Below are 57,671 nucleotides of genomic sequence, written 5' to 3'. Positions count from 1 at the left end.
TGTTCACTCCAACCCTGAACGGCAAGGCCGCGCTCAGCAAGGATGACAAACCCAGCCGCTTTGTTAAAGAAGCCAGCATTGACGTTTCCACGACCGTGGGCGCGTTTCTGGATCAGCGCAAGCAATCTAAGACCCAAGATTCAGGCCATTACGAATCGACGCAACGACTGACGCCCATCGCCACCCGTTATCTCGAATGGCACGACGTTAATTATGAACAACCAGCGCAGACCGCCGCAAAGGAGCCTGAGCAGATCTGGTCAGGTGATCGGGTGCGCCACAGCATTCTGGGCGAGGGTGAAGTCATCGCCGATCTCGACGACGCCTTTCAGGTGGAGTTTGAGGATGGTCGCAGAATGAATTTCAGCAAGAAAAGCGCCCATCTGTATTTCAGCTCTCTGGGCGGGTGATGCGAATTACATCAACCAAAACGCAGTGACTAATCCGGTGATGAAGCCGAATAAAAAGATGCCAATCCACCCGGTAAATTGACTGGCCGGCGTGTGCGCGTCTTGCACTTGGGAGTTTTCCCAATCTCGCAGAATTGAACGGGCCTGCTCGTAATCCACGTCATTAACGGAAATCCTCACCAACCCCGCCGCCGGCAATTCTCCCATTCCACCCTGCAGGAACTCGCCGTCGATAAATCCCGTAACGCCGGATTGCTCCAGCACGCCTTTAATCATGTGAGCTTCCAAGACGTTGGCGGCTTCATAGACCTGACGCACACGCTTCTCCTTTCATCGCCAAAAATCGTCAGAGGCCAGCTCAGTGCTGGCGCTCGCCATAAAGCTGCGCATACAGACCCCGTTGCTGCAACAACTCTTCGTGTTTGCCTTCCTCGGCAATGCGGCCGTCTTCAAATACATAGACACGGTCCGCCTGCTTCACTGCGCTGAGGCGGTGAGCAATGATCAGTGTGGTGCGCTGATCGAGAAAGTCCGCCAGCGCCCGATGCAAGTTGTACTCGGTTTCCGCATCCAAAGCCGACGTCGCCTCATCAAGAATCACCACTTGCGGGTCGGCCAGAATCATCCGGGCGATCGCCACACGCTGCCGCTGCCCGCCCGACAGCCTGACGCCTTGCCGACCGACCAAGGTATCCAGCCCTTCCGCCAAGTTCTCCACGACCGCCTTCAGTTGCGCCACCTCCAACGCCTGCCAGAGTTGCGCGTCAGTATGCGGTCGTCCCATCGTCAGATTCTGTCGCAGACTGTCATTGAACAACGTGGGATGCTGCAATACCGTGACCACATGCTCACGCACCCGATGGTGGCCAATCCGTTGAATCGGCACGCCATCGAACAGGACGGAGCCCTGGGAAGGCGAATACATCCCCAACAGCACCTGCACCAAGGTGGATTTCCCCCCGCCGCTGGCTCCGACGAGCGCCGCCTTCTCCCCTGGATTGATATGCAAAGACACGCCCTGCAACACGTCAGGGCCATCGCCGTAGGAAAAATGCACATTCTCCACATCCAGCGCGACGGTCCTTTTTCCTGCAAAGGGATTGGTTTGCGGCGGATAGACCGGCTCCCGCCGCAACTGCAACAATTGATTAATGCGTCCCAACGCCGCGTTGGCGGCGTAGAAACTGTACTGCATGCTCAAAATATCCTGCACCGGCGCCATCATGAACCAGAGGTAGCCGAATATCGCAAACATGTGCCCAATACTCAGATCGGAGTAAAACACTGTCAGCATGGCGGCGGCGCGAAACAGATCCACCCCAAACAGAAACAACATAAAGCTGACTCGGTTGGCGGCGTCGCTCTTCCATTCGTACTGCACTGCGTGATTGCGAACGCCCCAGGCGTGGTCCAAAAGGCGACGAATGTAATGCTGTTCACGGTTAGCTGCGCGGATCTGATGAATCCCATCCAGCGTTTCCGTCAGCGCTTCCTGAAACAGCTCCAACGCCTGATTTTCCCGGCGCTTGAGTTCTTTGACCTTTTTACCGAGGCGCGTGGTCAGATAAATCACGAAGGGATTAAAAAACAGAATCAGCAGCGCCAACTGCCAGTGCACCCACAATAACACCGCCGCAGTGCCGACTATCGTCAGCAACGCCACCAGCAAACGGCTGACCGAGCTGCCGATGAATTGATCAATGGTATTGAGGTCTGTCACATAGCGGGACGCCACCGCGCCGCTCCCCATGACTTCGTACTCGGCCATGGAGATGCTGCTGAGGCGACTCAATAGATCCTGCCTGATACGGCAAATAATATCTTTGGAAATACTGGCGAACTGCCTGCCCTGCCACACATTCATGAGCAGAGAAAACGAGCGCAAGACCAGAGCGGCGAACACCATGACGCCTATGTAAAACGTAGCCCCGTGTAATGACTCTGGAGAATACTGGTTAATCAGCGCAATCACAGGACCAGGTTGCTCCAGCAATACCTCATCCACCAGCAAAGGCAACAGTAACGGCACAGGGACCGCCGCCAATGTAGCCAGCACCGCGATCAGGTTCGCCCTCGCCAACTGCGGCTTGTAGGCCAGCACCATATTCCGGATTCGCCGCCAGTCATATCGTTCGTTGGCGGTTTCAGTACGGTCAGTATGGCGTTGTTGGTCTGGCAAAATGTCCTCCGCGACTTACTTCGATCAAACGCAATGAAAAGCGTCTGGGCGACAGCCAGAACGGCGACGCAGACGCCTGTTGCGATGACTCCATTCTAGTGCGACGGCCTGACGGGCGCTAGCCGCATCTCGCCCTCCTCCAATAGACTTTTGCGACGGCTGGCGATCAGCGCCGCTTAGGCGTCCAGGCCCAGATCATTTCCGCCATGACCGGCTCTTTGTCTTCACTGTCAGTAATCGCGACAGCCACCGTCACCTCGCCTTTTTCAAGCGTCTGAATCGCGTGTACCTGCTCCTCCGTCAAATGGGCTTCCGCGCGCATATCGCCTTTCGCCCGCTTCACGTAATCAAGCTTCATGGTTTTAATGACCGGCACGGCGTGATCCGGCACGTTCATTCCCACCAGGAAACCCGTGGCCGACTCCGCAATCAACGCATTGGCGACAGCATGCACGGAGCCAATATGATTTCGCACGGCGCGACGATTTTTCAGTGTAATAACGCAACGGCGCTGGGTAAGCTCTTCCACGACGATACCCGTAGTTCCCGCGTACTTGACCGTCTTTCCGAAAAACAGAGACAAGGCTCTGCTGCGGGCGATCTCCGGCAACAAATTAATTTTGCTGACAATAGACATTAATTTATTCATGTTCTTTACCTGCGTTTATTATTGGGCCCCAGGCGACGAAACCGATCACGGAGGGGTTAAATGACCTTCAGTCAGTTTTGCCGCCGGGCTATAATGCCCTTTCACACCCAAACAGTTAAGGACTATGCAATGAGTGACTTACAAAAAGCGTTCGAAGAAGCGCTCAATTACGTCAAAACCGCCGAGGGCGACTTCTCTCCCTCCAATGAAATGAAGCTGGAAATGTATGCGCTGTTCAAACAGGCCAGCGAGGGAGATGTCAGCGGCTCCCGTCCCGGTATGATGGATTTCGTGGGACGCGCCAAGTACGATGCCTGGGCGAAGCTGCAAGGGGTGTCCAAAGATGAAGCGATGCAGCGTTATGTGGACGTCATCGCCGATCTGAAAAAGCGCTACAGCTAAGCGCTTGCCGGGAAACGGGCGCTGAGTTCGTTTCCCTTTGTCTCTCCAATTAGGCTCATCTCAGAGCCCGAAAAACCTAACAAAATAATCAACCGGCAAAAGTTTGCAAAAGCTTCATCAAACCAACTTTGCAGGCAACATTTCGTTGTAATAGAATTTAAGGATAATTATAAAAAGAAGAACCAGCGAGGTTATCGTAATGGAAACTGCTGAATTAATGTTGCCGAACGAACCTGAATTTATTTGCCAGTTGAAGCAGGCGATTGAGTCGCAGGGCTTCAGTCCCCGCACCGAACACTCTTACCTGCATTGGATTTATCGCTTCATTTCCTTTAATCAAAACCGCAGTCCAAAAGAACTTGGCGAAAAAGACGTGCGTCGCTTTCTGCGCTATGTCGCTACAACACTGAGCGCTTCGCCCGCACGCTGTAAACAGGCACTGAAGGCATTACGCTTCATGTATCAGGATGTGCTGAAAAAACCACTGCCAGGACTGGATGATATGCAACCCGCCTAACGACGATCTTCGGGCCTGCAGTTAGCGCTCTGTCGTAATCAGATAATCGTAAATATGGGTCGTCGGCGTCACGGGCGTGAAGCGAGGCTGTGGCGCATCAGCGGGAATGGATAGCGCCCGAAACTCATCCTGCGTTTCCCTTTTTTCAGCTTGAGCAGTACGTTCCTTTAGTTCAAAAGGCGCATCAGTCTCTTCTCCCGCCGCTGGAGCATCCAAAGAGCCACCGATGACAGCAGCGGATAAAGCGGTAGAGTCCAGAGACTGCAAAGGAAAGGTTTCAAGCGTCGACTTTTCTTTATACCCCTCCTGAACGACAGGGGCTTCCGCCGCCATCGCCTGAGCACAGAAGCAAAAGGATGCGGTAACAGACAATAATATTTTTCTTGTTGTGAACATGACTATCCCCAGCAAATATTGATCAGGGTATCGTCCTATTCTATGGACGACGCAGGCGGGTTCAGCGCCTTTCGCCGTCATTCGTGACCAAGTTCACAAGGTGAATTACTTTTCCAGACGGATGTTATCAACAATCATCCACTTGGCGCCGTAATCATGGGTCGTGAAGATGAAGAAGTTGCGCACATCTGATACATCCAGACGACGGCCGGATTTAGTCATGGTCCACTCGTCAAAATCCAGGGTGTAGTCATTCCACCCCTTCTTGGCCTGAAGGCGAATATTAACCCGGTCCTCAAACTTGTCTGTCGGCATGTCCAAATAGAACCCATCATCCAAACGAACAGCTACATGCATGTCTTTCTCTGCGTACACGGAAAACGACAGCTTGGAATAGCCTGTCCAGTCGTGAGGAAACTCAATGAAAGACGCGCCGGGGAAAACATCCTGTTTGCGCAATTCGATATACAGCGCCTGCTCGCCATGGCTGGCGTGCTCCCGGGTAAGTTTGATCACCCGTCCTGTCCAGCGCTGACGATCACGGGCGGTTTCAAAATCCGCCAGCACAGGGAACTCTGCGCTTTGATGCAGTGAGATGTTAACCGCCTTCGCCACCGGCAAGCATGTGTACAAAAACGCAGCGATAGCCAAGACACAACGCAGGACGACGAAAGAGCGATGACGTACGCCTTCCGACGGCATCACCAGCATCAATCCCATCAGGGCGCCAGCGACATCCGCGAACACATCTCCCCATGAAGGAGAACGCCCGATATGCGCCTGAATCAATTCCACCACGCCAGCGAATACGAACGCCGCCACGGGCGTCAGCAACCACAATCTATTAGCGCCGAATCGGCGTATCTGCGGTAGACGCAACGCCAACGCCACCACAACGGCGGTCCAGACGACATGACCGAAATCCCAAAGCGCGTTGTACAGCATGGAGGAGCTTTTGTGAGGCCCCACATCCGCAAACAACAAATACAGGCCCGCGACAAACGCCAGACCGAACATCCAATGAAACTTACTTCTCTGAACAGGCGCCTGTGGCGCAGTCGCATACATCATAGTCACCCGCGGAACCAAACGCTTTACGCGCCGCAATATTCAATTTCAATTACAAAATAGGACTTCCGGCCGGAAGGCGTCGTCACTATCACTTCATCATCTACTTGCTTCTTCAACAGCGCCTTCGCCATAGGGGAGTCAACGCTGATGTAACCTTTTTGAGCGCCCAGCTCGTCCGACCCAACGATGCGGTAACGATGCTCATCGCCTTCTTCGTCTTCCAAGGTCACCCAGGCGCCAAAATAAACCCGGCTTTGGTCCTCCGGCGGACGATCCACCACCTTGAGCTCATCCAACCGCTTGGTCAGGTAGCGAACGCGCCGATCTATCTCACGCAGTTGTTTTTTGCCATAGATATACTCGGCGTTTTCACTGCGGTCGCCCATTGCCGCGGCTTCAGACACGGCCTTGGTGACTTCCGGGCGCTTTACTTTCCACAAATACTGTAGCTCTTCGCGCAAGGTGCGCTCGCCTTCCGAGGTGATATAACGGGCTTTCGGAGGGCTGGGAGGGCGATAACGACTCATCTTAAGTTCTCACCATAAACTGGGCGCGCTCAAGGACGCTCACGCTTGCTTTCTTTGAAAAGATAAGCGCCGGTGAACGCCGCAATCAAACCGCCGACATAACCCACAACGAACACGTATGAGGGAATCAACGTTGCGTCGCTTTCCCCGCTCCCGGAACTGAGCGCAAACTGCATAACCGTCAGCAGCCCCCACATGGCCAAAACGTGCCAATACTCCAGGAATCCCGCCATTCTAGCTGTCAGATAGCCCGCCAGACCATCAAAAGCAATACCTACTCCTATCAGAATAGCCATTAGCGCAAAGGCGTCGCTGGGGTTGCCGAGGAATGCCTCAAGCTCCTCTTTGGAGGCGCCTCCTGCATGCATCATCGCAAGATAAAAGCCAGCTATGAGCCGAATGGCGATTATAGAACCGCCAAGGTCAAAAACGGTTCCCAGAATGACTGCTCGGAAATTCAACGTCATAAGAAAATTAACTGCCGTATCTGCACGATGAGTTGACTGGCGCCGTATGTCCCCTGTTTGATGGCCACCGGTAAGCTGGGACTGAGGCGTTGGTACAGGGTCAAATTCTATCGCGGCGGACAAAAAAAATCCCCTGCAAAACAGGGGATAATCTAGGCAGTGGCTAACGCTCTTAAAAAAAACAACACTCAAGGGCAGGACAACAACTACGTCAACTGGCACATAAAAAAACAAACCTAAAACACTGTGCGTTGCGCGTTTGGGTGAAACCTTCTTTTCACCATCCTTGGAGCTAAGACTACGGGATGGCTTATTGCCCCAAGGTGGATTAATTATTAACCTTTTTTAAAGGGCGGTATTCGTTTGAGAATATGACTTAACTTTCTGTTTCCAGAGAATATTCAGGGATACTTGACTTTCATCATGAAAAATTCCCGTTTTCCTGCATTCAATAGTTGAATTTAGGGTTCCGCCGCTGTTATTGTCACGAACTAATCTGATGCAATCGGAATACCCCAGGTTAGATAGAGCTAATGCGCCCAGTCAGGCCCCCCGAAGAAGTTGAGCAACTTAAAAGGAATATTCTCGATGTGGCCTTGCGCCTCATCGTTCAGGAAGGATTCGCCGCCCTCACCATGCGCAGGCTTGGCAAAGCCCTCGGCATGACCGCGCCGAACCTCTACAACTACTACCAAAGCAAAGACGAAATCTACGTCACCCTGATGATTCAGGGCTTCAGCAAACTCCGCGCCTATCTGATGAAGAGAGCGGATGCGGAGCAAGACGCCATCGCCCGCGGACGCGCTATCATGCGCGGCTACATTGAGTTTGGACTCAGCCAGCCCGAGCATTATGAGCTGATGTTCTCCTCTCACGCGCCAAAATTCCGTGAATACAAAGGAACAGACATAGAACCTCTGTCCAATCAGGAATACGCGCTTTCCATGGAAGTGGCCAATTTCGCTGAGACTTGTCTGCAGTCAGTACTGGATCGTGTCGGCCTAAACGCATCCGGCGATCAGCGCCGCACCATGTTGATCGAACTATGGAGTCTGCTGCATGGCATGGTCAGCCTTCATTTGACAGGCAATACCGCTTATTTAACGGATACGCCGCTGGAAACCTACGAGCACATATTGGATTTGCTGCTGCAGCGATTTGTGGATCGCCACCGGGAACAACAAAGCTAAAGCGCTCAGTTCAGGCAGGCCCAGCAAGGCCGGGGCGGGATGGAAAAATTAGGTTGTCTCCTCTATTTTTTGTAGGTAGGTTCTGCACAACCTCATCACCTATCCTAGCGGACAGCCCAGGGAAAAATTCATCATGAAGACCCAAGATATTCTCAATAATGCATTGAACGGGCTCGATTACATCGGCTACCAATTGGAACACTACGGCGTCACAGACAAAGTAAATCGCCACGCCGTCCTGGCGTTCATTATGGCGGAGCAAAAACATCTTGAAGGCGAACTGGATAGCATCAGCGCTCGCGTAGGGGTGCAGAAAGCCAGAATTGAGCGGGCGCGCAGGCAAGTGGAAGGGCTCGTGAATACCACCCTGGAAACGGCCGCTTATCCGCTCAAACAAACTCTGAGCCTGATAAGATCACGCCTGAACTAAGTTTTCTCTCGACACGATTGAAGAGGACTGCAGGAGAGGAAGAGCAGGACTTTCCCTCTCCTCTCAACGTCAGCTTGGCAAGGCGGGCGTTTTTCCCGGCGAGTCCTGCTCCGGCGCAGATGCAGCAGGCAGCGCTTTGGGGATAGGTAATTTCATTTCAGCACGCAAACCAGGCTGGTTATCCCTCAACTCCAACGCGCCTTTGTGCATTTCGCACACGGCCTTCACCATACTCAGCCCCAACCCGTTGCCCGGCAAGCCCCGCGTCTTATCTACCCGATAAAACCGCTGCACCACCTTGTCGCGCTCGTCTTCGGCAATACCAGGGCCTTCATCCCAAATGCTGATAACAGCTTGGTCGAACGCCCGTAATCTGACACCGACGTTACCGTTTACTGGGGTATATTTGATGGCGTTATCCAGCAAGTTAGCGATAGCCTGGAACAGTAAATCCCGGTCGCCCTTCACGATAATGCCCTGGGCGAGGTCCAGCGACAGCGTCTGAGATTTATCCGCCGCCAAAGCTTCATACAGCTCAACGGCGTCGGCCACCAGGCCATGCAGGTCCACCTCAGAGAAGTTGGCGCTATAGCCGCCAGATTCGATACGCGCGATACGCAGCAACGCATTGAACGTCTGTAATAGCTGATCCGCCTCGCCGATGATTTCCTGCACCACGGCGCGGGCGTCTTCAGGCAAATCCTTCTGACATAACAGCTCCAGTCGACCGCGGACACGGGTCAATGGCGTTCGCAAATCATGTGCGATGTTGTCAGAGACGTGACGAACTCCCGCCATCAGGGCTTCGATCTGGTCCAGCATACGGTTCAAGTGATCCGCCAGCTCGTCGAAGTCATCGCCAGAGCCGCGCACTGGAACGCGCAATGACAGGTTACCCTGCATAATCTGACGGCTGGTGTGGGTGATCGCTTCAATTCGCCGTCGCGTACTTTTCGCCAGCGCCACGCCCCCCAGAAAAGCCAATCCAAGGGTAATGGCCACCCCCCAGGTCAGTGAGCGCTCGATCAACTCCCGCACCCGGAAAAGATCAAAGATATCCCGCCCCACTAACAAGCGGTAGCCGCCCCGTAGCGTGAACACGCGCGCGCGCGCCATGTGGGGAGCTGCGAAGCGGCCTCCTGAACGATTCAGATAAAAGCCGATCCAACCGTCTTCATCCTCCACCAAAGCAGGCCACTCATTCAGATTACCCGCCAGCGGCTGCAGGTCGGAATTGACCAGCAGATACAATGATTCGCCTTGAGGATCGTTCAGTACACGCTCATTCATGACGCTGACCATACCGCGCAGCCCCTGCCGCCGATATTGCTCAGCCAGTCCTTGAATCTCAGCCTGGATGGTTTCGTCGAACTGGGCGGACATGAAACCTACCGTCGCCCAGTAAATGAAGCCTAGAAGGAAGAGTACAGAGGCTGCGAAGAGCAGCATGTACAATATTGCGAACTGAAATGCCGAGGTGCGTAATAGCTTAGGCAGCTTCACGTAGGACGTACCCTGCTCCACGAATGGTGTGCAACAGGGGTGTCTCAAAATCCTTATCGATCTTGGCCCGCAGACGGCTGATGTGAACATCGATAACGTTGGTTTGCGGATCAAAGTGATAATCCCACACTTTCTCCAGCAACATAGTCCGCGTCAGAACCTGACCGGGATTGCGCATGAAGTATTCCAGCAAACGAAATTCCCGCGGCTGTAAATCAATGGACAAACCATTGCGCTTGACTGTACGCGCCAACAGATCCATTTCCAGATCCGCCACTTTCAGCGTGGTGACGACGTCCTGTTGCTGCTGAGAACGACGCAGCAAGGCTTCGATACGCGCCAACAACTCGCTGAAGGAGAAGGGTTTAACCAGATAGTCGTCGCCGCCGGCGCGCAAGCCCTGAACGCGATCGTCCACTTCGCCAAGCGCGCTTAACACCAGCACGGGTGTTTTAGAGCCGCCAGCGCGCAGCATGCGCACGACGGACAAGCCGTCCAGCTCCGGCAGCATACGATCCACAAGCAGCAGATCATAACTTTCGGTCGTGGCCATATGCAGGCCGGTTTTTCCGTTTTCAGTGGCGTCAACCACATATCCGCTTTCTTTGAGTCCCTTACTCAGATAGGCAGCTACATCTTTGTCGTCTTCAATAACTAAAACTCGCATTTTTCATCCCCGTCTCTTCACTACCTGATACCACTACAGAAACAGAAGTTCCTTGCCAACAGCGCCCGAACTCATCCGCCCCGCGCCCGCTTGATTTGCTCATAGGCGGTGCGGATCTCCTGAGTTTTCTCCGTCGCTATCTTAACCATTTCCTCCGGCAGGCCCTTCGACACCAGCTTATCCGGATGGTGCTGACTCATCAGACGCCGGTAGGCTTTCTTAATTTCTTCATCAGTAGAGTTTTCATTCACTCCCAGCGCGGCGTAAGCGTCCGATAGACTCGGCGTCTTTTCTTTCGCGCCGGCGTGGAAACCTTCCTGGGCGTATCGCTGTCTGGCGATAGCCATCGCCAGCAAGCCTTCAAATTGATGACGGCTGAATCCCAGAGTTTCAGCCACTTCACGCAGTATACGTTGTTCATTGGCGTGCAGATCCTGATCCGCCAGCGCAGTCGCCAGCAATATTTCCAGGAACATCTGCAGTAAGTTGGCCCGACGATGGCACTCATCCCGGAACTGGAGCAATACCGCTTGCAGGTCGAATTCCGGCTGTTTACCGCGATTGAATAATTCAATCGCCAACTTTTCCTGTTCCGGATTCAGTTGCATACCCGCCATGATGTGGCGCGCAGCCTGAATTTCCACCTCACTGACGCGGCCATCAGCTTTTGCGACATGTCCCATAACGCTGAACACGGCGGTGAAAAAGGCCGTTTGCACCCGCTCCTGATCGCCTGCGCCCCAGTTCGGCGCTTCTAATTCGATCCGCTGCACGCCGACGTCAAAACTATGTCCGATTGCAGCGCCGAGCAATCCCCCCAAGGGACCACCTAATGCATATCCAAATGCGCCGCCGATAACTTTTCCCCACCAGCCCATTAAATTCCAAGTCTCCAGTCGTCGTCTGATGTTAATTTACTAAGCTGGTAGTTCATTATTTACCCATTGCGTAGTCTAGGTACAGGGTAAATAAACGCCCAGTTAAGATTTAGTAATTTGGGGGCGAGGCCGCTTATTGCAACCACCCCAGCGTATCCCGCGTATTTCCGAGGGGAATATACTCTGCGCTCACCCATCCTTGATAACCCATTTCATCAAGCTGGGAAAAAATATATGCAAAGTTGATTTCGCCAGTTCCAGGTTGATGACGCCCTGGATTATCGGCGAACTGAATATGTCCGATATTGGCGAGATGACGCTTGATCGTCCGCACTAAATCCCCCTCCATCACTTGCATATGATAGATATCATATTGATATTTAATATTATTCACACCTAATACCTGAATCGCACGCAGCACCTTTTCTGTGCTGTCGACCAGAAAACCAGGGACATCCAGGCTATTGATCGCTTCCAACGTCAGCACAATGCCCTCGTCATTCAGCTTTTTCGCCGCATAGCGCAAATTCTCGGTCAGCGTGAGCCATGCCTGCTCATCGCTTACTGAAGCAGGCTTTATCCCCGCCAGGCAGTTCAATCTGGGCGCGCCGAGAGCCTTGGCGTATGCGATCGCCAATTCCACCCCTTCCCTAAACTCTTTCTCCCGGCCCGGAATGCATGCAATTCCGCGCTCACCGGCATCCCAATCCCCAGCAGGTAGGTTATGCAGTACTACACTGACGCCGGCGCTCTCTCGGCTGGCGGACAATAAAGCTTTATCCCAGGCATAAGGAAACTGCATTTCCACTCCGGTGAATCCAGCTTCAGCGGCCGCCGCAAAACGCGCCTCCATGGGAACGTCCGTAAACAGCATGGAAAGGTTGGCTGCGAACTTAGGCATCCTTATGCTCTCCATCAAGACGAATCTGATTAAGCGCCTCAATGTGCAGCAATAGGCCACTGTGGTCCACATTCTCATGCCCGGCTTCCAACAAAGCCTGATATTCCTCGAAAACCTGTTCGGTGAGGGGCAGAGTTAACCCCTCCGCTTTGGCCTCATCAAGGATCATGGTCAAATCTTTGTGCTGTACTCTGGCTGTCGCTCCTGGCTGGAAATCGCGCTCCAGCATGCGGCGGCCGTGTAAATCCAGAATACGGCTTGATGCGAACCCGCCCAACAACGCCTCTCGCACCGCCACCGGATCAGCGCCGCCTTTGGCCGCCAACATTAAGGCTTCGCCCACAGCGCCGATGGTGATTCCCACAATCGCCTGATTAGCGAGCTTCGCCAGTTGCCCAGCTCCATGAGGACCGATGTAGGTGGTTTTACCCAATGCGCCGAAGATAGGCTGGGCTTTGTCATACTGACTCCGCTCGCCCCCCACCATTATCGATAACGTCGCCTGCGCCGCCCCCACCGTCCCGCCTGAGACGGGCGCATCCAGGTGAGCCACCTCTCTTGCTTGCAGATAACCAGCGTGTTTACGCGCTAATGATGGCGGGATAGAGCCCATATCGATGACTAAAGCCCCGGGCGGAACAGCATCTGCAACGCCCTGCCGCATCAGAATGTCGTCAACCACCGAACCGTTTTCCAGCATCAAAATAACGACATCCGCCTTTGCAACCGCCTGCGCAGGCTCGTCAGCGATATGGGCTCGCTCAGCAAACGCTTCGGCCTTTGCGCGAGTGCGGTTCCATAGCGTCAAGGAATAACCAGCGCCTAACAGATTCTCCACCATGGGCGCGCCCATCAAGCCGACGCCAAGAAAAGCGATATGCATGGTATTGTTTCCTCTAAAGGTGGGCAGCAGAGTCACCGCAAAAAAAAACCGCCATACGGCGGTTTTTTCAATATCTGGCGTCGCTTATGCTTCAAGCATCAGCTTGACCTTCTTCATTGCATTCTTTTCCAGCTGGCGTATACGCTCAGCGGAAACGCCGTACTCATCGGCAAGCTCATGCAAGGTGGCTTTGCTTTCAGCCAGCCAACGCTTTTGAATGATGTCTTTGCTGCGTTCATCCAACTGAGTCAGCGCGTCGTGGAGACGACTGTTGGAGTCTTCCTCCCAGTTTTCATTTTCCAGCATCATCGCCGGATCATAGCGGCGATCTTCCAAATAGTTCGCCGGAGCCCTGAACGCCGTTTCGTCGTCTTCATCCGCGCCTGCGTCAAAAGACGTATCCTGGCCAGCCAATCGGCTTTCCATTTCCCGCACAACATGGGTATCGACGCCCAAGTCCTCCGCAACGGCTTTGGCTTCGTCATTGGTCAACCAAGCCAGACGCTTCTTGGCGGAGCGCAGGTTAAAGAACAGTTTGCGTTGCGCTTTGGTGGTCGCCACTTTGACGATACGCCAGTTACGCAAAATGAATTCGTGAATTTCCGCTTTAATCCAGTGCACCGCGAAGGAAACCAGACGAACGCCGAACTCAGGGTTGAAGCGTTTAACCGCTTTCATCAATCCAATATTCCCTTCCTGGACCAAGTCAGCCTGAGACAGACCGTATCCGGAATAACTCTTGGCGATATGCACCACAAAGCGAAGGTGAGCCATGACTAACTGTCTGGCTGCGTATAAGTCTTCGTTCTGGTGGAAACGTTCCGCCAATTCGCGCTCTTCTTCAGCGCTGAGAACAGGAATGCTGTTTACCGCGTGAACGTATCCCTCCAGATTCCCTACTGGAGCAAGCATTTCTACAGGCCGTAAACTGGTACCCATTCAAAATCTCCAATTATCTTACTCGACGTGAAAATATAGCACTTGACGATTGGACTGCCAACGCAGTCTAAAGTTCCCCATTGTAACGAAATGTAACGCCACAATCGACTTTATCGTCCTCGTCTGAAAGCCTCTGCGAGCCTATTCCTATCAAGCCCGCCGCCCGCACTGGATTACAGGACTTAACTGTAATTAAGGCCGGCTGTCATTATTTCAATAGCTGGACGATATTAAAAATTGGTCATTTAGGCTCAATATCATCCAAATGCCGTCTTACGGCGAGCCAGGCGCCGCCGCAGCCCAGGAAAGAGCCCGTCAACAGCAGCAAGGAAGAGGCTTCAATAGACAAGCCGGACAAGTTAAAGCTGCTGTAATACAACGCCGCCAGCTGGTTCACCGGTCCGCTCAGCCAGAGCAGCGCCATGTTCACCAATAGCCAGGCTAATAAAGCGCCGCCTACGCCATACCAAAAACCGGTATACAAGAACGGTCTGCGCACAAAGGGATCGGTACCCCCTACCAGCTTGACCACCAGAATTTCGTCTTTACGGTTCTCAATCGCTAACCGGATGGTGTTGCCGATGATCAGAATGACGGCCAGCCCCAATAAGGCGCCTATGGCCAGGGTGCTGCGCCCCAGCACTTCAAACAGGGCATTCAAGCGCTTCACCCACTGCAGATCCAATTGCACATTGTCCACTTCAGGAAGCTTGGACAACGTTTCCGTGAAAGCCTGCACCTTTTCCGCCTGCCCGTATTCCGGCGCGGGCTGCAATACGATCACCGCCGGCAAGGGGTTATCGTCCAGATAAGCCAGTACATCTCCCCAACCAGACAGAGACTTGAACTCCTCCAACGCCTGAGTGCGGTTGATGAACTGCATTGACTGCACCTCAGGACGCTCTTTAAGCTTCTGCGCCAATTGATACGCAGCCTGGTCGTCCACATCCAGCTTCATATAGAGCGATACCCGCGAGGCGCCCTCCAGTCCTTCCGTCAGTCCGCCCAGATTGCCGAGCATGACAAACAAGCCACACGGTAAAGCCAGGGCCACAGCGATCACCAGCCATGTCATCAGACTGGACAAAGGACTTCGTATCAGACGCATTAAGCTGTCGCGGGCGATCAGACGGTGGTGGGAAAAGTAGGCTTCCAGTCCGCTTTGCTCTAATCCGGCGGAGGCGCCCTGACGTGGCGGCGCTTCCGCTGGCGGAGGCGGCGGCTGTTTACGACCCGATCTTGAAGGGCTGGCTCCGCGCGGTATGTTTTCTTTCATATTCTTTTATTCTCTTCGCTCGGGAGATTTTAATCAGCCGCGACCGGCCACCAGTTGGCCATGATCCAGTCGCATTACGCGATGCTTCATATGAGAGATCAGCGCCAGATCGTGGCTGGCGATCAGCACGGTCACACCGACCTGGTTAAACTGCTGGAACAATCGCATGATCTCGGCGGACAACTCAGGGTCCAGGTTTCCTGTCGGCTCATCGGCAAGCAGCAATGGCGGTTTATTCACCACCGCTCGGGCGATGCCCACCCGCTGCTGCTCCCCTCCAGATAGAGTGATGGGCAATGAGTTTTCTTTCTTCAACAACCCAACCTTATCCAGAGACGCACGCACCCTTCTTCCGATCTCCCGCGGGGAAACGCCTGCGATTTCCAATGGCAAGGCGACGTTTTGAAATACGGTACGATCAAACAGCAAATGGTGATTCTGGAACACGACCCCCACATGGCGACGGAAATAGGGAATTTGCCGGCGGGGAAACTTCTCCAGATTCTGACCGCCGATATAAATGCGCCCCTGATTGGGACGCTCCATAAGCATGATCAATTTCAAAAGCGTGCTTTTGCCCGCGCCAGAGTGCCCGGTCAGAAACGCCATCTCACCGCGTCGCAATGAAAAGCTGACCTCAGACAGGGCTTCAAACCCGCCGCTGTAGCGTTTTGAGACCCGATCAAAGTGGATCATGCTGTCGCCGATCATAAATTTCCTCTTTGCCTCATCGCCTTGCTCTTAAGCCTCGGTTTTATGCGTCAAACAGCGCATCCACAAATTCGCTAGCGTTGAATGGGCGCAGATCGTCAATACCTTCCCCTACGCCGATATAACGGATCGGCAATCCATGCTGCTTGGCGATGGCGAACAGGATGCCGCCTTTCGCCGTGCCATCCAATTTGGTGATGGCGATACCTGTGACGCCAACCGCCTGACGGAACAACTGAGCCTGGCTCAACGCATTCTGTCCTGTACCTGCGTCCAGCACCAACAACACCTCATGAGGCGCGTCCGGGTCATGCTTCTTGATGACGCGAACCACTTTCTCCAGCTCGGACATCAGATTCTCTTTGTTCTGCAGACGTCCAGCGGTATCAGCGATAACAATGTCCACTCCACGCGACTTAGCCGCCTGCACCGCGTCAAAAATGACGGAGGCGCTGTCCGCGCCGGTATGTTGCGCGATAACAGGCACATTGTTGCGCTCACCCCAAACTTGTAGCTGCTCCACAGCAGCGGCGCGGAAGGTATCCCCCGCGGCCAGGACGACAGAGCGGCCTTCCTGCTGGAATTTATTGGCCAGCTTGCCAATCGTGGTGGTCTTACCGACGCCGTTCACACCCACCACCAGAATCACATAAGGGGTCTTGTTTTCGACTTGCAGAGGGCTGGAGCATGGCTCTAACAGGCCGCGAAGCTCTTCTTTCAGAGCTTCATAGAGGGCAGATGAGTCTTTTAACTGATTACGATCAAGCTTTTCAGTAATGGCCTGAGTAATCTGCGTCGTGGCCTCAATGCCCACGTCGGCGGATAATAACAAGGTTTCGATTTCTTCCAGCAGCTCTTCATCTATCGCCTTGGTGCCGGCGAACAGCGCCATAAGGTTCTGGCTAAACTGGCCACGGGTTTTGCTCAAGCCTGTGCGCACCCTCGTCAACCATCCGCCGGAAGGCTCTTGCACAGCGACCTCTTTTGCAGGCTCAGGCGGCGTCTTTGCCGGCGTGACGCCCTTCGTTTCAGCTTGCTTCTGCGTTTCAGGCGGGCTCAGTTCGAATGAGCGCGGACGCGGGAGGCTATTTCTACGGGACAGAATGTCGGCGATCAATAACAATACCGACAGCCCCATCAGGGCCATAAACACATAGTTGATCATTGAATGCATATCAGAGATGTCCAAAACTTAGGCGAAGATGCAAATGGGGCCCTATTCTATTAACCTGCGATGTTCGTACGCAAGGCTAACGGCCCTACCTGCTCCACCGCGCTCAAATATAGGCGGCGAAATTGAGGACGTGACGCCCTAAGCGCCTGGTAATTTACATTTCATTCGGACTACACACATAGCATGAGACATAAAGGCAAGTCCGCCCCTGAGTTGGGCCAATTGCGCATTATCGGCGGCTCCCACCGGGGTAGAAAACTGACGTTTCCCGCTTTGGACGGCGTGCGCCCAACCCCAGACCGGGTGCGGGAAACGCTATTCAACTGGCTAATGCCCATATTTCCCGGCCCTCGTTGCCTGGATGTATTCTGCGGCAGCGGCGCGCTGGGATTGGAGGCGCTTTCCCGCGGCGCAGCGGATGTGACCTTTATTGATCAAAGCCCAGTGATCACATCTCATTTGAAAAGCCAAATACAGCTTCTACGCGCGGATAACGCCAGTGTGGCGAACGCAGACGCGTTGAGTTGGTTAAGAGCGGCATCGCCGGACAAGCCCTGGGAGGTTGTATTTCTTGATCCGCCTTTCAGAAAAGAGTTTCTTGCTCCCGCCCTGCAAATCCTGGCGGAAAGACAACTGCTTGCAACAAACGCCTATGTGTATATAGAAGCGGAGGTAGAGCTCAATCCCCTCCCGCTGCCTCCCGGCTGGACTATTTCCCGCCATAAGACAGCGGGGCAAGTGCAATATGCGTTATGTCAGGTTCGCCAGCCAGACTGATTTTTTAGCGGCGCTCACTACCGGAGAACGCCGCACTCAGGCTTTCATCTTCAGTAAGCGGTTATCAAGGATATACGGGAAGACTGTAACCGCGAGCGAGGATGTGCTCCCAGATATTGGCTTCCGAGTCGGATACCGTCATTAAGTCAAAATCCAATGGCGAGCCGCCGTCCACAACGTTGACAGTGCTGGCGTTTTCATCACTCAAGTCGCTATCCAGATCCCGATCATATAAAAAGGCGCCGCCTGCATACATGCAGATATTGGTTGGGGCGTAGGTAATATCTGACGAACCATCGCTGGAGACGATGTATTTGTCGCTGGTCGAGTCATAAGTCAGAAACTGTCTCTGGGCGTATTGATTAAAGTCCGTTGGGCTGTGATCGCCTCCCGGGCCAGCCCAGTTGCAGATAAATCCATTAATTTGGCCACTCAGACTCTCCTGAACCCTGTCGCCAAAACCAAAGTATGCTTCGCCTCCGGCCGCGGTCTCTATACCTACATCTAAAATCCGCGCATGGGAATCGCCTGAACCCGCCTGCCACGAATAAGAATAGAGGCCCAGCAGACTGTCGGTATTAAACTCAGCAGTAAATACATTAAAGTTGTCCGCCCACGCCCCACCCGGATCAACAGCAAAGGCCTCGCTCAATACCGTAGAGGAAACCAGATTATCCCGGATATCCGCTGCTGGCGTCGTACTGGCCCAGCCACAGGCTGTGGCGCTTCTTGATTGCAAAGTGACGTTGGTGGAACCCGTTTTCTTGTAGTGGACGGAACCATTGTGGGAGACGTTGTTATCCCCCACGCCGCAATTACCGCCAGCGAAAACGTCCTCTACAATGTACGAAAATAACCCTTCGAACAGACCCGCGTCACGATCAGTAATCGCGTGTTGTAGACTCAAGACGATATTGCGAGATCCAGATCCGTCGTCGTAACTCACGGACAAACTGTAAGACCAGACAGAGCCGCCGGCATCCAGGCTCATGCCCGCACTGTTAAAAGTCATGCTGCTCAGACTCAACGCGTTCAGCTCATCCGTCAGGTCGACACTCGCTCCCGGGCTGATATCGTCCGGCCAGGTCGCGCCAGTAGACTCGTAAACCGCCACCATCCCGGCCAATGTCAGCATCCCCATTCCTACTCGCGCTTGAACATCCCGCATTCGCGCGTTCAACTGGGCCGCCGCACAAGCTTCCCCGTCCTCCGTGCTGGCGTTCCAAATCCCCAGATCCCCACTCGGCAGTTCGCCCGAGCCGGGATCGCCCATCCCCGCGTCAGGGTGGTTTTGCCACTTTAATGTCGGTCCGTAACAGGAGGCATTACCACCGCGGGTAAAGAACGCCGTCGGATCAAAGCTCGCAGTCAACGCCAAGTCTCGGCTCAAAACCCGAGAGATGGTCGCAGACGTTTCCGTGTAGGCGCTTGAAGACGCCACCGCTGAGACGGAAAAGGCAACGCTGGGAAGTTCCTTCCGTTGCGATTTGTCGCCGACTTTTAGAGCCCCCAGACCACTGGAGGCGTCCACAGGACTGGCCACAGTCACGCCTGTGGGGAAATCAACCCTAGCGGACACGCTTCCGCTACTACCGCTATCTGATGAGTTGTTGTCAGAATCACACCCGCCAAGGATGAGCAAGGTGAGCAAAGAGATATATAAGAAAGTTCCGACTGTGCTTTCGCTTTTCATGTTTCCTCCTGATAGATGAACAGCGCAAAGTGCGGCGGACTGATTCTCGCCTGAGTCAGAGGAAAGTATGGTCAAAGATTGGGGAAAGAGGAGAAAAAAGACCGGCTTCCGCCGGTCTTTCCAGAGATATGCCAGGCAGAGGAAGCCGCTATCGCGCCACGGCAGGCGCCGGGACCAAAGAGAAGGATTTCAGCCAGGCGGCAAACTCCTCCAAATGGCGCACGCCGCTTTGCTCCGCCTGATGACACCATTCACGCAAAGCCGCGACTTTATCCTGATATTGCATACCCGGCTGACGTTTCCAGATCGCCTGCAGCTCTTTGCTCTTTTGATAGATCATCTGCAGGGTTTCATGCTTCGCCAGCACTTCCTGCAAGCGGTGATGTTCTTGCGGATGAATCAGAGATTCCTCCCGATACATCAGCTTACGCACTTTCTGCAGTAATGTGCGCTCTTCCGGTGGCAGTTGCAGCTTGCGCTCATTTAGTAACGGAGCCAGCACTTTCTTACGATACTGCACCATCACTTGAAAGCGGTTGTTGGCGATGGCCATCAGTGTATCCACATCCAGCAGCGCCTTTCCGGGCACCTGATGCGCAATTGGGCCGACAGGCTTAGCTTTGGCCAGACGAAGAAATTCAAAGATCTTGATCCACATCCAGCCAATATCAAACTCCCAGGGTTTAACGGAAAGCTTGGGAGAGTGCGGATAGGTGTGATGATTGTTGTGCAACTCTTCGCCGCCAATGAAAAAGCCCCAGGGCGAAATATTTCTGGCGTTGTCGGTGCATTCAAAATTGCGGTAGCCAAAGAAGTGCGCAATCCCGTTAATAACGCCAGCGGCAAAGAAAGGAATCCACATCATCTGCACCGCCCATACGGTAATCCCCTTGGCGCCGAACAGCAGCAGATCAATCACCGCCATGACGGTGATGCCAATCCAGTTGTAGGGAGCATATAGGTTACACTCCAGCCAGTCTTCCGGGGTGCGTTGTCCGTAACGGTTGAGGGTTTCCTCTGTAGCGCCGGCTTTATAGAGTTCCGCGCCACTCCAAAATACGGTCTTCAGCCCTTTTTTCACCGGGCTGTGCGGGTCTTCTTCAGTCTCACACTTCGCATGATGTTTACGGTGTACAGCTGTCCACTCTTTCGTAATCATGCCTGTTGTCAGCCACAGCCAGAAACGGAAAAAATGTGCTAACGCCGGATGCAGATCGACTGAGTTATGAGCCGAATGACGGTGTAAGTAAACAGTGACGCTCACAATGGTGATTTGCGTAAGAATCAGGGTCGCCAGGACGGTTTGCCAAGCAGTCAGCCCCAGCAGGCCTTCATACCACATGTGGAAATCTCTCTTGTTGTATCCCGAAATTTGAGCGTACAAGTGTACGCTAAACTTTGCGCGCCCGCATATTAAAGTTTGTAAGAAATTGCTGAAAAGCCGGCCTGAAACGGGACAATGTTCGCACTCTGCAATCAGCGATTACAAAGGCTAACTCATGCTATCTCGGGGAAGTTCTCTATAGGTTTTTCGCAACCTCATGGTTAGACTGTGATTTTTACGCGGCGAATGCTCAGAGCTCCACCTTTTCCGTGGGGTATACTCAAGCCGATAACGTTCACCCTCTTACCCAGTTCGAAGACAAAGGTTTACCCCGTGCCAGAATTACCAGAGGTGGAAACCACCCGCAGAGGCGTCGCGCCCCACATCACCGGCCGTAAAATTCTTAACGTAAATGTCTATGAACCACGGCTACGCTGGCCGGTGCCAGCCGACTTGCCTGCCGCCGCCGAGGGCAAAACGGTGCAGGACGTCACCCGACGCGCCAAATATCTGTTAATCAATCTGGGTGAAAATGAGCTGCTTTTTCATTTGGGAATGTCTGGCAATCTGCGCATCGTGGCGCCGGAAACCCCACGCATGAAGCATGATCATGTAGATATATTGCTCGAAGGCGATATAACTCTGCGTTACAACGATCCGCGACGTTTCGGCTGCCTGTTGCTGCTAAATCCGCCAACGCAGGAACACCCCCTGCTGAGACATCTCGGTCCTGAGCCCTTGAGCGACCAGTTCAGTGGAGAGCTTCTTTATAAGTTGTCCCGACAACGCAAGTCACCGATAAAAACATTTCTTATGGACCAGGCCATCGTGGTCGGCGTAGGCAATATTTACGCGAATGAAGCTCTGTTCCTGGCGGGCATTCGACCCACGCGACCAGCGGGAGAGGTTAGCCTAAAACGTTATCAGGCTCTGGCGGAAGCGGTAAGAAAAGTACTAAGCGACGCCATCAACATGGGCGGCACCACTTTGCGTGATTTTGTAGGCGGAGACGGCAAGCCCGGTTATTTTCAGCAAACGCTGCGGGCTTATGGTCGCGGCGGACAACCCTGCATCCTGTGTAATACGGAACTCAAAGAAATCAAATTAGGCCAGCGGGCCAGCGTATTCTGCCCCTCTTGCCAACGGTAAGATAAGCTGACTATCGCTACAGGCGCCTGATGGGAGAATGTCACAAACTCAACAAAAGGCGTCGACAGGGGCGCGGCAAAGTTAGAAAATACACAAAATATTATTGCAAAACAGCTGATTCTTTTTTAGAAAGTTTTCAAAAGCCTGTTATATTTGTCTTAATAGATAGACTATTGGATTTGTTAATTGGGAGAGTTCACCCATGCGCCAGACGCTTATTCGTTGGATTAGTATTGTTGTCGCCACTGCAGCTTTTGTCATGCCTACTGCAGGATACAGCGAAACCGTGGAGGAAAAGCCATCCGCGTTGGCCATGACCGGTGACGCTCTGTTCGCCCGTCCAGTGCTGTTCGGCATCACCGTCATCGGCTCTGTCGTTTATGTCGCGTCACTGCCCTTTTCCGCCTTGGGTGGAAACGCTGGCGAAGCGGCGGAGACTCTGGTTATCGGCCCAGCCAAAACCACCTTCGTACGTTGCCTGGGTTGCACCCAGGTTGGCCGTAAAGAGAAAGTGGTGACTTTGGGCGACGAAGGCGCTCAAAATTAAGTCGACAGACCACGTTTAGAATACAAAAAGCCGGCGTAAGCCGGCTTTTTCGTTTTAGTGCCCCACCTTTGAAGCAGAAGGCTTGCGCAACTAGAGCACCAGCTCTTTCCATACTTCGCCATCGTCTGCGATAGCGTGAAAATGCGGATTCAAGATGCTTTCTTTAGAGTTATAACGCAACGGTTTGTATTCTGCGTCTACCATAACGCCCCCCGCGCCAAGTAGCACCGCATGAGCCGCAGCGGTATCCCACTCGGAGGTCGGCGCCAGACGGGGATACCAATCCGCTTTGCCTTCCGCCACCAGACAGATTTTTAAAGAGCTGCCGATGCTCTTGCGCTCCAGTTTCGCAAAGCGCGCTTCCGCTTTATCCAGCATAGGCTGCAGCGCTTCGCCTCCATGACGGCGGCTGGCCACCACCACAACTTCCGCCTCCGGGTTCAGCTTGCGGGCGGTGATCGCATGAGATACGCCATTTTCCGCCAAAAACGCAGCGGCTTCGCCATCCAGACTCCAGCCATAATACAACTGGCTTCTCACAGGCACATACACCCAACCTGCAACCGGAAAGCCTTCATGAATCAACGCGATATTGACCGTGAACTCACCGTTTCGGTTGATAAACTCCTTGGTGCCGTCAAGCGGGTCGACCAGCCAATAGGTCGTCCATTGACGGCGCTCTTCGTAGTCCGGCAAGGTGGACTCCTCCGACAGCACAGGAAACCCTTCCGGCATTTTACGCAGGCCTTCAGCGATAATTGCATGGGCTCTGCGATCCGCCTGGGTCAATGGGGAGTCATCATCTTTGGTGGTGATTTCAATGGATTCCGCTTTTTCATATACATCGAGAATCGCTGCTCCGGCCGCATTCATAATCCCTTGAATTTCGGCATGCATACGCTCAATGGTGTTTTTATCTATCATGTAACCTTGTCCTGATGGGAAGGGGGACGACGCCATCTTTGCGCGCGCCTGTCCTGTACTCTTTGAAAGAGTTACAATCTAACAGAGTTACTCATGAAGTAAAGAAGGTTATTGCATGCTGGATTGGAGCGCCATCGATACCATATTGCTTGATATGGATGGCACATTACTGGACTTACATTTCGACAACTTTTTCTGGATGGAGCACCTGCCAAAGCGCTTGGCGGAGCTTAAAGATATTCATCCGGAAGTCGTGAGCAAAGATCTGCTCGATAAAGTCCGCCAACTGCAGGGACAGCTGAACTGGTACTGTCTCGACTACTGGAGTCGTGAGCTGGACGTCGACATTCCCACGCTAAAAGAAGAAGTCCGACATCTTATTGGCTTTCGCCCCTTTGTTGAGGAGTTCCTCAAGACAATGCGGGACAGCCGTCACCGGGTAGTGATGGTGACCAATGCTCATCGCAAAAGCCTTGACCTCAAGTTACGCCAAGTCGACCTGACGCCTTATTTTGACAACATTGTCAGCTCCCACGACTTTGGCGTTCCCAAAGAGGACATCGCATTCTGGAGCCGTTTACAGGAGGTTGAGCCATTCCAGCCGGACAGAGCGCTATTGATAGACGACAGCTTACCTGTACTGCGCTCAGCCAAAGAATACGGCGTCGCGCACTTGCTGGCGGTATTGCACCCGGACAGTAAGCGCCCCGCAAATGAAGAGACGGAATTTAAGGGCATTCTGCACTTCGATCAGATTTTGCCTGCCAACGTAATCGTCAACAGTAAAGTTTAGAGACAGGTAATAAATGAAGGAGCAGGCTTCAGCGACAGAACACAAAGTGCGGTTGGATAAATGGTTATGGGCCGCGCGCTTCTACAAAACCCGCACCCTCGCCAAAGAGGCCATTGAAGGCGGTAGAGTGCACTATAATGGAGCCCGCGTTAAGCCCGGACGGGTAGTTGAAGCCGGGGCGGAGGTCACGCTCAAACAGGGCTGGTCGGAAAAGACTGTGCTGGTATTGGACATCTCCGAAAAACGCGGCCCGGCCCCTGTGGCGCAGAAGCTATATCAAGAAACGGAAGCCAGCGTCGAAAAACGCGAACAGCTGGCTTGGCAGCAGAAACAGATTCAGGCGGCGCAATTGCCGCCGGCGCGCAGGCCGACCAAGAAGCAACGGCGTATGATCCACCGCTTCAAAGAACAAGCTGAACACGATTAATATTGATTAGAGCAGGATATTTCCTCACTCATGAAAGCCGATTTACTGCAACGCTTTATTTTTGACGAACTGGACATCCGCGGCGAACTGCTGGTTTTGGAAAAAACCGTACAGGACGCGCTGTCTCGCCATGACTACCCTCAGGCCATCCAGTCTTTACTGGGTCAAGCCTTAAGCGCAGGTCTGCTGCTGAGCGCGACGCTCAAAATCAAGGGCGACACCACCCTGCAGGCCACCGGCGAAGGCGAGTTACGCCTATTGATGGCTGAAGCGACCCATCGCCGCACCGCTCGCGGCATCGCTCGCTGGGAAGGTACGCCAAACAGCGCGTCATTAAAGCAATTGCTGGGAAATCGCGCCGCTCTCGCGATAACTATTACGCCTCAAAATGGTCAGCGCTATCAAGGCATTGTGCCTCTCTCTTCGGATTCACTTTCCGCCTGTCTGGAAGAATACTTTGAGCGCTCCGAGCAGTTGGCGACCAGAATCTGGCTATATGAGTCCAACGGGCGCTGGGGTGGACTGCTGTTACAACAACTTCCCGCAGCCCGTGGCGGCGAGCACTCCGCTGAAAACTGGGAGCGTATCGTTGCGCTATCCGCCACGCTAACGGCGGAGGAGTTATTCAGTTTGCCTGCGGAAGAAGTGTTGCATCGCCTGTTCCATGAGGAGTCCGTCAGAGTCCTGCAGGAAGAACCCGCCAGTTTCTGGTGCTCCTGCTCAGAAGAGAGAACCCTGGAAGTGGTTAAATCCCTGGGCCGCGAAGAAGCCTTATCTATCCTGGATGAGAGCGGTGAAATAGAAATGAACTGCCAGTTTTGCATGCAGCGCTATAGCTTTGGCCGCGAGCGCATAGAGCAGTTATTCGACTCCCCCACCCTTCACTGAACCTGACGCGCGCGCGAACCGTTTCGCGCACCCCGGCCGGCCCCCACGGGGCGGGCCGGAAACGCCCGCAGGACTAGGCCTTACGCACACCCGGAAACTGTCGTCTTTTCAACCTGCTTTTGGCATAATAGCGCCCCTGTTTGCGATAACGCAGCGCGTCCCGAGCATAACAAAACCTAAAAGAACGGCGGCGTCTGCGCCTATGATTGTTATAATGAGGGCGAGGTTAAGTGAGCAATATATATACAGATCTTAGTTCAGCCGAGTTGGTTGAACAGTCTATTTGCCGTAAAGAAGGCCGCATGGCCGCCAACGGCTCCCTGGTGGTCAACACCGGAAAACGAACGGGACGCTCCCCAATGGATCGTTTCATCGTACAGGAGCCCAGCACTGCGGATGCGATCGACTGGGGCGCGATTAACCGCCCCTTCGATGCAGAGAAATTCGACGCACTTTGGGACCGCGTCGAAGATTACATCTCCACCCGCGACCGATTCGTTTCCCACCTGCACGTAGGCGCCGATCCCGAGCACTACCTACCTATCAAAGTCACCACCGAAACTGCCTGGCACAACCTGTTTGGCCGTAACCTGTTCATCCGCCCCGAGCGTTACAACCCGGCGGACAAACAGGAATGGCAAGTGATGAACATTCCAGACTTCGTGTGCGAGCCTGAGCGCGACGGAACCAACAGCGATGGCGCAGTGATCATCAACTTTGCGCGCCGCAAAGTATTACTGGCCGGCATGCGGTACGCAGGAGAAATGAAGAAGGCGATGTTCTCCGTACAGAACTTCCTGCTGCCGGAAAAAGACGTGCTGCCCATGCACTGCTCCGCCAATGTCGGCGAAGATGGTCAGACATGCCTGTTCTTTGGTTTGTCCGGCACTGGCAAAACCACGCTGTCTGCTGACGAGTCCCGCTTTCTGATCGGCGACGATGAGCACGGCTGGGGGCGCGGCACGGTTTTCAACGTGGAAGGCGGCTGCTATGCGAAGTGTATCGATCTAAGCCAGAAAAATGAGCCTGTTATCTGGAACGCTATTCGTTTTGGCGCCATCGTCGAGAACGTCGTCATTGACGATCAAGACCGTACCCCTGACTACACTGACGTATCTCTGACCGAAAACACTCGCTGCGCCTACCCGCTTGAGCACGTGGAAAAGCGCGTGCTGGAAAACCGCGCAGGCGAACCGTCTGCGATCGTCTTCCTGACTTGCGATATGACGGGCGTATTGCCTCCCGTTTCCATCCTGAGCAAAGAAGCAGCGGCTTACCACTTCCTGAGCGGCTATACCGCCCTGGTAGGCTCTACCGAGATGGGCTCCAGCTCCAAGCTGAAATCCACTTTCTCCACCTGCTTCGGCGCACCGTTCTTCCCTCGCCCCGCAGGCGTTTACGCAGAACTGTTAATGAAGCGTATGGAAGAATTCGGCAGCAAGGTTTATCTGGTTAACACCGGCTGGACCGGCGGCTCCCACGGTGTAGGCAAGCGCTTCAGCATTCCTGTGACTCGCGCCATCATCAGCGCCATCCAAAGCGGTGAGCTGGCGGATGTTGAAACGGAGCATCTGGAAAAACTGAACCTGACTGTTCCCAAAGAACTGGAAGGCGTAGACAGCGTACTGCTGAACCCGCGCAACACCTGGGCGGACAAAGAAGCTTACGACGCCAAGGCGCAGGATCTGATCCAGCAGTTCGTGGAGAACTTCAAAAAGTTCGACGTTTCCGACGCCATCCGCGCTGCGGGTCCTTCTTTGGACTAAGCGACGGCTCTGTCAAATAACCCGGTTCGCCGGGTTTTTTTATATCCAGATTTTACCGTCAACGCATCAGAAACTGGCTAGCTCCATGCTTGATAAGCTAATGGCCCAAAAGCCACGATGATCAAAGCGCTACCCAACACCAGCAGCGGCATGAGAATACGTTCATGACGTTGATAGAAGCTTCCCTCCTCCATTTGCGCCAAGCGGATTTCCTCTTCTCCAACCACTTGCCGCGTTAATAAATGATTGAGCGCCACTGGCGGGCTTAAATAGCCCAATTCAAAGGCCACCAGGGTCACCATCCAGAAATGAACGGGATCGACGCCATTGTCATAAGCAATCCTGGCGATGGTCGCACTGACAAGAATGACGGCGCCATAAGGGTCCATCACCATCCCTATCACCACCAGTATCGCCACCAACATCAGCATGACCATCCAGACGCTGGCGAAGCTGTGCGGGAAGACTTCCATCAGGCCAGAGCGCTCTATCACGCCTCCTACACTGACGGAAAGCCCCATTAAGAATAACAGCGCGCCGATATGAGTCGTCGTTTCATTCGTCGCCGAGCGCAACGCCTTCTCAAAACCAGCTTGTTTTCCATGTTCGGAAGACTCTTTTGTTTCCGCCACGCCTGGTTTTCGATAACGCTCGTAAATCAGGATAGCCAGCATCATCACCGGCAATATGCGCGGGGCGGTAAACTCATTGAGAGCAACGCCTAATCCCCAGGAATAAACCAGAGCGACGGCGCTGATCGCCAACACATAAGGGATAAGCGGTTTTAACGCGGCCAGCATGGCTGGCGCAGCGACGCGCACCGGAGCCAGCGCAATAGGGCTACAGCGGTTCATGGTCATACTGAAGGCGGCGAACAGCATTAGCGTCAGCACGAATACTTTGCCGCCCCAGCCGAACAATTGATCCGTAGTCACTTCCCGGTTCAAGTAGGCGATGATCACCACCAGCAGACAAGGACGCAGCACTACGCCAAGGCTGCCGGAAATAGCTGTGGCCGCTAAGGCCAGTTGGCGGCGCGCGCCGGCTTTACGTAGTTCCAGATAGATAACCGAGCCCGCTGCGATCACGAATATGCCCGAGGCGCCGGTATATGCTGTGGGTATAGCTGCAACGGCAATCGCCACAAAGGCGAGCATTTCCGGGGGCATCTTCCAAGGGTGAAATACGTTGAACACCAGGCTGGCGAGCCTTGTCTCCTTCAGCATCATGCCAATCCAGACATATAGCCCGACATTCAGGAACATGTCGGATAAATCCATCATCTTATCTAGATAGATACCCACTCCCGCGACATGTCCCTCCAGCATGAAGTAGGTTCCGGATATCAGACACATGGTGGTATACAACGGCACGCTCAGTAACGCTCCGCCAAGGCGGCCCCCTGGCTTGGCGTCATCCGGCGTTTTGATCAACTGCCAGAGGCTCATCAGAGTCAGAGCGCCAAACCCGGACATCCACAACAGATGCAATGCGTCCCGTTGCGGCGATTCGCCGCCATGAGCCACCCCCAACTCACGGAAGGACCAGGAAGACGCGAACAACATCGCATTGGCGATCAGTTGCAAAGCGGTGGAAACACGATGATCCAGCGCCGTCGCCATCGGCCGCATGGCGATATGGTGACGACCGGCGGTCGCAGTGGCCGCGCAGATCAACACCAGAATCACCAGGATAAAGCGCTGAGAAGTCAGGCCAAATGCGATGACGTCCGCCACAAACAGCTCCCCGGCGCGGAACGCCCCCAGCCCTGGGGTGATGCGATCCTTGGTGGCTTCATAGCGCTGAAACTTCTCGACGCACGCGGCCTTGGCGTTGAGTAAAGACGCCCGCAATGTCGCAGGATCGACAGGGTCCGGCTCGAACAATCCCAGATCGTCGGCGGGGGCTTGCTGTTGCGCCATCAATCGCTGCAACTCAGACTCAATATTTGGGTTAGGATTACACTCCGGCGCGACCGGCTCGGTGCGCAGCTCGTAATATCCCGGCCAAATCGCCTGCCCCATTTGCAGAATTTTATTGTGGATATCGCTGGCGGCGCCAAACGCCACCACCGCCGCCAAAAGCAGACAAACCGGAAATGATGAAAACCACTCCCGCTTGGTCCGGCCGATGGCTACGCCGGACTCATAGGCTAGGGAACCATTCATGATTTAGTGCAATCCAGATGATGTTCGATGAACTCCGCCAGCTTCCAGGACTCTGCGCCCAAGCCGGTACGGATTATTCGAGGTTTTCCACGCATTCCGCGGCAGTGGGGTTGGTCTTGCAACGGACTTTACGCATCAGCGTCAAAGCGCGACTGTCGTAGGCGCCCTCGTCCCGCAAAGCAATGCGCACCTCACGCAGCAACTTGTCATAGCCTTCCAGCTTTTGCGCTGCCGGGCGCATCCAGTACTCGTCCTTAATCTCCGCTTCCGCATCGCGGATGATTTGGTAGGCTTCCTCATATCGGCCCGCCGCGTACTCCCGCGACAATTGGCCATAGCCTTCGGGGAAGCGGTCCTGGCGAATAATAATCTGGAAGTTCATCTGCGCCAGTTTGTAATTGAACACGCCGCCATCCGGCTCCAGTCCCTTATAAAGCTCCAATGGGGTGTAGGCCACCGCCGGTGCGTAAGCGACATCCACATTGCCGTTATTGAATTTACCGGCGAAGTTGCTGGAGTTAGCGCTCACTACCGAGGCGCCTACACGGCGCACCATTGTTAAAGCCGCGTTGTCGTAATCCAGGGTGGCGACCTTTTTGCCTTGCAACTCCTCTACGGAATCCAGATTACGATCTCGAATAAACAGATAAACGGCGCCGGCAGGTAGAATGCCAGCCACTTCAAACTCACCCTGCGTCAGCAGCGCCGCCGCCTTGGGTTGGTTCAGCGTCTGCAGCAGCAGTTTCATTTCCTCATCGCCAGGGATCGCGCCCATCGCTTCCAATGTGCCGGTAAACCGGTTGAACTCCCGGGCGCGAGTGCCCGTCAATAACACAGCGTCACACTGCCCGGCTTTGAAATCTTCCGCCGCCACCTTTTCGTCGGTGTAAGCGCGCAAATCCAGGTTCACACCCCAACCCAGCGCAGATGGCTTCGCCGTCTTCATGATATTGAACAGTGGACCGTTGGCCCCAATCGGATCAAACACGCAGAACGAACGCTCCACCATTTCCGCGCTGGCGGAACCCGCCAGCGTCATGACGGCGGCGCAGGTCAGAGCCGCCAGTTGTTTTCTTATCGCCCTTGTTTTCATTTTAATTTCCCAGTCGTTAGCCTCTTTGAGATTGATCCGGTGCGCTCTCGCCATGCCGGTCAGCTACAAAATATCGCTGAGATCCACAGTCTCCGCTGTGGTTTGCTTTTTATCGTCCCAGAACTTACCCAACGCGCCCACCGGCGTGCGATGGCCGGTATGCTCCGTCCACATGCGATCGGACAACCCGGTCAGCATGGTCGTCGCCAACTCGTCCAACAGACGCGCCTCGGGAGGGGCTTCTTTGTTAGCCTTAGACTTGGCATGGGCGCGAATAACCTGCTTTACAGCAGCCACATCCCCTTTTCCGTATGCGGCCAGGGCTTGAAATACATGCGCCAGACGCACGCCGGCGCGCTCGCCTTTCTTCGCCGCAGCAGCCAGTCTCAATGATGCGTTCTCGCCCTTGGGTTCAGCGCCAGGCAGCATGGACCATACTGTCGCGCGAATCGCCATGGGCGCGCCCCACCACTTGTCATCATCCACACATGCTGCGGAGCGTTCGACTTTCGCCGCGATATTCTTGGGTACGCCCAGCCCTGCTCCGGACGCAATTTCGTTGTTAAGCGCCTGCAAGCCGGCAATCATGCCCATCATCCATATGAATTCGTCGTAGTCTTCGTCAAGTTCCGGACAGGCTCCACCAGGTTCGCCATATTGGGCGACGAGATGCTGATAGGCTTCGTAGTTGCGCTTGGCCGCAAGGGTGTTAAAGCGTTTTTGCGCGATTAACGCATCTTCGGCTTCCGCAGCGTCCTGATCCCGAATCGCACGCATATAGCGCAGCTCTTCATTGAGGGCGCGGGATTCTGCGCACATACCGGCGGAGCCGTAGATCATGACAGCAAGAGAATGGGGTTCGTCGCGGACGCGACCAAAGGACATCAACATGGGCGCCAAGGCTTCCGACATGCCGCAGTTCATGGAGACATCGTCCGTGCTGAGAACAAAGGGAGTCTGATGTTCCTGCGCAAAGCCCACCATGACGTCGCCAGTGGTCTTGTACATCACATTGCGCGTCGCGCCGCATCCAGCAAGCGCCAGAGTCATGGCGAGAACCGCCGCGCGCTTGCTGGAAAGCCGCTGTCGGACCGGTCTGACGCAATGCAGTAACGCAGATGAAAACCTCAAGAAATGTGGGCTCACAAAAACCTCCCAGTTGCCTTTTGTCTTTATTCTTCGATGTCGCCGCAGCCGGGCGAGCATAGGGGTTTATGCTTAGGTCGGGTCAGATTATGGACAAACTGGAAGGTTTTTTGTGAGATGAACGGCACAAAGCGCAATAAATTTGGCACAAAAAGACAAAAAACGATAAATACCGTTACCAAAGCCCCTTTCAAAAAAGGCCGAAATTACGCCGCCGCGCATTTGACAGGGCTCTGGGAGCCGCTATAACTAAAGGAGCGCTGGGCCTGAAGCAGGGTTTGTAGGACTTCGGCTCACAGCGTTCGCCACCAATAACAATACAAACCCGATAGGAGAAGAGTATGCGCAAACCTGAACTTGCCGCAGCGATTGCAGCACGCACGAATTTGTCGAAAAGCAAAGCTGCGGAGGTACTGAACGCGTTAACCGATGAAATAGCCGACGCGGTATCCCGTAATGAAACCGTCTCACTGATCGGATTCGGAACCTTCAGTCAGCGCAATAGGAGCGCACGTACAGGTAAAAACCCCAAAACTGGGGCCGCTATTAAAATTCCCGCCAGCAAAACCGTTGGGTTCAAGGCTGGCAAGCTCTTGAAGGATGCGGTCAATAAATAATAGTAGCGGCGGAAGCCCCGTCCTGCCCGCTATCCGTCCGGACAGGCGGGAACAGGGCGCTTCCGCCGCAGAAGTCTAAGAAGACCTGAAGGATCAGAAGGTTGTAAGCAACGGACTCAGACCGTTATTTTTTCCGCCAGATCCGCAAAGATATCTTCATTGATTCCCTGCACCAGTTTCAGGTCTTCCGGTTTGGAGAACGGCCTCGCTTCAGCAATCTTCTGAGCCGTAGCGCGGCCAATTTTGGGCAAAGCAGTCAGCTGCTTAAGCGTCGCGTGATTAATGTTGACCAGCTCATCCGCGTCGGCAGTGGCCTCGCTCTCCAGTCCACCCTCAGATTGTCGCGCGCTCAGCAACTCGGTCAATTCATCCAGGCGCTTCTCGACAGCGACGATTTCATACTGCAACGCCACCTGTTTATCCAATGCGTCCGCAGTATTGCGGGAGATGTTCGATAACTGATAAATAATAACCAATACCGCTATAAACAGGATGAAAGATCCCATTTCCCAACCTCCTTCAATCAACTCGTCATTGTCTCGTCAAAACTGACAAGCGTCGCCAATAAGTGAACGTGGAATGCTACTCCATCATCAACGCGCGATCATACACCACACGTCCTTCCACAATGGTTTTATAGGCCAGTCCAACCACTTCCGTATCCAGCCATGGGCAATTCTTGCCTTTGGACACCAGATTTGATTCGGTCACCAGCCACTTCTCAGTCGGATCGATCAGCGCCACATCCGCCGCGCTTCCAACCTGTAAGCTCCCCGTAGACAACTCCAGCACCTGCGCCGGACCAGTGGTCAGCGCCCGCATCGCCGCATCCAGACGCAACTCGCCAGACGTCGTCAGCGCAATGATCTGCGGAAGCACCAGCTCAATCACCGACATGCCTGAACGGGTTTCCGCGAACGGCGCCAGCTTGGCCGCGCTTTCATGGGGCTGATGATGAGAACAGATGGCGTCGATCACGCCGTCATTCACGCCTTTCAGCAGTGCTTTACGGTCTTCCTCCCGTCGCAGCGGAGGACGCACATGAAATGCAGGATTAAAGTCTTTGATCACCGCATCGGTGTAAATCAAGTTCGCCAGCGCCACATCACAGGTGACTTTCAGACCACGACGTTTAGCATCTGCGACCAACTCGACCGATTTTGCGCAGGACAACTGTCCAAGGTGTATCCGCGCCTCAGTTTCCTCCGCCAGAATCAACCACTGCGCCACCGCCATGGTTTCCGCAATAGCGGGAATACCGCTCAGCCCCAGCAATCCGCTGGTGGCGCCCTCATGTACGCAGCCATCTTTCGCCAGTGCGTAATCTTCCGGGCATACGAATATGGTGATGTCCTGAGAGCAGGCGTATTCCAGACAGCGCTTCATGACCTGATTGTCCCGGAAAGGATAGCGCAGATTGGAAACGCCAACGCAGCCCGCCTCGCGCAGCGCGTGCATTTCGCTCAGTTGCTCGCCGGCCAGCCCTTTGGTCAGCGCGCCGATGGGCAGTATCTTCGCCTTACCTGCAGTCAGCGCCTGATCGTATATAAGATTGGTCACCGCCGCAGTGTCATTGACCGGCGATGTCGCCGGAGGACAGCATAGCGTAGTAAAACCGCCCTTCACCGCCGCCAACGACTCGCTGGCGATGCTTGCTTTATGTTCATAACCCGGCTCGCGCAGATACGCACACAGATCCACCAACCCGGGCGTCACCCAGGAACCAGCTGCCTCAATCACCATATCTGCATTGAAGTCGGCTGGCGCCGCGCCGATAGCGACGACTTCGCCGTCAGCAATGTATAAGTCCGACTGGGTATCCAGACTTTGAGACGGGTCGATGATTCGACCGCCTTTTATGAGTATCCGCCCGCTCACGCAACCTCCTCATCCGCTGTCAATTCAGCTATCTGGCCGCTCATCGCCATGGACATGACCGCCATCCGCACCGCAATGCCATTGGTCACCTGATTCAATATGACGGATTGCGGACCGTCAGCGACAGCGGACTCTATCTCCACACCCCGGTTAATCGGGCCGGGATGCATGACAATCGCGTCAGGCTTGGCCAAGGCCAGTTTGTCCTGAGACAATCCGTAGAGACGGAAGAATTCCTGCTCGCTGGGCAGGAGGGCTCCTTCCATCCTCTCTTTTTGCAAACGCAGCATGATCACCACGTCCACGTCCCGCATGCCTTCCTTCATGGAGCTGAACACTTTGACGCCAAACTGATCGACATAGGGCGGCAGCAGCGTATCCGGCGCAATAACCCGAACTTCCTCGGCTCCGAGCAGGTTCAAGGCTTGAATCTGAGAGCGCGCCACCCGCGAGTGCAGGATGTCCCCCACTATAGCGACTTTAAGCCCTTCAAATTTATGCTTGTGCTGGCGAATGGTCAGCATGTCCAACATCGCCTGAGTCGGGTGCGCATGGCGGCCATCGCCAGCGTTAATGACGGAGACTCTTGGCGTCACCGATTTAGCGATGAAATGCGGCGCGCCGCTCTGCGCGTGACGCACTACGAACATGTCCACCGCCATCGCTTCCAGGTTGCGCAGCATGTCGGACAATGATTCGCCTTTGCTGGTGGCGGAGGTGGTGATGTTGATATTCAGAACGTCCGCCGACAAACGTTTGGCGGCCAGTTCAAAGGTAGTGCGGGTGCGGGTGCTTGCTTCGAAGAATAAATTGGCGACGGTTTTGCCGCGGAGTAAAGGAACTTTCTTGATTGATCTGGAGCCGACTTCAATAAAGGTGTCCGCCGTGTCCAGAATGTCCGTGAGATGCTTCCGGCTCAGCCCTTCGATGGTCAGAAAATGTCGAAGGTGCTGAAACCGGTTCAACTGCAGGGGACTGAGTTCGTCGTCTATGCTAGGCATGGAAATCAATTCTCAGGTTGATGGATTTCGCCCATGTGTGAACTTGTCGCTAAGGACTTTCAGCTGGAGCCTGTTTTCTCCCGCAGCTCCACCGCCAAAGGGTCCGGCCCCAGCAGTTTCACACGTTGATTTGACTCCAGCCGTCGGCTGGCGCCGACCACATCCGGCTGTATGGGAAGGTCGCGACCGCCCACATCCATGAGCGCGACGAGAAGGATACTTGCCGGCCGGCCAAAGTCAAAAAGTTCGTTCATGGCGGCCCGAATCGTTCTTCCGCTCATAATCACGTCGTCCACCAGCACGACATCCCGACCTTCTGTTTCGAAAGGCAAAGACGAGGCTTTAACCTTGGGGTTCAAGCCGATGCGAGTGAAGTCATCGCGATAGAATGAGATATCCAGCTCGCCCACCGGGCCATCCCAGCCCAACAGGCTTTGCAGTCGTCGCGCGACCCATACGCCGCCAGTATGGATGCCTACGAGCGCAGGCTTATCGATATTGCGTTCCGCGCAGAGCAGTTTGAGTTTTTCGACCATGTCCCGCATGGCCGCATCAACATCAATCAATGATGTCATCGGATTTTCCTTGTTTACGAGGAGGATGAAGAAATGCGTCCAGATTGTCGGCGTGGGTTTCCAGCCAGCTTTCCACGATAAAGACCGCGGCGATGGAGTCCACGGCGTAGCGTCCGAAGTCGCGCTGCCCGTAGCGTTCCCTCACCATGGATTTGGCTTCGCTGCTGGTGAGCCGCTCGTCCGCCATTTCGACGCGCAGATTATATCTCCCGTGCAAACGCCGAGCGAACTTCCTGGCGCGCAACGCCATTTCACTGACGCTGCCGTCCATATTCAAAGGTTCTCCCACGATGACCAGCGCAGGCTTCCATTCTTCCAACAGCGCTTCAATCGCCTCCCATCGGGGGATGCCGTCCTGAGCGGGAATTTCCTTGAGAGGAGAAGCCGTCATCGATACCGACTGTCCGACTGCCGCGCCAAAGCGCTTGAGTCCGAAGTCAAAGCCTACCACTGTCGCCATAATTTACGTGTCGAGCCTCCCGAACGTCCTCTGCGTCACAGCTTCAGGCATGCCCGGAAATCGACGAGAGACGGTGATAATCGATACCCACCCGTCCCAATGCGGAAACGACTTTGTCACTGTCCGGCGTACGGAAAATGATAGCGGAGTCAGCAGGACAGGTGATCCAGAAATTGTTGGAGATTTCCTTCTCCAATTGGCCAGCGCCCCACCCTGCATAGCCAAGCGCCACCAAGGTGCGGTCTGGACCGACGCCGCGAGCCATGGCCTCCAGAATGTCTTTGGAAGTGGTTATGCAAATGTCAGGAGCGATCTCAATAGAGGATTGCCAGTCGCCTAAAGGCGAGTGCAGAACGAAGCCCCGCTCAATTTGCACGGGACCGCCAGAATACACCGGCATGGCGATGCCTTCTCCACCCAGTTCAAGTTGCGCCAGCATATCGCTAAGCCGAATATCCAAAGGCCGATTGATGACGATCCCCATGGCGCCTTCGTCATTGTGGTCGCATATATAGCTGATGGTCCCTTCGAAATTAGGGTCCTTGAGGTGAGGCATGGCAATCAGAAATTGATTGCGTAATGTAGACATTGATGAACTCATGCAGTTGCGGCCTTTTTAACTGCCTGTATAGTTCTAAGCATAAACCAGTTAACCCCGATGCGGCAAAAAACCAAAGGGATTAACCGGAAAGTTGTCATGAATCAGTAGCGTACATGCGCTCGCCAAAAGAGAAAGTACGGATGATTTCCAACAGGTCCGACTCTTTGCGCATCTCTTCAGTGAACGGTGGGAATGGCTCAGCGAGGCGGATAATCCGGACCACCGCGTCGTCCAGTATCTTGGCGCCGGAAGAGGACAGGATATTGATTTCCTGCACTTGTCCATCAGGCTCAATAATGACGGCTACGCGAACTTTCCCTTCCAGCTTGCGCTTACGCGCCTCTTCCGGGTAGTTGATGTTGCCGATGCGCTCCAACTCCCGACGCCACTCTTCCATATAATACGCGCTGGCGGTCTTCCTCGCCGACACTGCCGTCAAACGCGTCACGCGGGGACGCTTGGCGTACGCCTGTTGCTGTTCAGAAAGCTTCGCCTCCAAACTGGCGATCTCCAGACTGCGTTGCAACAACTGACTGCGCTCTTCTGGAGGAGCCTCTTCCGGATTATCCTTCTTTGGCTTTTCCGACATGCTCATGTCGCGATCGGAAGTCTTGTTCGCAACCACCTGACGTTCGGCAGAGGCTTCCCTGGGTTTTACCGCTTCAGGCTGCAGCTGCGCGACTTCATGAGTTTCTATATCACGGAAGTCCGCCTGCTCAGTGGTAGTGAGCTCTTTCTTATCTTCTTCCGAACCACTGCCTTTTTGATTGGACTGCGCGAGAAAGTCGGCGTCCTCCGGCTCTTCTTTATCATCAAATTGAGCCAGGGTGACCTCGACTGTCAGAGGGACAGGGCGCTCTGGTTCGATAGTAAAGGTAATTCCCAACACAATCGCCGCATGTACGGCGATAGCGAAGAACATACAAAAACCCAGGCGATCAAAAGCGGTGACTCCCGCAGCCGGAGAAGAAAGCGACTTATCACTCATATTTATTTAAACAACAATATCCCGACGTGACTTTAATAAAGACGACAAATAATCCATTAATTGTCCCGCTATATCCAAATGATAAAGTTTATCCAACTCTCTAATACAGGTAGGACTAGTGACATTTATTTCTGTGAGGTAGTCGCCAATTACATCCAGTCCAACAAAGTGCAGACCCTTCTCTTTTAACACCGGTCCGACGCGTGCGCAGATTTCTTTATCCCGCTCGCTCAATTTGCGACCTTCGCCGCTGCCTCCCGCCGCCAGATTGCCGCGGTTTTCACCCTGCGACGGAATCCGGGCCAACGCATAGGGAACCGGCTCGCCGTTGATCATCAGAATACGCTTGTCGCCGTCTTTGATCTCTGGCAAATAACGCTGCGCCATAATCTGGCGACGCCCATTGTCCGTAAGCGTTTCGAGAATAACGCCAAGGTTAAAGTCCCCGGCTTTCACCCGGAAAATGGACTTGCCGCCCATGCCGTCCAACGGCTTGAACACCACGTCCTCGTGCTCCGCAAAAAAGCGGCGCAGGCGCATGACGTCGCGGCTGACCAAAACAGGCGGGCACAGATCCGGAAACTGGGTGGCGAATAACTTCTCGTTACAATCGCGCAGGCTCTGGGGCCGATTAACCACCAGCGCGCCCTCGCGCTCTGCTGCTTCGAGGATGTGGGTGGCGAACACGAATTCGCTATCCACTGGCGGATCTTTGCGCATCAGAATCAGGTCGAGCGACGCCAGCGCATCCACAAATTCGTCCTGAATCTCGAACCAACTGGAAGGGTCGTCCGCCACCTGCAGGGTGCGCATCCGCGCATAGGCCCGCCCCTGCTCCAGATACAGATCTTCCTGTTCCATGTAATACACGGACCAACCGCGTTTTTGGGCCGCCAACAGCATCGCGAGCGTGCTGTCTTTTTTAACGTTGATGTCGGCGATGGGGTCCATCACCACACCCAACCTGATAGTCATATCCGCACCTACTTAAATGCGTTAAAAGACGGTTGCAAAAATTAACTGGGCGCCCGGTAAACGGGCGGGCATAATGATGCCACTTTCCGGGCCCAAAGCCCACTTCTGTACTATCTTATTTTCTGTACTAGTCTGCTAATTAAAAGGTAGTCAGATTCCAATTGTTAAGGTTGTTAGTGGTTTTGTGACATTTATACACAAAGATTTTCTTTGCCTTACTGGGCATCTGAACTATAAATAGTATTTACTTATAGATTGCGTTGTAATTCTATGTTAAAAAAGCCATTAACATGTCTGACGCCGCTTTCCGACGTAAATCAGCCAGCCGAATTAGTGACTCACACAACGAAAACATGACCTCATTACCAGGGCCATATTGAGATGGAAGATAACTTTGAAAACCTCAAAATTATGGTGATTGACGATAGCAAGACGATTCGTCGTACTGCCGAAACGCTTCTAAAAAAAGTCGGCTGCACTGTAATTACCGCGACAGACGGTTTCGACGCCTTGGCAAAAATCGCCGATTCTCACCCGGACATCATTTTTGTCGATATAATGATGCCCCGGCTCGACGGCTACCAGACCTGCGCGCTTATCAAAAACAACAGCGCATTCAAGAGCACTCCCGTTATCATGCTGTCAAGCAAAGACGGACTCTTCGACAAGGCCAAGGGACGCATTGTGGGGTCGGACCAGTATTTGACCAAGCCTTTCAGCAAGGACGAACTACTGGGTACAATTCGAAATCATTTGCCGAAGAAATGATGTCAGTTTATTAAGCTACACTTTTTTTACAGGGTTACACATGAGTTTTCGGGGGAATTATGGCTCGCATACTTATCGTAGATGATTCGCCAACTGAGGTCCGCAAGATCTCAAGTATTCTGGAAAAGCATCAACACGAAATCTTAACCGCCGACAACGGCGCCGACGGCGTGGCGCTCGCCCGTTCGGAAAAACCTGACCTTGTCCTGATGGACGTCGTTATGCCCGGATTGAACGGATTCCAGGCGACTCGTCAGCTGACTCGCGCAGAAGAAACCGCCAATATTCCGGTGGTTATCGTCACTACCAAAGACCAGGAAACTGACCGGGTATGGGGTACGCGTCAGGGAGCCAAGGGCTATCTGGTCAAACCTGTCAATGAAAGCGATCTGATCAATACGATCAACGAGCTCATCAGATAGGCGGAGCCACTTTTTATCATGTCAATTACTACGGACCCGTTTGCCGTACTTGCCGAGATTGAAGCCAAGAGCAAGGCCTTAGCAGAGGGTTTGCCTGCGCAGGAAGACGTCATTGAGTTATGGAACGGAATCGGTTTCTCTCTGGCTGGACTTAACTTCGTCGCAGCAATGGGAGAGGTGGTTGAAATCCTCCCGGTCCCCCGTTTCACACAGATTCCAGGCGTTAAAACCTGGATGCAGGGCGTCGCCAACGTACGTGGGCGGCTTCTTCCTATAATGGACCTGACTTCTTTCTTCGAGCTGCCGCAACAAACCCGCAGCACGAGAAACAGGCGCGTACTGGTCATTGAGCAGGGCGATGTTTTCAGCGGCCTGATAGTGGACGGCGTGCTTGGCATGCAGTACTTCCCGGTGGACAGCTTCCAAAAGGACGCTCCGGATATCCCGGAAGTGCTGAGACCTTACGTAAGCGGCTTTTACGCCCGTAGTAACGAACGCTGGATTGTATTCGATACGACCAGTCTGGTGGCAGATTCCAATTTCATAAACGTAGCGCAGTGAGAAATCGCTGCGCAGCTATTACAGCGTCTGCTACGCTGTTAGATGGTTAGAGTTGAAAAGGCTGGGGAGCCAAAGCAATGATATCAATATCTGGAAAAACTTCGTCCGGACAGGGTGCGAACCCTATTCAGCTAGCCATGTATGGCGTGGTGATTGTGGCGGTAATCGCCCTTCTCTACGTTATATTTACGGTAAACCTTAACGCGAGTCAGGATAAGACCTACATCAGTTACGCTTCCGAGCTGCGGGTACTTTCTCAGGAGATCGCAAAGAACTCCTCGGAGGCCGCGGACGGTAAATCGCAGGCTTTCGAAGAATTGCGCCGCTCCCGGGACGACTTCCAACGCTTGTGGGATTATCTGACCAAAGGCAATCCCGAGCGTAACCTGCCTGCTGTAGAAAGCGTGCAGATGTCTAACGTAACCGGCCTGTGGGACGACGTACGTGAGGCGGCGGACCAGATCCTCGGCTCCAAAGACACCGTTCTGCAGTTGCACCAGGTCGCCATCACACTCAACGACACCATTCCCCAGCTACAGGTTGAGTATGACGACGTTGTACAGATTCTTTTGGAAAACAACGCGCCCGCCGATCAGGTCGCGGTAGCCCAGCGTCAGTCACTGCTGGCGGAACGTATTGTACGAAGCGTTAACAAGGTACTCGCCGGTGGCGAGGACGCGGTAACCGCTGCCGACCGTTTCGGCCGCGACGTAAACTTGTTCGGTCGCGTACTGAACGGGATGGTCGAAGGCAACCAGGTTATGGGCATCACCAAGGTGGCTGACGAAGACGCGACTTTCGGTCTGGAAGCCATCGCGGAACTGTTCGAATTCGTTAACGAAAACGTAGACACCATTCTTGAAACGTCCCCTGAACTGTTCCGGGTGCGTGAAGCTGCGAACAACATCTTTGAGAAATCTCAGGCGCTGTTGACCGAGACTTCCAAACTGAACGAAGTATTCCAGACTCAGGCTGAAGGCCGTCTGGTTAGCGACCAGTTGGGTTACGCCCTGCTGTTCCTCATCATCGTTGCGATTTTGATCATCTTCTACATTGGTTCTCAGGAATCCAAAAAGCGTTACGAAAAAGAGGCTTCTCAGAACGAACAGAACCAGAACGCGATCCTGCGACTGCTGGACGAACTGGCCGACCTCGCGGACGGCGACCTGACTACAGAGGCGACGGTAACCGAGGACTTCACGGGAGCCATCGCCGACTCCATCAACTTCGCGATCGACCAGATGCGTCAGTTGGTAACCTCCATTAACGAAACCGCTGTACGGGTAGCGGGCGCAGCCCAGGAAACCCAGGCGACTGCGATGCATCTGGCCGACGCTTCCGAGCACCAGGCACAGGAAATCGCTGGCGCATCCGCGGCGATCAACGAAATGGCCGTCTCTATCGACCAGGTATCTTCCAACGCCGCCGAATCAGCAGCGGTTGCGGAGCGGTCGGTTGCGATCGCGAAGAAAGGCGCAGAAATCGTACAGTCTACTATTCGCGGCATGGATAACATCCGTGAGCAGATCCAGGAAACTTCCAAGCGGATCAAGCGTCTGGGTGAATCATCTCAGGAGATCGGGGATATCGTATCGTTGATCAACGACATTGCCGACCAAACCAACATTCTGTCTTTGAACGCTGCAATCCAGGCATCTATGGCCGGTGACGCAGGTCGAGGCTTCGCGGTTGTTGCGGACGAAGTACAGCGCCTTGCGGAACGTTCCTCTGCAGCGACCAAGCAGATTGAAGCACTGGTAAAAACCATCCAGACAGACACCAACGAGGCGGTAATCTCCATGGAACAAACCACCGCAGAGGTGGTGCGTGGAGCGCGCTTCGCACAAGACGCGGGTGTCGCCCTGGAAGAAATCGAGAACGTATCGAAAAACCTTGCGGACTTGATCCAGAACATCTCGAACGCAGCACGTCAGCAGTCGTCTTCCGCAGGTCACATTTCCAATACGATGAACGTTATCCAGGAAATCACCTCGCAGACTTCCGCAGGTACGAACGCGACAGCGAAGTCCATCGGTAAACTGGCGGAACTGGCAAACCAGCTGCGTAACTCTGTAGCAGGTTTCAAGCTGCCTGACCAGGTAGGTCACAGCAACGAGGAAGACCTGGACATCGACGCCGCCTAATCTTGTGTTGATGTACCAATGACCTATCGTCCGACAACAGCAAGGACACGACTAAGGCGCCACTATGGCGATCAATGATGGCACTGAAGTTGAGGGATCATGGAGTTTAAAAACCCTGCCGCCAATGGAAGATCAGGAATTCTTCCGGTGGCAGGCGTTGCTGGAAAAGCGCACTGGAATGAACTTGCCAATACAGCGCAAGACATTTCTGCAGACCAGCTTGGGCATTCGGATGCGGGAAATCGGCTGCCCCTCCTATCAGGAGTACTTTCACAAAATCGTTGACAGTCCATCCGGCGTCGTCGAATGGGCCATCCTGGTAGATCGGCTGACGGTTCAGGAAACCCGGTTTTACAGAGACGAAGATGCGTTTGGATTGGTCAAGGATTATCTGCTGACCCGGCCGGTTGAATCACTGGCCAAGTCCACCATCGAAGCCTGGAGCGTTGGCTGCTCAACCGGAGAAGAGCCTTACACGCTGGCCATGATCATCGAAGAGTGTCTTGAAGCTCTGGGACTGGCCAAGTACTACGGCGTTACCGGCACGGACATATCCTCGCCGGTGCTGGAGAAGGCGCGAACCGCTGTTTACCCGGCACGCAAACTGGTCACCCTGAACGAAGAACGCAAAGAGAAATTTTTTGAAAAGCGTAACGGGAATCTCTACGCAGTTATCCCGCGCTTGAAAGAGAGAGTGTGTTTTGCAAGGGTTAACGTGCTTAACCTTAAAGACGCGCCGATGCATGGCATGAACATTATCTTCTGCCAGAACTTATTGATTTATTTCAGACGCTGGCGGCGGAAGGAAATTCTTAACCGCTTGGCTGAACGCCTGGTGCCAGGTGGCATTCTGGTATTGGGACTGGGAGAAATCGTTGACTGGACCCACCCTCTTTTGCAGCGGGTCGGAAGTGACAAAACTCTCGCTTTTATCAGGCGAAACGAGCGCAACAGTTAATTGGAGAAGTTATGGCGGGCAACCATGACTATGTAGCTCTTGATTGGGTTAAGGGCGAAATCGACAGTACACTTAAGCAAGCGCAGTTAGCGCTTGAGGACTACGTCAACAACACTGAAGACAGCGCCAAATTACGCTTTTGTCTGAACTACATACATCAGGTCCATGGAACTCTGCAGATGGTCGAGTTCTATGGCGCCGCCTTGTTGGCGGAAGAAATGGAGAAGTTGGCGCAGGCAGTCCTGCAGGAAACCGTTCCGCACCCCGATGAAGCCATCGAAGTGCTGATGCGGGCGATTCTGCAACTGCCTAACTATCTTAACCGCCTGCAGTCAAGCCGGCGCGATCTGCCCGTCATTCTGCTGCCGATTTTGAACGACCTGCGCGCTTCGCGCGGTGAATCGCTGCTTTCCGACACATCACTGTTCACCCCTGACCTTTCCATGGCTCGCGTCGCGGCGCCGCCAGGAGTGAACCAACGCCTGCACGACGACAAAGTCATCATGCAGTTGCGCAAGTTACGGCAAATGTATCAGTTCGCCCTCGCCGGAGTTATCCGCGAAAGCGAGCTGCCGGCTAACTTCAGCTATATGGGCAAGGTATTCAAACGCCTTGAGTCCCTCTGCCGCGATACCGCGCAAGGACAGATCTGGCGGGTTGCTCATGCCTTCATCGAAGCCTTGGTGAATAACGGCATCGACCTGTCTTCCGCGATCAAGAACCTGTTGCGCGCGCTGGATTACCGCATCAAGAAAGTCATTGATGAGAACATCGACATTCTGGTGCAGGCGCCGCCTGAAGATTTACTGAAGCACTTGCTCTACTACGTCGCTCGTTCCGACGCCCGCACCCCCGCCATAGAAGGCGTGCGTGAAGATTACCGTCTGGATCAGGCTCTCCCCAGCGACGAAGAAGTGGATATCGAGCGTCAGAAAATGTCCGGCCCGGACAAAGGCGCGATTGAATCCGTAGTAGAAGCGCTTAACGAAGAGCTGGCCCGGGTTAAAGACCAACTGGACCTGTTCGTCCGGGGCGAATTCAAAGATAGCAGCGACTTGGCGGAGCTGTTGCCGGGACTGCATCAGGTCGCCAACACCATGGCGGTTCTGGGTCTGGGTATTCCCCGCAAAGTGGTGCAAGAGCAGATCGATTTAATTGATACCCTGTCCTCTGGTACGGATACGCCGGACGACAACGTATTGATGGACATCGCCGGAGCGCTCCTCTACGTCGAAGCCACGCTTAGCGGCTTCAGCGACGACGCAGGCTCACAGCGCGCCAGCAGCGGCGACAACGCTGGCGGCGCAGCGATACCGAAAGAGCAGGTCGACAACGCTCACGAAGCAGTTATTCGTGAAGCCCGCAACGGCCTGGAGCAGGCGAAAACCGATATCGTCGAGTACATCGCCTCTCACTGGGATCGCTCAGAAATTGAAAGCGTGCCGAAGCTGTTGCAGAGCATCCGCGGCGGACTGCGCATTATCCCGCTGGAGCGCGCCGCCGATCTGTTGGACGCCTCCGCGCGCTATATCCAGGACCGGTTGCTCGACAGCGACCAGTCTCCAGACTGGAACCAGTTGGATACGTTGGCCGACGCCATCACCAGTATTGAGTACTACTTGGAGCGTCTGAGCGAAGGCAGCCAGGACAACGAGTTGATTCTGCAGGTTGCGGAAGAAAGCTTGGCGCAACTGGGCTATCCGGTGGGCGACGCCGTCGCCATCGCGCCGCAGACAGTGGCGGGCACCGCGCCGACAATGTCCGCGCCGCCCGAGTCGTCACGCGACAAAGCCTCCGACAAGGAGCTTATCGACGACGAAATCGTCGAAATCTTTGTCGAAGAAGCAGAAGAAGTTCTTGCGACCATTCACAATTATTTCCCCAGCTTCCAAAGCAATCCTGACGATCAGGTCGCCCTGGCGGAAATCCGTCGCGCATTCCATACCCTTAAAGGCAGCGGCCGTTTGGTCGGCGCCACCACGCTGGGCGAGTTGGCCTGGAGTGTGGAGAACATGCTTAACCGCGTGATCGACGGCTCCATTACCGCCACGCTGGAAATGTTCGAACTGCTGGAAGGCGTGATCAACAAGCTGCCTGAGCTGATTGAGCGCTTCAAGACTGGTCAGGAAATCAACGATGTAGATCAGTTCGTCGCTAAAGCCGAAGCGCTGGCCGCAGCCCGTCGCCTCTCCCGCGAGAAAAGTTCGGCGTCAGATATCGATTTGTCCGTCCCCAAAGAAGAGCCCGCTCCTGCTCCAGTTGAAGAGCCTGTAGCGGCTTCCGAACCAGAAGCGCCTGTTGTTGAAGAAACGCAGCCAGAGCCCATCGAGCCTCCGTCTATCCCTGAGCCTGTCGCTGAAACCGTAGAGGTTCCAGAACTGGAGGAAGAAGACGAAGATGACATGATCGATGACGAAATCATCGAAATCTTCGTTGAAGAAGCGGCTGAAGTACTGGACACCATTGGTCAGTACCTGCCCTCTTATGTGGCCAGTTACGACAATCAGGAAGCATTGATCGAAGTTCGCCGCGCCTTCCACACCTTGAAAGGCAGCGGTCGCCTGGTTGGAGCTACGCTCGTTGGCGAATTGGCCTGGTCTATTGAGAATCTGCTGAACCGTATCATCGACGGCACTATTTTCATGAGCCAGGATATTGGCGAGCTGATGCAGGCTGTGACCAAAATCCTTCCTGACCTTGTCGAAGACTTCAAACTGCGTCGTAAGCCCAGCCATAATACGCAACCGTATATGGATCAGGCTCACGCCATCGCCAAAGGCGAGATTCCCAAGCCTTTGAAGCTCGACCAGGACGTTTCCGCCAACGAGTCAGGCGAGCCGACCCTGGACATCGACCCGGCCCTGAAAGACATTTTTAAGGCAGAAACAGAAAGCCATCTTGAGACGCTGGCGACGTTCACCGCTAAAGCTGCCGCCAATGGCGAGCCTACGCCGATTACGGACGAAATCTCCCGCGCCATGCATACGCTCAAAGGCAGCGCCAATACCGCTGGCATTGAGCCTATCGCCACCGTAGTGGTGCCGCTTGAGAAGTTTGTCAAAGAAGCCCGCGCTCGCGGCGTCAGCGTGGACAGCGACATTCGCGAACTGTTGCAGGAAGGCGCAGGTTTTGTGCGTCGCGGCCTGGATCAAATAGAAAGCACGCCGCTGAAGCCGCTGGACGGCGCCAACGAATACCTGGAGAAGCTGGCTACCGTCAGCAATCGCATCCTGACCAACGCCGCGCAAAGTGATGTGCTGCAAGCCACCAGCAAGCCCGATCCACACCTGATCAATCTGTTCTTAACGGAAGGCGTTGATATTCTGCTGGACGCCGAGCGCATCCTTAACGAGTGGAGCCAGGACCCGAACTCCAAAGAAGATTTGAACAAGCTGGTCACTGAGCTGACCACCTTGTCCCGCGGCGCAGAAGTGGCCGGCCTGGAAGATGTCGCAGAGCTTTCCCGCGCGCTGGAAACTGCTTATGAGCTGGCGGAAGCTGGCGGCGCCAACACAGACGATCGTTTCTTCACTATCGCGAAACGCGGTCATGACGTGCTGATCAGCATGATGGACCAAGTTGCAGCGGGTCTCGCCACGCAGCCTGACGCATCATTGATTCAAGAGCTATACGCCCTGGCCAAGCCTGTTGAATCTGCGCCTGCTGAAGACGTTCCTCCCGTCGCGGAAGTCGCCGAAGAAGAAAACCTGGAACCAGTCGCCCACTCAGCGGATGACGAGATTCCTCTTCTGGACGACGTAATCATCGAAGAGGCGGAAGAAGACGATCTCGCCGAAGATATTAATTTTGATATTGGTCTGCCTGAAGAGCCGGAGGTGATTGAACCTTCAGCAAGCTTCATGGAGGAGATCGAAGAAACGCCTGCGCCTGTCGCTTCCGGCGGCGTAGTGTACGAACTGGACCCAGAGCTAGCGGATGTGTTCCTGCAGGAAGCCCAGGACATCATTCAATCCTCCGCGGATGTGATGCAGCAGTGGTCGCAGGATCTTCATAACATTGCGTTAGTTCAGCAATTACAGCGCGATCTGCACACTTTGAAAGGCGGCGCCAGACTGGCGGGCATTCCTCCTATCGGCGACCTCTCCCATGAGCTGGAAAGCCTGTTCGAAGGTATCGTAGAACAGCGCGTGACGCCGGATGAAGAAGCCAGCAACTTGTCTTTGCTGGCGCACGACACCCTGGCGGGCATGGTCGACTCCGTCACCGCCACGCGCACCTGTAATGACGCTCAGGATCTGATCGACGCTCTGCACGCTTATCTGTCCGGCGAGCGCTCGGCAGAAGACGAAGAGGATGAAGGCGACGAGGTTTCCTACGACGAAGCCAGTCTGCCGACAATGGATTTCAACGAAGAGGAAGAAATTCCTGTTCTTGAGGAAGTCGCGCCTCTTGATCCAGAAATGGTCGAAATCTTCCTTGAAGAAGCTCAGGACATTATCCAGCGCACCGGCGAGACCATGCACAGCTGGTCTGAAGAGCTGGGCAATCTGGAGCATTTGAAAGAACTGCAACGTGATCTGCATACGCTGAAAGGCGGCGCCAGAATGGCGGAGATCAAGTCCATTGGCGACTTGGCTCACGAGCTGGAAACGCTGTTTGAAAGAATGACAGAGGGCCGTCTGTCGCCAGAACCCGCCATGGTTGGTCTGGTGATGGAGTGTCACGACCGTCTGGCGGGCATGGTGGACGCCGTCGCCCAGAACCAGGTGGCCTCCCCTGCTCGCGACTTGATCGGCCGCGTTCATGACATGGCGCAAGGCGCTGGCCATCACTACGCGGATGGCGAAGACGACTATATCGTTGACGCACATCCAGAAGTGGAAGCAGCCATTGAAACGTCTTTGGAGCCCCAAGCGGATGAAACGGCTATAGAGCTGGAAGGTCTGGCGGACGCCGAAGAGATCACTGCAGAGCCTGCGCCGGTTGAAGAAGCGCCTATTGATAATCCAGTTTACGACATCAGTGATCTGGATCAGGAACTGGTCTCCATCTTCCTGGAAGAAGCCAATGAATTGGTGGACTCCACCGCCCGCAACCTGCAGAGCTGGTTGGGCGAACTCGAAAATATCGAGCATGTGAAGGAACTGCAACGCGCCCTGCATACGTTGAAAGGCGGCGCGCGTATGGCGGAAATCAAGCCTATCGGCGATTTGGCCCACGAACTGGAAACATTGTTCGAGGGTATTGTCGAAGGTCGTTTCCTGGCGGAACCGTCACTGTCTGACTTGATGCTGGCCTGCCATGACCGTCTGGCGGAAATGGTGGATAGCGTCACCAGCAACAGCCCGGTGCGCGCGGCGAATGATCTGGCCCAGCAAGTCATCAAATACTGCGCGCAACATGATCTGGCGGCGAAAGGCCCTCATGATCGCGAAGACACCATTTTGGACATCGAGCGCGAACAGCAGTCTCTGCTGGATTCCGCTCAGGAAACCAGCGACGAAGATCTGCGCAGCATATTCCTGGACGAATCCAGGGACATCATGGACGCAGTGATTGACTGCTTTGATCGCTGGAAAGCCAATCCAGATAACATTACGCCGGCGAAAGAGCTGGTTCGGGACCTGCAAACCCTGAACGGCGGCGCCAAGCTGGCGAATATCGACAGCGTGCATGCTCTCACTGAAGCGCTGACCGAGCGTATGGAGAGCGTCGTCGACGGCAAGCATCAGGTGCCTGACGAACTGATTACGCTGGTGGACCGCTCCATCCGTTACATCGGTCGCCTGCTGGATCAGATTGAACAACTGGAGCAACCAGAAGTTCCCAATGAACTGATCCGCGAACTGAAAGAAGTCGGCAGCGGCGAAGAACTGCCCGCCTCTGAGTTTGCGCTGGATGTCGACCCGGAAATCCTGCAAGTTTTCGTAGAAGAAGCGAATGAGCTGCAGGCCAGTCTGGAGCGCGAATTCAACGACTGGACCCGTGAGCCCCGCAACAGCGTACATGCGGACTCCATGTCCCGCGCATTGCATACGCTGAAAGGCGGCGCGCGTCTGGCGACCTTGACCAACATCGGCGACCTGGCGCAGGAAATCGAATCCGTCGTCAAAGAAGCTTATGACCACAAGCATGAGCTGGACGACGCCCTGCGCAGTGAAATCGAGATCCTGTTCAATCGCCTGAAGAGCGAAATCGGTCAGGTTAAAAACTTCTACAGCAGTCAGCAGGAAGCCGAAGTGGAAGCTGCAGCGGCGGAAGCGCCGAAGAGCGAACCTGAGGCCCTGGCTGAACGCATGGTGCAAATGCAACGTGAGCAAGCCGTTCCCGCTGTCAAAAAAGAAGAGCCGGCCAAAACCGAGATACAGCCCGCACAACCTGCGGCGCAACGTCAGGCGGCCGCGGAAACCGTCAGGGTCTCCGCCAACCTGCTCGACAACCTGGTTAACCTCGCGGGTGAAACCAGTATCACCCGTGGTCTGCTTGAACAGCAGATCAGTGACTTCACCTACACGTTGGAAGAGATGCAGTCCACCATCGACCGTCTGCGCGAGCAGTTACGTCGGATGGACATGGAGACGGAAGCTCAGGTTCTGTTCCGCATGGAAAAAGAAAGCGGCGTCAAATACGAAGACTTTGACCCGCTGGAAATGGACCGTTACTCCTCTATCCAGCAGTTGTCGCGAGCGTTAAGCGAGTCCTCCTCGGACTTGACCGACCTTCGTGAAACCATGATGGATAAGGCCCGTGACGCGGAAACCCTGCTGCTGCAACAATCCCGCATCAATACGGAGCTGCAGGAAGGGTTGATGAAAACCCGCATGGTTCCGTTCACCTCGATCGTGCCCAGGCTGCGCCGTATCATCCGGCAGGTAAGCTCCGAACTAGGCAAGAAAGCCGACTTCGAAGTGTACAACCCGGAAGGCGAGCTGGACCGTACTGTATTGGAGCGCATGCTGGCGCCGTTGGAGCACATGCTGCGTAACGCGATCGACCACGGGGTGGAAATGCCCGAGCAGCGTCGCGCCAAAGGCAAATCGGAAACCGGACGCATTGAGTTATCGGTAGGCCGTGAAGGCGGCGACGTCGTACTGATTCTTTCCGACGATGGCGGCGGCATCAACGTCGACGCGGTCAGAAATAAAGCCATTAAGAGCGGCTTGATCGACGAAGGTACGCACCTTAGCGATCACGATATGCTGCAGTTTATCTTCCAGGCAGGCTTCAGCACCGCGGAGAAAGTTACTCAGATTTCCGGACGCGGCGTTGGTATGGACGTTGTGGCCAGCGAGATCAAACAGCTTGGCGGACGCGTCACTATCGACTCCAAGCCCGGCCACGGCACGCGCTTTATCGTCCACCTGCCGTTCACGGTTTCTGTGAACCGGGCGCTGATGGTGAACACCGGCGAGGATTATTACGCGATTCCGTTGAACACAATTGAGGGTATCGTGCGCGTCAGCACCTACGAGTTGGAGGAGTACTACAAACCCAACGCGCCGCTGTACGAGTACGCAGGTCAAAAATATCGTCTGCAGTACCTGGGCAGCCTGTTGAAGAGCGAACACCATCCGAAACTGCAAGGTCAACCCCTGCCCTTGCCGGTCATTCTGGTGCGCGGCGGCGGCGATCAGCCTTTGGCCCTGCAGGTGGACAGCTTGATGGGCTCCCGCGAGATCGTTGTAAAAGGTCTCGGCACCCAGTTCTCTTCAGTACGCGGCGTCTCCGGCGCCACCATCCTGGGGGATGGTAGCGTGGTCGTGATTCTTGACTTGCCTGCGCTTATCCGCAGCGATATGTCTCACTACGGCCCAAGCCTCATTCCGACGCTCAAACCAGCCGGGGAGCCTGCGCGCGCAGCATCCGGCCCAACCACCGTTATGGTGGTGGACGACTCGGTTACGGTACGGAAGGTTACTTCCCGTCTGCTGGAACGGAACGGTATGGAAGTCATTACCGCGAAGGACGGTGTGGACGCGATCGCACTGTTGCAGGACCACAAACCGGACGTCATGTTGCTGGATATAGAAATGCCGCGTATGGACGGATTCGAAGTGGCGAGTCTGGTGCGTCACGACGAGCGCCTGAAAGATGTGCCGATCATTATGATCACCTCGCGTACCGGACAGAAACACCGCGAGCGTGCGATTTCAATCGGCGTTAACGAATATCTCGGTAAACCCTTCCAGGAAAAAATTCTGCTTGAGACGATAGAACGACTAGTGGAATAACTGGATGTCAGTGCAGGCTGCAAAAGTTGGCATTATTTCGGACTGCCCTTTACAGCGGCATATCATGCAAAGCGCGGTGGAAGGATACGGTTTTTCGGTGATCGCCAGCTGTGATCCTTCCCGGCTGAGCACGGAGCTCTTAGAGCGCCACGCCGCTGCCGAGGTATGGATCGTCATACTGACCGACGAAGACCGTTGGGCGGACGCCATTGATACGCTGATCGATCATAGCGAAGCCCCCGTCTTGTTCGGATTAGGGGAAGCGCCCAATAAGCACAGCCTCGATTACGCCAAGTGGGAGCGGCGCCTGTTCACCAAATTGGTGGAGTTGCTGGGCGAACCGCCCACACTTAACCAGGCCAGCGCATCTCTAACCGCACTGGAAGCTTCTCCTGGCGGTCCTTCCGCGCTGCCATTGCCTCATCATATCCGGCCCGGCGGCGTTAACGATCCAGTAGAAAGGGTATGGATTCTAGGCGCGTCTTTAGGCGGCCCCGCGGCGGTGAAGAGCTTTCTCGACTGCTTGCCATCAGGCCTGCCCGTCGCCTTCGTTTATGCTCAGCATATCGACCAGAACGCCGCCAATGTGCTGGTGCGGGTGCTAGGTCGTCATTCAGCCTTCGATCTGAAAGAAGTGCAGCACGGCGCGCGCCTGCATTACGGCGAAGTGGTGATCATGCCTGTCGACCACGAAGTGGTGTTCAGCGTTGAGGGAACGATGGAGGTCCGAGAAAACGCCTGGCCGGGTCCTTATGGACCGTCCATTGATCAGGTCATGTTGAATGTCGGCGGCTATTATAGCGGCCGTTGTAGTGCGATTATTTTTAGCGGCATGGGCAATGACGGTTCTCTCGCCGGCCCTCTGTTGCGCGCCTATGGCAGTCGTATCTGGTCACAGACTTCGGACACCTGCGCCAACAGCTCAATGCCGGACTCCGTCGCCGCGACGGGATGCGTGGAATTTCGCGGTTCGCCGCATCAGTTGGCGGAAAAGTTACTGAAAACCGTAGAGCTTGAGGAACTGGCGAAGCGCAAGCGCGGCCTGGCCTGACGTTCCCTAACCCAGTCTGTTAAGCTAGACTCAGACTGAAGCTCTATCGGCTTGGACCTGCGGCTGGTCCAGAGAAGATATTCGCGCCCGCCGTGAGACAGGCGCCGGTAAGACAAACGATTTCGAGGATAGATTCATGGTGGAGCAAACCTCCGGACAGATCTCCTGTTTACTGATTCCCGTACAGGGAAAGAACTTGCTATTACCCAACGCCAGCATCGCTGAAATCGTTGACTATCAGGCCCCGGAGCCCGTTGAAGACGGCGCGGACTGGTTCCTGGGCTATATCCGCTGGCGCGGTCTGCGTCTACCGCTGGTGTCTTATGACAAAGCCAATAAATCCGCCACAGGCGCACAATCCGCCCATACCCGGATCGCCGTCACCAATACCATTGGCGACAAGCATAAACAACTGCCATTCATGGCGTTCGTCACCCAGGGCCTGCCTCGTTTGATGAAAGTGCGGAGCGAAGAAGTCAGCGCCCACGAAAAAGCCGATCTGGGCCCTATGGACAAGATGATGGTGAAGGTCAGCGGCGAAGAGGCCATTATTCCTTCTCTGGAACAAATGGAGCTGCTCGCACTACAGGCGGTTTCCGCACGCTGATCGATTTACCGGGGCGCTCATGCGCCCCAGTCGTTTATAGAGTCAACGCTCAGCTTTCCTTATCTGAAAGATAGTGCCGCCGCCCCCAGCCTTTTAGTTCGTCAAGTTTCCGCAATCGATCCGCCATATCGTTCAGCGTTGCGCTGATCGCCGCCTCTCCTTTCAGCATCGCTGGCAACTTATAGGTAAATAATCCCCAGAAACGTTTCATTTCCGGCACATCCGGCATCAGCTCTCCTTTTTCAGCGGATACGAAGGTGTGGCGGATCAACGGATCAGCGGAAAGCTCTTTCATTAACTGAACATTGGCTACCGCGCCCAAGGGCTTGTCAGTATTTACTTTCTTTAGCCCCTCATAGGTCAGCAGATAGTCTTCCAGAAAACGCTGGGCCGCCTCTTTGTTTCTTCCCGCAGAATTGATTCCCGCCGCCAGCACGCCGACAAAAGGACGCCCTGGATGCTCCGCCGTCAGCCCGGGAATATAGTCCACGCCAAAATTGACGCCCGCGTCGCGAATCTCCCGCCATGACCAGGGACCATTGATAATCATCGCCACGTCGCCTTTCTTAAAGCCGTTCATCATAGAGCCGTAGTCTGCAGTCTTTTCCAGTACGCCCTGATCCAGGAGCTGCTTGATTGCTTGCACAGCATCGACAGAGCCACTGCTGTCAAAGCCGACGTCCGCCAGATTATAAACACCGTCGGACTTGCCAAAACTGTAGCCGCCGGCGCCAGCGATAAAAGGCCAGCTGAAGTAAGTATTCTTATAGTCCCACTCAATGGCTTTCTTGCCCTGTTTACGCAGATCGCGATCCAGCGCAATGACATCCTGTAGCGTACGCGGAGGCGCTTTCACCAGCGCCTTGTTATAGATCAGACTCACTGCCTCTATGGCGATGGGAAAGCCATATATATCATCGCCAACCGTCAGCGCCCGCCAAGTGAAAGGCGCTACGCTGTCGCGCATCTTTTGAGAGGGGGTAACCGGCTCCAGAAAGCCGTCATTGATCCAGGGACCAAAACGTTCATGGGCCCATATGACAATATCCGGACCTTGCGCCGTGGGCGCGAGGCGGTCGAATTGAACGGTGAGATCGTCCGGCGTCTCCACTTTCACTTTCATACCAGTGGCTGCGGTGAATGCGGCGCCCGCTTCGGCGACGCCTTGCGAGCCTTTGTCGGCTCCTATCCAGACAATGAGAGAGTCTTTTTCAAACGCGCAGGCGAAAGTGCTGACTAAGCATAACGCCAGTGTGAAAAGGTTCTTTAGCGCTGACATTCTTATTTTACCTCTGAAGTCTCACGGGGTTCGAAGTCTCGACCCGAGGACTCAGCGCGACCTTCCTGGCAATCCGGCATACGCCGGTTTCATTCCGCCCTGATTTATATTTTTATAATGCGGACGTCGACAAGCGCCTGTCGAACATCCAGCCAAGGATTATGGACCCTAAGCGGCGGTTTTGCATACAAGCAACCTTATAAAAACGCGAAATTTCGCTACTTTGGCGACCTGTTTCACGTCAGGCGCGGCGATGAACGCCGTTGACGGTTTCAGCGCAAGCTCAATTGTTATAACATTACATTTCTTACGCCTCCGCCGACGACGGCGCTAACGCCTGCATTGCAACTCTTGCGGAATCATTATGAACAGCCAATCTGACAACGCCGTGTTTCAGCAACATAATCACGCCTCCTGCATTCATGACGCGCTGATTACCGCCAAGAAACTCTGTAAAGAACGCGGTCTGAGACTGACTGATACACGCCTGCGGGTGCTGGAGCTGATCTGGCAATCTCACAAGCCCATCGGCGCCTACGACATCCTGGCTCAGTTTGGGCAGGAAGGCCGTAATTCCGCGCCGCCAACCGTATACCGGGCGCTGGAGTTTCTGCAGGAAAACGGTCTTGTGCATCGCATTGCGTCGCTCAACGCCTTCATGGGTTGCGTTTGTCCGCAGGAAGGTCACCAGGGCGGCTTTTTGATCTGCAAACAGTGCAAACGCGCACAGGAAATTACTGAAGACGCTTTGCGCAAACAGTTGTTAAGCCTGGCGCAGGAGCAGGATTTCGAAGTGGAAAGCATGACGTTGGAAATCAGCGGCCTCTGCACCACCTGCAGGACCGCCCAATGAACGCGCCGCCATTGATACGTCTGCAAGACGTCACCGTGGAGATTCAAGGCCGCACGCTGATTGAAAACGTCACGTTCGACATCAATCCCGGCGAGATTATCACGGTCATTGGTCCCAACGGCGCCGGCAAGTCCACGCTGGCCAAAGCGCTATTGGGCATACAGACGTTGAGTCGCGGGGAAGTGTTGCGCCGTCCCGGCCTGAAAATCGGCTATATGCCACAGCGCTTTCACATCGACGCGTCTTTGCCTCTGACCGTCAAACGCTTTCTGCAATTGGCGCACAACCCGCAACGCTGGCGTGAAGCGCTGCAAAGAGTGGAAATGGAGCACGTCGCCAAACAGCCCATGCATACCTTATCCGGCGGCGAGCTGCAACGTGTGCTGCTGGCCCGGGCGTTACAGCGGGCGCCGGACTTGTTGGTGCTGGATGAACCCGCGCAGGGAGTGGACGTTACCGGCCAGGCGGAGCTATACCGCCTTATCCGCTCGCTTCGGGATGAGCTGCACTGCGGCGCGCTGCTGGTCTCGCACGATCTTCATTTGGTGATGGCGTCTACGGATCAGGTGTTATGCCTGAACCGGCATATCTGCTGCGCCGGGCATCCAGAAAAAGTGTCTAACGAGCCCGCTTTCATCAATCTGTTCGGCACCCAGGCGGCGCGCTCGCTGGCGGTCTATCACCACCATCACGACCATCATCACCATGCCGACGGCACCGTCGCCGCCGGCAGTGAATGCTCTCACGGCGGCCACCATGTTTGATATTCTCATTCCCGCCCTGTTGGGGGGCATTGGTCTGGCTTTTATCACCGGCCCCCTGGGCTGCTTTGTGGTGTGGCGACGCATGTCCTACTTCGGCGATACCCTGTCCCATTCCGCGTTGATGGGCGTCGCCTTAGGCTTGATGCTGGAGGTGAACGTCAGCCTCGCCATCACCGCCGGATGCGTGCTAATGGGCCTGACACTGGCCCTGATGCAGAGGCAAAAGCACATCGCTACCGACACGCTGCTAGGCATCCTGGCGCACAGCTCCTTGTCTCTGGGCCTGGTGGCGCTGAGCTTTATGCGGGATCAGCAAGTGGATCTGATGAGCTATCTGTTCGGCGACCTGTTGGCGCTCAATTATCAGGATGTCATTTGGATTTTCGCTGGTGCAGTGGCGGCCATCATCATGCTCAAGCTGCTGTGGCGCTCCCTGCTGATGATGACTCTGAACGAAGATCTCGCAGCGGTAGAAGGCTACAACGTATTACGCACCCAGTTACTATTGATGCTGATGATGTCGCTGGTCATCGCTCTCGCCATGAAAGTCGTCGGCGTACTGCTGGTGACCTCCCTGCTGATAATCCCCGCCGCCGCGGCCCGCCCCTTCAGCGATACACCGGAAAAAATGGCGGCGCTCGCCATCGCCAGCGGCGTCTTCGCGGTGGTGGCGGGACTGAGCCTGTCCTGGTGGTGGGACACTCCCGCCGGACCATCGGTCGTCGTCGCGGCGTTCGTCCTGTTTTTAAGCAGCATGGGCGCACACCGCCTACGCCACGCTTGACCCAAAGCAAAGCCGGCGAGCATAGCGTTTCGCCGGCCGTCTTTCACGGTTGCTTTCAAAGCCTCAACTCCTTACTGTGATCATTCCACAAGCAGTCCCCGGATCTACCCAGGACGCGCTCCTGCGTTTCGCGTCGTGTTTTAACGTCTACTAAAACAAAGAGGCTAACGTGGACGACAGCTCTCTATTTGCGGAATCCAAGGCGATTGACCGCCTCCTGCATGCGTTTATCGGGTACGGCACTGGCGGCAATTCTCCCGCCGCTTTCATCCAGGCCTACACAGACTGGGTCAGTCATGCGGTCATCGCGCCCGGAAAGCAGGCTGAA

56 protein-coding genes (2 of these 56 cut by a window edge) are annotated in these 57,671 nt (G+C 54.6%); 25 read left to right on the top strand and 31 right to left on the bottom strand.

From position 1 onward, the window contains the following. A protein-coding gene (locus ONV78_RS13705) for an ATP-dependent helicase (protein WP_279503822.1) crosses the window boundary here: on the top strand, positions 1-410 show its 3' end. Its footprint begins 1,843 nt before the window's first position; 410 of the gene's 2,253 nt are visible here — the last part of the coding sequence; its start codon lies beyond the left edge, outside the window; its stop codon occupies positions 408-410. Positions 411-416: 6 nt separating this feature from the next. On the opposite strand, the gene ONV78_RS13700 is transcribed toward ONV78_RS13705, so the two are convergent. The 3 genes from ONV78_RS13700 to ONV78_RS13690 all read right to left on the bottom strand — a co-directional run bounded on the left by ONV78_RS13700 (position 417) and on the right by ONV78_RS13690 (position 3,238). Then, positions 417-728 carry a DUF2007 domain-containing protein gene (locus tag ONV78_RS13700; protein WP_216738845.1) on the bottom strand — a complete coding sequence of 104 codons (312 nt, stop codon included), beginning with the start codon at positions 726-728 and terminating at the stop codon, positions 417-419. Positions 729-768: 40 nt separating this feature from the next. Next, positions 769-2,589: an ABC transporter ATP-binding protein gene (locus tag ONV78_RS13695; RefSeq protein WP_347815414.1), complete on the bottom strand. Its 1,821-nt coding sequence runs from the start codon at positions 2,587-2,589 to the stop codon at positions 769-771. Between the two features lie 166 nt (positions 2,590-2,755). After that, positions 2,756-3,238: a DUF4442 domain-containing protein gene (locus ONV78_RS13690; protein ID WP_216738846.1), complete on the bottom strand. Its 483-nt coding sequence runs from the start codon at positions 3,236-3,238 to the stop codon at positions 2,756-2,758. A 129-nt stretch (positions 3,239-3,367) separates the two neighbouring features. Between ONV78_RS13690 and ONV78_RS13685 the strand changes: the two genes are divergently transcribed. Beyond that, positions 3,368-3,640 (top strand): acyl-CoA-binding protein, encoded by a 273-nt coding sequence (locus ONV78_RS13685; protein ID WP_127968214.1) that lies wholly within the window; start codon positions 3,368-3,370, stop codon positions 3,638-3,640. Between the two features lie 199 nt (positions 3,641-3,839). Continuing rightward, positions 3,840-4,157, top strand: a complete 318-nt coding sequence (locus ONV78_RS13680; RefSeq protein ID WP_216738847.1) for a site-specific integrase — start codon at positions 3,840-3,842, stop codon at positions 4,155-4,157. A gap of 21 nt (positions 4,158-4,178) precedes the next feature. Here ONV78_RS13680 and ONV78_RS13675 read toward each other — a convergent pair whose 3' ends face one another. From ONV78_RS13675 to ONV78_RS13660, 4 genes are all read right to left on the bottom strand, one after another. Further along, positions 4,179-4,529: a hypothetical protein gene (locus ONV78_RS13675; RefSeq protein WP_279503818.1), complete on the bottom strand. Its 351-nt coding sequence runs from the start codon at positions 4,527-4,529 to the stop codon at positions 4,179-4,181. Between the two features lie 129 nt (positions 4,530-4,658). Beyond that, a complete protein-coding gene (locus ONV78_RS13670) occupies positions 4,659-5,630 on the bottom strand; it encodes a VanZ family protein (RefSeq protein WP_279503815.1) in 972 nt (323 codons plus the stop codon). 17 nt (positions 5,631-5,647) lie between these two features. Continuing rightward, entirely contained in the window at positions 5,648-6,151 is a 504-nt protein-coding gene (gene greB, locus ONV78_RS13665; RefSeq protein ID WP_216738850.1) for a transcription elongation factor GreB, read from the bottom strand. 29 nt (positions 6,152-6,180) lie between these two features. Beyond that, complete coding sequence (locus tag ONV78_RS13660) at positions 6,181-6,618, bottom strand: hypothetical protein (protein WP_279503812.1); 438 nt, start codon at positions 6,616-6,618, stop codon at positions 6,181-6,183. 590 nt (positions 6,619-7,208) lie between these two features. Here ONV78_RS13660 and ONV78_RS13655 point away from each other — a divergent pair. Together ONV78_RS13655 and ONV78_RS13650 are read left to right on the top strand one after the other, a co-directional pair. Then, a complete protein-coding gene (locus tag ONV78_RS13655; protein ID WP_279503810.1) occupies positions 7,209-7,808 on the top strand; it encodes a TetR/AcrR family transcriptional regulator in 600 nt (199 codons plus the stop codon). Positions 7,809-7,941: 133 nt separating this feature from the next. Continuing rightward, positions 7,942-8,238 (top strand): hypothetical protein, encoded by a 297-nt coding sequence (locus tag ONV78_RS13650; RefSeq protein WP_216738853.1) that lies wholly within the window; start codon positions 7,942-7,944, stop codon positions 8,236-8,238. Between the two features lie 69 nt (positions 8,239-8,307). On the opposite strand, the gene ONV78_RS13645 is transcribed toward ONV78_RS13650, so the two are convergent. The 9 genes from ONV78_RS13645 to ftsY all read right to left on the bottom strand — a co-directional run bounded on the left by ONV78_RS13645 (position 8,308) and on the right by ftsY (position 17,170). Beyond that, positions 8,308-9,741 carry a HAMP domain-containing sensor histidine kinase gene (locus ONV78_RS13645; RefSeq protein WP_216738854.1) on the bottom strand — a complete coding sequence of 478 codons (1,434 nt, stop codon included), beginning with the start codon at positions 9,739-9,741 and terminating at the stop codon, positions 8,308-8,310. Beyond that, on the bottom strand, positions 9,728-10,408 hold the full coding sequence (locus ONV78_RS13640) for a response regulator transcription factor (protein ID WP_216738855.1): 681 nt from the start codon (positions 10,406-10,408) through the stop codon (positions 9,728-9,730). Before ONV78_RS13640 ends, ONV78_RS13645 begins: the two co-directional genes overlap by 14 nt. Positions 10,409-10,479: 71 nt before the next feature. Then, positions 10,480-11,286: a co-chaperone DjlA gene (djlA, locus tag ONV78_RS13635; RefSeq protein WP_279503808.1), complete on the bottom strand. Its 807-nt coding sequence runs from the start codon at positions 11,284-11,286 to the stop codon at positions 10,480-10,482. Between the two features lie 133 nt (positions 11,287-11,419). Next, positions 11,420-12,187, bottom strand: coding sequence for a hydroxypyruvate isomerase (gene hyi / locus ONV78_RS13630; RefSeq protein ID WP_279503807.1), 768 nt, complete (start codon positions 12,185-12,187; stop codon positions 11,420-11,422). Beyond that, the gene (locus ONV78_RS13625; RefSeq protein ID WP_279503805.1) at positions 12,180-13,070 is read right to left on the bottom strand and encodes an NAD(P)-dependent oxidoreductase; all 891 of its coding nucleotides are present in this window, start codon (positions 13,068-13,070) and stop codon (positions 12,180-12,182) included. The genes hyi and ONV78_RS13625 overlap by 8 nt, the downstream gene beginning before the upstream one ends. 84 nt (positions 13,071-13,154) lie before the next feature. After that, a complete protein-coding gene (rpoH, locus tag ONV78_RS13620; protein WP_216738859.1) occupies positions 13,155-14,009 on the bottom strand; it encodes an RNA polymerase sigma factor RpoH in 855 nt (284 codons plus the stop codon). A 241-nt stretch (positions 14,010-14,250) separates the two neighbouring features. Next, positions 14,251-15,285 carry a permease-like cell division protein FtsX gene (gene ftsX, locus ONV78_RS13615; RefSeq protein ID WP_216738860.1) on the bottom strand — a complete coding sequence of 345 codons (1,035 nt, stop codon included), beginning with the start codon at positions 15,283-15,285 and terminating at the stop codon, positions 14,251-14,253. Positions 15,286-15,318: 33 nt separating this feature from the next. After that, positions 15,319-15,981, bottom strand: a complete 663-nt coding sequence (ftsE, locus tag ONV78_RS13610) for a cell division ATP-binding protein FtsE (protein ID WP_279504393.1) — start codon at positions 15,979-15,981, stop codon at positions 15,319-15,321. 58 nt (positions 15,982-16,039) lie between these two features. Continuing rightward, a complete protein-coding gene (gene ftsY / locus ONV78_RS13605) occupies positions 16,040-17,170 on the bottom strand; it encodes a signal recognition particle-docking protein FtsY (RefSeq protein WP_279503803.1) in 1,131 nt (376 codons plus the stop codon). Positions 17,171-17,353: 183 nt separating this feature from the next. Here ftsY and rsmD point away from each other — a divergent pair, with 183 nt between their 5' ends. Then, on the top strand, positions 17,354-17,947 hold the full coding sequence (gene rsmD, locus ONV78_RS13600; RefSeq protein WP_279503801.1) for a 16S rRNA (guanine(966)-N(2))-methyltransferase RsmD: 594 nt from the start codon (positions 17,354-17,356) through the stop codon (positions 17,945-17,947). A 64-nt stretch (positions 17,948-18,011) separates the two neighbouring features. Here the strand turns inward: rsmD and ONV78_RS13595 are convergent, their stop codons facing one another. After that, positions 18,012-19,640, bottom strand: a complete 1,629-nt coding sequence (locus ONV78_RS13595) for a hypothetical protein (protein WP_279503800.1) — start codon at positions 19,638-19,640, stop codon at positions 18,012-18,014. A gap of 148 nt (positions 19,641-19,788) precedes the next feature. Continuing rightward, positions 19,789-20,982, bottom strand: coding sequence for a fatty acid desaturase (locus ONV78_RS13590; protein ID WP_279503797.1), 1,194 nt, complete (start codon positions 20,980-20,982; stop codon positions 19,789-19,791). 315 nt (positions 20,983-21,297) lie between these two features. Between ONV78_RS13590 and mutM the strand changes: the two genes are divergently transcribed. Together mutM and ONV78_RS13580 are read left to right on the top strand one after the other, a co-directional pair. Next, positions 21,298-22,113, top strand: a complete 816-nt coding sequence (mutM, locus tag ONV78_RS13585) for a bifunctional DNA-formamidopyrimidine glycosylase/DNA-(apurinic or apyrimidinic site) lyase (protein ID WP_279503795.1) — start codon at positions 21,298-21,300, stop codon at positions 22,111-22,113. A gap of 202 nt (positions 22,114-22,315) precedes the next feature. After that, positions 22,316-22,660 (top strand): hypothetical protein, encoded by a 345-nt coding sequence (locus tag ONV78_RS13580; RefSeq protein ID WP_279503793.1) that lies wholly within the window; start codon positions 22,316-22,318, stop codon positions 22,658-22,660. Positions 22,661-22,750: 90 nt separating this feature from the next. On the opposite strand, the gene cysQ is transcribed toward ONV78_RS13580, so the two are convergent. Beyond that, positions 22,751-23,584 (bottom strand): 3'(2'),5'-bisphosphate nucleotidase CysQ, encoded by an 834-nt coding sequence (gene cysQ, locus ONV78_RS13575; RefSeq protein ID WP_279503792.1) that lies wholly within the window; start codon positions 23,582-23,584, stop codon positions 22,751-22,753. 115 nt (positions 23,585-23,699) lie between these two features. Here cysQ and yrfG point away from each other — a divergent pair, with 115 nt between their 5' ends. The 4 genes from yrfG (at position 23,700) to ONV78_RS13555 (ending at position 27,458) form a co-directional block, all read left to right on the top strand. Then, a complete protein-coding gene (gene yrfG, locus ONV78_RS13570; RefSeq protein WP_279503791.1) occupies positions 23,700-24,377 on the top strand; it encodes a GMP/IMP nucleotidase in 678 nt (225 codons plus the stop codon). Between the two features lie 13 nt (positions 24,378-24,390). Then, on the top strand, positions 24,391-24,804 hold the full coding sequence (gene hslR, locus ONV78_RS13565) for a ribosome-associated heat shock protein Hsp15 (protein WP_127968192.1): 414 nt from the start codon (positions 24,391-24,393) through the stop codon (positions 24,802-24,804). 30 nt (positions 24,805-24,834) lie between these two features. Next, entirely contained in the window at positions 24,835-25,692 is an 858-nt protein-coding gene (hslO, locus tag ONV78_RS13560; RefSeq protein WP_279503789.1) for an Hsp33 family molecular chaperone HslO, read from the top strand. A 230-nt stretch (positions 25,693-25,922) separates the two neighbouring features. After that, complete coding sequence (locus ONV78_RS13555; RefSeq protein ID WP_279503788.1) at positions 25,923-27,458, top strand: phosphoenolpyruvate carboxykinase; 1,536 nt, start codon at positions 25,923-25,925, stop codon at positions 27,456-27,458. A gap of 77 nt (positions 27,459-27,535) precedes the next feature. On the opposite strand, the gene ONV78_RS13550 is transcribed toward ONV78_RS13555, so the two are convergent. The 3 genes from ONV78_RS13550 to ONV78_RS13540 form a co-directional block, all read right to left on the bottom strand. Then, on the bottom strand, positions 27,536-29,626 hold the full coding sequence (locus ONV78_RS13550; protein WP_279503786.1) for a TRAP transporter large permease subunit: 2,091 nt from the start codon (positions 29,624-29,626) through the stop codon (positions 27,536-27,538). Positions 29,627-29,699: 73 nt separating this feature from the next. After that, the gene (locus tag ONV78_RS13545; RefSeq protein ID WP_279503784.1) at positions 29,700-30,719 is read right to left on the bottom strand and encodes a putative solute-binding protein; all 1,020 of its coding nucleotides are present in this window, start codon (positions 30,717-30,719) and stop codon (positions 29,700-29,702) included. A 63-nt stretch (positions 30,720-30,782) separates the two neighbouring features. Next, positions 30,783-31,865, bottom strand: a complete 1,083-nt coding sequence (locus ONV78_RS13540; RefSeq protein ID WP_279503782.1) for a hypothetical protein — start codon at positions 31,863-31,865, stop codon at positions 30,783-30,785. Positions 31,866-32,206: 341 nt separating this feature from the next. On the opposite strand from ONV78_RS13540, the gene ONV78_RS13535 reads away from it, so the two are divergent. Continuing rightward, the gene (locus ONV78_RS13535) at positions 32,207-32,482 is read left to right on the top strand and encodes an HU family DNA-binding protein (protein ID WP_011394537.1); all 276 of its coding nucleotides are present in this window, start codon (positions 32,207-32,209) and stop codon (positions 32,480-32,482) included. Positions 32,483-32,598: 116 nt separating this feature from the next. Here the strand turns inward: ONV78_RS13535 and ONV78_RS13530 are convergent, their stop codons facing one another. The 8 genes from ONV78_RS13530 to gshB form a co-directional block, all read right to left on the bottom strand. After that, positions 32,599-32,988, bottom strand: a complete 390-nt coding sequence (locus tag ONV78_RS13530; protein ID WP_279503779.1) for a helix-hairpin-helix domain-containing protein — start codon at positions 32,986-32,988, stop codon at positions 32,599-32,601. A 76-nt stretch (positions 32,989-33,064) separates the two neighbouring features. After that, the gene (locus ONV78_RS13525; RefSeq protein WP_279503778.1) at positions 33,065-34,360 is read right to left on the bottom strand and encodes a dihydroorotase; all 1,296 of its coding nucleotides are present in this window, start codon (positions 34,358-34,360) and stop codon (positions 33,065-33,067) included. Then, a complete protein-coding gene (locus ONV78_RS13520; protein WP_216738875.1) occupies positions 34,357-35,361 on the bottom strand; it encodes an aspartate carbamoyltransferase catalytic subunit in 1,005 nt (334 codons plus the stop codon). The genes ONV78_RS13525 and ONV78_RS13520 overlap by 4 nt, the downstream gene beginning before the upstream one ends. Before the next feature lie 59 nt (positions 35,362-35,420). Next, the gene (gene pyrR / locus ONV78_RS13515; protein ID WP_216738876.1) at positions 35,421-35,936 is read right to left on the bottom strand and encodes a bifunctional pyr operon transcriptional regulator/uracil phosphoribosyltransferase PyrR; all 516 of its coding nucleotides are present in this window, start codon (positions 35,934-35,936) and stop codon (positions 35,421-35,423) included. Further along, a complete protein-coding gene (gene ruvX, locus ONV78_RS13510) occupies positions 35,920-36,396 on the bottom strand; it encodes a Holliday junction resolvase RuvX (RefSeq protein WP_127968182.1) in 477 nt (158 codons plus the stop codon). Before ruvX ends, pyrR begins: the two co-directional genes overlap by 17 nt. Positions 36,397-36,439: 43 nt before the next feature. Beyond that, positions 36,440-36,997 (bottom strand): YqgE/AlgH family protein, encoded by a 558-nt coding sequence (locus ONV78_RS13505; RefSeq protein ID WP_127968181.1) that lies wholly within the window; start codon positions 36,995-36,997, stop codon positions 36,440-36,442. A gap of 94 nt (positions 36,998-37,091) precedes the next feature. After that, positions 37,092-37,985: an energy transducer TonB gene (locus ONV78_RS13500; protein ID WP_216738879.1), complete on the bottom strand. Its 894-nt coding sequence runs from the start codon at positions 37,983-37,985 to the stop codon at positions 37,092-37,094. A gap of 6 nt (positions 37,986-37,991) precedes the next feature. Continuing rightward, complete coding sequence (gshB, locus tag ONV78_RS13495) at positions 37,992-38,960, bottom strand: glutathione synthase (RefSeq protein WP_279503769.1); 969 nt, start codon at positions 38,958-38,960, stop codon at positions 37,992-37,994. Between the two features lie 381 nt (positions 38,961-39,341). Here gshB and pilG point away from each other — a divergent pair, with 381 nt between their 5' ends. From pilG to ONV78_RS13455, 8 genes are all read left to right on the top strand, one after another. Next, a complete protein-coding gene (gene pilG / locus ONV78_RS13490) occupies positions 39,342-39,728 on the top strand; it encodes a twitching motility response regulator PilG (RefSeq protein ID WP_011394528.1) in 387 nt (128 codons plus the stop codon). A 59-nt stretch (positions 39,729-39,787) separates the two neighbouring features. Beyond that, a complete protein-coding gene (gene pilH / locus ONV78_RS13485) occupies positions 39,788-40,150 on the top strand; it encodes a twitching motility response regulator PilH (protein ID WP_011394527.1) in 363 nt (120 codons plus the stop codon). An 18-nt stretch (positions 40,151-40,168) separates the two neighbouring features. Next, positions 40,169-40,711 carry a chemotaxis protein CheW gene (locus ONV78_RS13480; protein WP_127968179.1) on the top strand — a complete coding sequence of 181 codons (543 nt, stop codon included), beginning with the start codon at positions 40,169-40,171 and terminating at the stop codon, positions 40,709-40,711. A 77-nt stretch (positions 40,712-40,788) separates the two neighbouring features. After that, the gene (locus ONV78_RS13475) at positions 40,789-42,855 is read left to right on the top strand and encodes a methyl-accepting chemotaxis protein (protein WP_216738881.1); all 2,067 of its coding nucleotides are present in this window, start codon (positions 40,789-40,791) and stop codon (positions 42,853-42,855) included. A 64-nt stretch (positions 42,856-42,919) separates the two neighbouring features. Further along, positions 42,920-43,813: a CheR family methyltransferase gene (locus ONV78_RS13470; protein ID WP_279503765.1), complete on the top strand. Its 894-nt coding sequence runs from the start codon at positions 42,920-42,922 to the stop codon at positions 43,811-43,813. 11 nt (positions 43,814-43,824) lie between these two features. Beyond that, on the top strand, positions 43,825-52,005 hold the full coding sequence (locus ONV78_RS13465) for an Hpt domain-containing protein (protein WP_279503763.1): 8,181 nt from the start codon (positions 43,825-43,827) through the stop codon (positions 52,003-52,005). A 4-nt stretch (positions 52,006-52,009) separates the two neighbouring features. Further along, positions 52,010-53,056, top strand: coding sequence for a chemotaxis protein CheB (locus ONV78_RS13460; protein WP_279503761.1), 1,047 nt, complete (start codon positions 52,010-52,012; stop codon positions 53,054-53,056). Between the two features lie 136 nt (positions 53,057-53,192). Next, the gene (locus ONV78_RS13455; RefSeq protein WP_279503759.1) at positions 53,193-53,663 is read left to right on the top strand and encodes a chemotaxis protein CheW; all 471 of its coding nucleotides are present in this window, start codon (positions 53,193-53,195) and stop codon (positions 53,661-53,663) included. A 49-nt stretch (positions 53,664-53,712) separates the two neighbouring features. Here the strand turns inward: ONV78_RS13455 and malE are convergent, their stop codons facing one another. Continuing rightward, a complete protein-coding gene (gene malE, locus ONV78_RS13450) occupies positions 53,713-54,942 on the bottom strand; it encodes a maltose/maltodextrin ABC transporter substrate-binding protein MalE (RefSeq protein ID WP_279503757.1) in 1,230 nt (409 codons plus the stop codon). A gap of 364 nt (positions 54,943-55,306) precedes the next feature. On the opposite strand from malE, the gene ONV78_RS13445 reads away from it, so the two are divergent. The 4 genes from ONV78_RS13445 to ONV78_RS13430 form a co-directional block, all read left to right on the top strand. Next, entirely contained in the window at positions 55,307-55,795 is a 489-nt protein-coding gene (locus ONV78_RS13445; RefSeq protein WP_279503755.1) for a Fur family transcriptional regulator, read from the top strand. Next, positions 55,792-56,559: a zinc ABC transporter ATP-binding protein ZnuC gene (gene znuC / locus ONV78_RS13440; protein ID WP_216738887.1), complete on the top strand. Its 768-nt coding sequence runs from the start codon at positions 55,792-55,794 to the stop codon at positions 56,557-56,559. Before ONV78_RS13445 ends, znuC begins: the two co-directional genes overlap by 4 nt. Continuing rightward, the gene (znuB, locus tag ONV78_RS13435) at positions 56,552-57,343 is read left to right on the top strand and encodes a zinc ABC transporter permease subunit ZnuB (RefSeq protein ID WP_216738888.1); all 792 of its coding nucleotides are present in this window, start codon (positions 56,552-56,554) and stop codon (positions 57,341-57,343) included. Before znuC ends, znuB begins: the two co-directional genes overlap by 8 nt. Before the next feature lie 169 nt (positions 57,344-57,512). Further along, a protein-coding gene (locus tag ONV78_RS13430) for an alpha/beta fold hydrolase (protein ID WP_279503752.1) crosses the window boundary here: on the top strand, positions 57,513-57,671 show its beginning. Its footprint extends 1,587 nt past the window's final position; the window shows 159 of its 1,746 coding nt (coding positions 1-159); the start codon lies at positions 57,513-57,515; its stop codon lies off the right edge, out of view.

Origin of the sequence: Hahella sp. CR1, from assembly GCF_029813005.1 — a bacterium.
Taxonomy (GTDB): Bacteria; Pseudomonadota; Gammaproteobacteria; order Pseudomonadales; family Oleiphilaceae; genus Hahella.
This window is presented reverse-complemented; position numbering and strand designations above follow the sequence as displayed.

Coding starts and splice junctions, on each gene's coding strand:
- ONV78_RS13475 (WP_216738881.1), top strand. CDS start 40,789: ATGATATCAATATCTGGAAAAACTTCGTCCGGACAGGGTGCGAACCCT.
- pilH (WP_011394527.1), top strand. CDS start 39,788: ATGGCTCGCATACTTATCGTAGATGATTCGCCAACTGAGGTCCGCAAG.
- hslO (WP_279503789.1), top strand. CDS start 24,835: ATGAAAGCCGATTTACTGCAACGCTTTATTTTTGACGAACTGGACATC.
- ONV78_RS13625 (WP_279503805.1), bottom strand. CDS start 13,070: ATGCATATCGCTTTTCTTGGCGTCGGCTTGATGGGCGCGCCCATGGTG.
- ONV78_RS13590 (WP_279503797.1), bottom strand. CDS start 20,982: ATGTGGTATGAAGGCCTGCTGGGGCTGACTGCTTGGCAAACCGTCCTG.
- hslR (WP_127968192.1), top strand. CDS start 24,391: ATGAAGGAGCAGGCTTCAGCGACAGAACACAAAGTGCGGTTGGATAAA.
- rpoH (WP_216738859.1), bottom strand. CDS start 14,009: ATGGGTACCAGTTTACGGCCTGTAGAAATGCTTGCTCCAGTAGGGAAT.
- ftsY (WP_279503803.1), bottom strand. CDS start 17,170: ATGCATTCAATGATCAACTATGTGTTTATGGCCCTGATGGGGCTGTCG.
- ftsE (WP_279504393.1), bottom strand. CDS start 15,981: ATGATCCACTTTGATCGGGTCTCAAAACGCTACAGCGGCGGGTTTGAA.
- rsmD (WP_279503801.1), top strand. CDS start 17,354: ATGAGACATAAAGGCAAGTCCGCCCCTGAGTTGGGCCAATTGCGCATT.
- ONV78_RS13595 (WP_279503800.1), bottom strand. CDS start 19,640: ATGAAAAGCGAAAGCACAGTCGGAACTTTCTTATATATCTCTTTGCTC.
- ONV78_RS13580 (WP_279503793.1), top strand. CDS start 22,316: ATGCGCCAGACGCTTATTCGTTGGATTAGTATTGTTGTCGCCACTGCA.
- ONV78_RS13685 (WP_127968214.1), top strand. CDS start 3,368: ATGAGTGACTTACAAAAAGCGTTCGAAGAAGCGCTCAATTACGTCAAA.
- ONV78_RS13535 (WP_011394537.1), top strand. CDS start 32,207: ATGCGCAAACCTGAACTTGCCGCAGCGATTGCAGCACGCACGAATTTG.
- gshB (WP_279503769.1), bottom strand. CDS start 38,960: ATGACTATCAGGTTGGGTGTGGTGATGGACCCCATCGCCGACATCAAC.
- ONV78_RS13480 (WP_127968179.1), top strand. CDS start 40,169: ATGTCAATTACTACGGACCCGTTTGCCGTACTTGCCGAGATTGAAGCC.
- ONV78_RS13455 (WP_279503759.1), top strand. CDS start 53,193: ATGGTGGAGCAAACCTCCGGACAGATCTCCTGTTTACTGATTCCCGTA.
- ONV78_RS13550 (WP_279503786.1), bottom strand. CDS start 29,626: ATGAATGGTTCCCTAGCCTATGAGTCCGGCGTAGCCATCGGCCGGACC.
- ONV78_RS13545 (WP_279503784.1), bottom strand. CDS start 30,719: ATGAAAACAAGGGCGATAAGAAAACAACTGGCGGCTCTGACCTGCGCC.
- malE (WP_279503757.1), bottom strand. CDS start 54,942: ATGTCAGCGCTAAAGAACCTTTTCACACTGGCGTTATGCTTAGTCAGC.
- ftsX (WP_216738860.1), bottom strand. CDS start 15,285: ATGAAAGAAAACATACCGCGCGGAGCCAGCCCTTCAAGATCGGGTCGT.
- ONV78_RS13650 (WP_216738853.1), top strand. CDS start 7,942: ATGAAGACCCAAGATATTCTCAATAATGCATTGAACGGGCTCGATTAC.
- hyi (WP_279503807.1), bottom strand. CDS start 12,187: ATGCCTAAGTTCGCAGCCAACCTTTCCATGCTGTTTACGGACGTTCCC.
- ONV78_RS13520 (WP_216738875.1), bottom strand. CDS start 35,361: ATGCCTAGCATAGACGACGAACTCAGTCCCCTGCAGTTGAACCGGTTT.
- ONV78_RS13530 (WP_279503779.1), bottom strand. CDS start 32,988: ATGGGATCTTTCATCCTGTTTATAGCGGTATTGGTTATTATTTATCAG.
- ONV78_RS13680 (WP_216738847.1), top strand. CDS start 3,840: ATGGAAACTGCTGAATTAATGTTGCCGAACGAACCTGAATTTATTTGC.
- ONV78_RS13465 (WP_279503763.1), top strand. CDS start 43,825: ATGGCGGGCAACCATGACTATGTAGCTCTTGATTGGGTTAAGGGCGAA.
- ONV78_RS13505 (WP_127968181.1), bottom strand. CDS start 36,997: ATGAGTTCATCAATGTCTACATTACGCAATCAATTTCTGATTGCCATG.
- greB (WP_216738850.1), bottom strand. CDS start 6,151: ATGAGTCGTTATCGCCCTCCCAGCCCTCCGAAAGCCCGTTATATCACC.
- cysQ (WP_279503792.1), bottom strand. CDS start 23,584: ATGATAGATAAAAACACCATTGAGCGTATGCATGCCGAAATTCAAGGG.
- ONV78_RS13660 (WP_279503812.1), bottom strand. CDS start 6,618: ATGACGTTGAATTTCCGAGCAGTCATTCTGGGAACCGTTTTTGACCTT.
- ruvX (WP_127968182.1), bottom strand. CDS start 36,396: ATGGCGACAGTGGTAGGCTTTGACTTCGGACTCAAGCGCTTTGGCGCG.
- djlA (WP_279503808.1), bottom strand. CDS start 11,286: ATGGGCTGGTGGGGAAAAGTTATCGGCGGCGCATTTGGATATGCATTA.
- znuB (WP_216738888.1), top strand. CDS start 56,552: ATGTTTGATATTCTCATTCCCGCCCTGTTGGGGGGCATTGGTCTGGCT.
- ONV78_RS13460 (WP_279503761.1), top strand. CDS start 52,010: ATGTCAGTGCAGGCTGCAAAAGTTGGCATTATTTCGGACTGCCCTTTA.
- pilG (WP_011394528.1), top strand. CDS start 39,342: ATGGAAGATAACTTTGAAAACCTCAAAATTATGGTGATTGACGATAGC.
- ONV78_RS13690 (WP_216738846.1), bottom strand. CDS start 3,238: ATGAATAAATTAATGTCTATTGTCAGCAAAATTAATTTGTTGCCGGAG.
- yrfG (WP_279503791.1), top strand. CDS start 23,700: ATGCTGGATTGGAGCGCCATCGATACCATATTGCTTGATATGGATGGC.
- ONV78_RS13640 (WP_216738855.1), bottom strand. CDS start 10,408: ATGCGAGTTTTAGTTATTGAAGACGACAAAGATGTAGCTGCCTATCTG.
- znuC (WP_216738887.1), top strand. CDS start 55,792: ATGAACGCGCCGCCATTGATACGTCTGCAAGACGTCACCGTGGAGATT.
- ONV78_RS13445 (WP_279503755.1), top strand. CDS start 55,307: ATGAACAGCCAATCTGACAACGCCGTGTTTCAGCAACATAATCACGCC.
- ONV78_RS13470 (WP_279503765.1), top strand. CDS start 42,920: ATGGCGATCAATGATGGCACTGAAGTTGAGGGATCATGGAGTTTAAAA.
- pyrR (WP_216738876.1), bottom strand. CDS start 35,936: ATGACATCATTGATTGATGTTGATGCGGCCATGCGGGACATGGTCGAA.
- ONV78_RS13500 (WP_216738879.1), bottom strand. CDS start 37,985: ATGAGTGATAAGTCGCTTTCTTCTCCGGCTGCGGGAGTCACCGCTTTT.